General features: G+C 48.4%; 63 protein-coding genes and 1 tRNA gene (1 of these 64 cut by a window edge). 37 read left to right on the forward strand and 27 right to left on the reverse strand.

The genetic code is table 11. From position 1 onward, the window contains the following. Positions 1–219 (forward strand): hypothetical protein (locus ACPLJI_RS03370; RefSeq protein ID WP_424741133.1); only part of this gene is annotated, 219 nt, incomplete at its 5' end. A gap of 294 nt (positions 220–513) precedes the next feature. Here ACPLJI_RS03370 and ACPLJI_RS03375 read toward each other — a convergent pair. After that, positions 514–1,470 carry a C39 family peptidase gene (locus tag ACPLJI_RS03375; RefSeq protein WP_424741134.1) on the reverse strand — a complete coding sequence of 319 codons (957 nt, stop codon included), beginning with the start codon at positions 1,468–1,470 and terminating at the stop codon, positions 514–516. 293 nt (positions 1,471–1,763) lie between these two features. Further along, a complete protein-coding gene (locus ACPLJI_RS03380) occupies positions 1,764–2,267 on the reverse strand; it encodes an amino acid-binding protein (protein WP_048061113.1) in 504 nt (167 codons plus the stop codon). 102 nt (positions 2,268–2,369) lie between these two features. Here ACPLJI_RS03380 and trpE point away from each other — a divergent pair, with 102 nt between their 5' ends. From trpE to trpD, 7 genes are read left to right on the forward strand one after another with little or no spacing between them, the layout of a single operon-like run. After that, positions 2,370–3,764: an anthranilate synthase component I gene (gene trpE / locus ACPLJI_RS03385; RefSeq protein ID WP_424731557.1), complete on the forward strand. Its 1,395-nt coding sequence runs from the start codon at positions 2,370–2,372 to the stop codon at positions 3,762–3,764. After that, on the forward strand, positions 3,764–4,354 hold the full coding sequence (locus ACPLJI_RS03390) for an anthranilate synthase component II (RefSeq protein WP_010877264.1): 591 nt from the start codon (positions 3,764–3,766) through the stop codon (positions 4,352–4,354). Before trpE ends, ACPLJI_RS03390 begins: the two co-directional genes overlap by 1 nt. A gap of 4 nt (positions 4,355–4,358) precedes the next feature. Further along, positions 4,359–5,177 carry an indole-3-glycerol phosphate synthase TrpC gene (locus tag ACPLJI_RS03395; RefSeq protein ID WP_424731558.1) on the forward strand — a complete coding sequence of 273 codons (819 nt, stop codon included), beginning with the start codon at positions 4,359–4,361 and terminating at the stop codon, positions 5,175–5,177. Then, a complete protein-coding gene (locus tag ACPLJI_RS03400) occupies positions 5,152–5,886 on the forward strand; it encodes a phosphoribosylanthranilate isomerase (RefSeq protein ID WP_424731559.1) in 735 nt (244 codons plus the stop codon). The genes ACPLJI_RS03395 and ACPLJI_RS03400 overlap by 26 nt, the downstream gene beginning before the upstream one ends. Next, positions 5,883–7,061: a tryptophan synthase subunit beta gene (gene trpB / locus ACPLJI_RS03405; RefSeq protein WP_424731560.1), complete on the forward strand. Its 1,179-nt coding sequence runs from the start codon at positions 5,883–5,885 to the stop codon at positions 7,059–7,061. Before ACPLJI_RS03400 ends, trpB begins: the two co-directional genes overlap by 4 nt. Beyond that, the gene (gene trpA / locus ACPLJI_RS03410; RefSeq protein WP_424731561.1) at positions 7,058–7,855 is read left to right on the forward strand and encodes a tryptophan synthase subunit alpha; all 798 of its coding nucleotides are present in this window, start codon (positions 7,058–7,060) and stop codon (positions 7,853–7,855) included. The genes trpB and trpA overlap by 4 nt, the downstream gene beginning before the upstream one ends. Next, positions 7,852–8,904, forward strand: a complete 1,053-nt coding sequence (gene trpD, locus ACPLJI_RS03415) for an anthranilate phosphoribosyltransferase (protein ID WP_424731562.1) — start codon at positions 7,852–7,854, stop codon at positions 8,902–8,904. Before trpA ends, trpD begins: the two co-directional genes overlap by 4 nt. 7 nt (positions 8,905–8,911) lie before the next feature. Here the strand turns inward: trpD and ACPLJI_RS03420 are convergent. From ACPLJI_RS03420 to comA, 12 genes are all read right to left on the reverse strand, one after another. Continuing rightward, positions 8,912–8,985 (reverse strand) — tRNA-Ile (locus tag ACPLJI_RS03420). A gap of 93 nt (positions 8,986–9,078) precedes the next feature. Beyond that, on the reverse strand, positions 9,079–9,651 hold the full coding sequence (locus tag ACPLJI_RS03425) for an adenylate kinase (RefSeq protein ID WP_424731563.1): 573 nt from the start codon (positions 9,649–9,651) through the stop codon (positions 9,079–9,081). Between the two features lie 10 nt (positions 9,652–9,661). Further along, positions 9,662–9,955, reverse strand: a complete 294-nt coding sequence (locus ACPLJI_RS03430) for a metal-sulfur cluster assembly factor (protein ID WP_424731564.1) — start codon at positions 9,953–9,955, stop codon at positions 9,662–9,664. Positions 9,956–10,085: 130 nt separating this feature from the next. After that, positions 10,086–11,003 carry a DUF5591 domain-containing protein gene (locus tag ACPLJI_RS03435; RefSeq protein ID WP_424731565.1) on the reverse strand — a complete coding sequence of 306 codons (918 nt, stop codon included), beginning with the start codon at positions 11,001–11,003 and terminating at the stop codon, positions 10,086–10,088. Between the two features lie 17 nt (positions 11,004–11,020). Next, complete coding sequence (locus ACPLJI_RS03440) at positions 11,021–12,487, reverse strand: glutamate synthase-related protein (protein ID WP_424731566.1); 1,467 nt, start codon at positions 12,485–12,487, stop codon at positions 11,021–11,023. Between the two features lie 120 nt (positions 12,488–12,607). After that, positions 12,608–13,093: a TIGR00295 family protein gene (locus ACPLJI_RS03445; RefSeq protein WP_424731567.1), complete on the reverse strand. Its 486-nt coding sequence runs from the start codon at positions 13,091–13,093 to the stop codon at positions 12,608–12,610. Positions 13,094–13,124: 31 nt separating this feature from the next. Then, on the reverse strand, positions 13,125–13,661 hold the full coding sequence (tfe, locus tag ACPLJI_RS03450; protein WP_424731568.1) for a transcription factor E: 537 nt from the start codon (positions 13,659–13,661) through the stop codon (positions 13,125–13,127). A 120-nt stretch (positions 13,662–13,781) separates the two neighbouring features. Continuing rightward, the gene (locus tag ACPLJI_RS03455; protein ID WP_424731569.1) at positions 13,782–14,624 is read right to left on the reverse strand and encodes a coenzyme F420-0:L-glutamate ligase; all 843 of its coding nucleotides are present in this window, start codon (positions 14,622–14,624) and stop codon (positions 13,782–13,784) included. A 58-nt stretch (positions 14,625–14,682) separates the two neighbouring features. Further along, on the reverse strand, positions 14,683–15,360 hold the full coding sequence (locus ACPLJI_RS03460; RefSeq protein ID WP_424731579.1) for a (Fe-S)-binding protein: 678 nt from the start codon (positions 15,358–15,360) through the stop codon (positions 14,683–14,685). A 16-nt stretch (positions 15,361–15,376) separates the two neighbouring features. Beyond that, entirely contained in the window at positions 15,377–16,078 is a 702-nt protein-coding gene (locus ACPLJI_RS03465; protein ID WP_424731570.1) for a GTP-binding protein, read from the reverse strand. Between the two features lie 35 nt (positions 16,079–16,113). Then, positions 16,114–16,893: an ATP-binding cassette domain-containing protein gene (locus tag ACPLJI_RS03470; protein ID WP_424731571.1), complete on the reverse strand. Its 780-nt coding sequence runs from the start codon at positions 16,891–16,893 to the stop codon at positions 16,114–16,116. After that, complete coding sequence (comA, locus tag ACPLJI_RS03475) at positions 16,893–17,669, reverse strand: phosphosulfolactate synthase (RefSeq protein ID WP_424731572.1); 777 nt, start codon at positions 17,667–17,669, stop codon at positions 16,893–16,895. The genes ACPLJI_RS03470 and comA overlap by 1 nt, the downstream gene beginning before the upstream one ends. Positions 17,670–17,842: 173 nt before the next feature. Here comA and ACPLJI_RS03480 point away from each other — a divergent pair, with 173 nt between their 5' ends. The 12 genes from ACPLJI_RS03480 to fbp all read left to right on the forward strand — a co-directional run bounded on the left by ACPLJI_RS03480 (position 17,843) and on the right by fbp (position 29,615). After that, complete coding sequence (locus ACPLJI_RS03480) at positions 17,843–18,403, forward strand: pyruvate kinase alpha/beta domain-containing protein (protein ID WP_424731573.1); 561 nt, start codon at positions 17,843–17,845, stop codon at positions 18,401–18,403. Positions 18,404–18,634: 231 nt separating this feature from the next. Beyond that, positions 18,635–19,780, forward strand: a complete 1,146-nt coding sequence (ftsZ, locus tag ACPLJI_RS03485; protein ID WP_424731574.1) for a cell division protein FtsZ — start codon at positions 18,635–18,637, stop codon at positions 19,778–19,780. A gap of 122 nt (positions 19,781–19,902) precedes the next feature. After that, positions 19,903–20,082 (forward strand): protein translocase SEC61 complex subunit gamma, encoded by a 180-nt coding sequence (locus tag ACPLJI_RS03490; protein WP_424731575.1) that lies wholly within the window; start codon positions 19,903–19,905, stop codon positions 20,080–20,082. Between the two features lie 49 nt (positions 20,083–20,131). Next, positions 20,132–20,611 carry a transcription elongation factor Spt5 gene (locus tag ACPLJI_RS03495; RefSeq protein ID WP_424731576.1) on the forward strand — a complete coding sequence of 160 codons (480 nt, stop codon included), beginning with the start codon at positions 20,132–20,134 and terminating at the stop codon, positions 20,609–20,611. Beyond that, a complete protein-coding gene (locus ACPLJI_RS03500) occupies positions 20,611–21,093 on the forward strand; it encodes a 50S ribosomal protein L11 (protein WP_237778842.1) in 483 nt (160 codons plus the stop codon). The genes ACPLJI_RS03495 and ACPLJI_RS03500 overlap by 1 nt, the downstream gene beginning before the upstream one ends. 78 nt (positions 21,094–21,171) lie before the next feature. Then, positions 21,172–21,810: a 50S ribosomal protein L1 gene (locus ACPLJI_RS03505; RefSeq protein ID WP_160323219.1), complete on the forward strand. Its 639-nt coding sequence runs from the start codon at positions 21,172–21,174 to the stop codon at positions 21,808–21,810. Beyond that, a complete protein-coding gene (locus ACPLJI_RS03510) occupies positions 21,811–22,821 on the forward strand; it encodes a 50S ribosomal protein L10 (protein WP_424731577.1) in 1,011 nt (336 codons plus the stop codon). A gap of 50 nt (positions 22,822–22,871) precedes the next feature. Continuing rightward, entirely contained in the window at positions 22,872–23,180 is a 309-nt protein-coding gene (gene rpl12p, locus ACPLJI_RS03515) for a 50S ribosomal protein P1 (RefSeq protein WP_013295096.1), read from the forward strand. 84 nt (positions 23,181–23,264) lie between these two features. Continuing rightward, the gene (gene alaS, locus ACPLJI_RS03520) at positions 23,265–25,958 is read left to right on the forward strand and encodes an alanine--tRNA ligase (protein WP_424741135.1); all 2,694 of its coding nucleotides are present in this window, start codon (positions 23,265–23,267) and stop codon (positions 25,956–25,958) included. A 49-nt stretch (positions 25,959–26,007) separates the two neighbouring features. Next, positions 26,008–27,252, forward strand: a complete 1,245-nt coding sequence (locus ACPLJI_RS03525) for a methanogenesis marker 16 metalloprotein (protein ID WP_424730172.1) — start codon at positions 26,008–26,010, stop codon at positions 27,250–27,252. Further along, positions 27,239–28,420, forward strand: coding sequence for a tRNA uracil 4-sulfurtransferase ThiI (gene thiI, locus ACPLJI_RS03530; protein WP_424730173.1), 1,182 nt, complete (start codon positions 27,239–27,241; stop codon positions 28,418–28,420). Before ACPLJI_RS03525 ends, thiI begins: the two co-directional genes overlap by 14 nt. Before the next feature lie 97 nt (positions 28,421–28,517). After that, on the forward strand, positions 28,518–29,615 hold the full coding sequence (gene fbp, locus ACPLJI_RS03535) for a fructose-1,6-bisphosphate aldolase/phosphatase (RefSeq protein ID WP_424730174.1): 1,098 nt from the start codon (positions 28,518–28,520) through the stop codon (positions 29,613–29,615). Between the two features lie 111 nt (positions 29,616–29,726). On the opposite strand, the gene ACPLJI_RS03540 is transcribed toward fbp, so the two are convergent. The 4 genes from ACPLJI_RS03540 to pgsA are packed head-to-tail and all read right to left on the reverse strand — an operon-like array spanning position 29,727 to position 31,887. Then, on the reverse strand, positions 29,727–30,374 hold the full coding sequence (locus tag ACPLJI_RS03540) for a DUF434 domain-containing protein (protein ID WP_424741136.1): 648 nt from the start codon (positions 30,372–30,374) through the stop codon (positions 29,727–29,729). Continuing rightward, complete coding sequence (locus ACPLJI_RS03545; protein WP_424731341.1) at positions 30,374–31,027, reverse strand: TIGR00153 family protein; 654 nt, start codon at positions 31,025–31,027, stop codon at positions 30,374–30,376. Before ACPLJI_RS03545 ends, ACPLJI_RS03540 begins: the two co-directional genes overlap by 1 nt. A gap of 10 nt (positions 31,028–31,037) precedes the next feature. Continuing rightward, positions 31,038–31,271 carry a DUF357 domain-containing protein gene (locus ACPLJI_RS03550; RefSeq protein ID WP_424731342.1) on the reverse strand — a complete coding sequence of 78 codons (234 nt, stop codon included), beginning with the start codon at positions 31,269–31,271 and terminating at the stop codon, positions 31,038–31,040. A 46-nt stretch (positions 31,272–31,317) separates the two neighbouring features. Beyond that, entirely contained in the window at positions 31,318–31,887 is a 570-nt protein-coding gene (gene pgsA, locus ACPLJI_RS03555; RefSeq protein ID WP_424731343.1) for an archaetidylinositol phosphate synthase, read from the reverse strand. A 53-nt stretch (positions 31,888–31,940) separates the two neighbouring features. On the opposite strand from pgsA, the gene ACPLJI_RS03560 reads away from it, so the two are divergent. From ACPLJI_RS03560 to ACPLJI_RS03570, 3 genes are all read left to right on the forward strand, one after another. Further along, positions 31,941–32,564 carry an L-threonylcarbamoyladenylate synthase gene (locus ACPLJI_RS03560; protein WP_424741137.1) on the forward strand — a complete coding sequence of 208 codons (624 nt, stop codon included), beginning with the start codon at positions 31,941–31,943 and terminating at the stop codon, positions 32,562–32,564. After that, a complete protein-coding gene (radB, locus tag ACPLJI_RS03565; protein ID WP_424731345.1) occupies positions 32,561–33,265 on the forward strand; it encodes a DNA repair and recombination protein RadB in 705 nt (234 codons plus the stop codon). Before ACPLJI_RS03560 ends, radB begins: the two co-directional genes overlap by 4 nt. A gap of 258 nt (positions 33,266–33,523) precedes the next feature. After that, a complete protein-coding gene (locus tag ACPLJI_RS03570) occupies positions 33,524–34,681 on the forward strand; it encodes a pyridoxal phosphate-dependent aminotransferase (protein WP_424731346.1) in 1,158 nt (385 codons plus the stop codon). A gap of 169 nt (positions 34,682–34,850) precedes the next feature. Here the strand turns inward: ACPLJI_RS03570 and ACPLJI_RS03575 are convergent, their stop codons facing one another. Continuing rightward, positions 34,851–36,626, reverse strand: coding sequence for a ribosome biogenesis/translation initiation ATPase RLI (locus tag ACPLJI_RS03575; protein ID WP_424731347.1), 1,776 nt, complete (start codon positions 36,624–36,626; stop codon positions 34,851–34,853). A gap of 185 nt (positions 36,627–36,811) precedes the next feature. Further along, positions 36,812–37,018 (reverse strand): histone HmtA2, encoded by a 207-nt coding sequence (gene hmtA2, locus ACPLJI_RS03580; protein ID WP_424731348.1) that lies wholly within the window; start codon positions 37,016–37,018, stop codon positions 36,812–36,814. 252 nt (positions 37,019–37,270) lie between these two features. Here hmtA2 and pth2 point away from each other — a divergent pair, with 252 nt between their 5' ends. Genes pth2 through ACPLJI_RS03605 form a run of 5 tightly spaced genes read left to right on the forward strand, consistent with a single transcriptional unit; the run spans position 37,271 to position 40,021 of the window. Beyond that, the gene (gene pth2 / locus ACPLJI_RS03585; RefSeq protein WP_424731349.1) at positions 37,271–37,609 is read left to right on the forward strand and encodes an aminoacyl-tRNA hydrolase; all 339 of its coding nucleotides are present in this window, start codon (positions 37,271–37,273) and stop codon (positions 37,607–37,609) included. 27 nt (positions 37,610–37,636) lie between these two features. Beyond that, positions 37,637–38,287, forward strand: coding sequence for a delta 1-pyrroline-5-carboxylate synthetase (locus ACPLJI_RS03590; protein WP_424731350.1), 651 nt, complete (start codon positions 37,637–37,639; stop codon positions 38,285–38,287). Continuing rightward, positions 38,288–38,449 carry a zinc finger domain-containing protein gene (locus ACPLJI_RS03595; protein ID WP_013295112.1) on the forward strand — a complete coding sequence of 54 codons (162 nt, stop codon included), beginning with the start codon at positions 38,288–38,290 and terminating at the stop codon, positions 38,447–38,449. A 48-nt stretch (positions 38,450–38,497) separates the two neighbouring features. Next, positions 38,498–38,767: an elongation factor 1-beta gene (locus tag ACPLJI_RS03600; RefSeq protein ID WP_300488162.1), complete on the forward strand. Its 270-nt coding sequence runs from the start codon at positions 38,498–38,500 to the stop codon at positions 38,765–38,767. An 18-nt stretch (positions 38,768–38,785) separates the two neighbouring features. Continuing rightward, positions 38,786–40,021: a tripartite tricarboxylate transporter permease gene (locus ACPLJI_RS03605; protein WP_424731368.1), complete on the forward strand. Its 1,236-nt coding sequence runs from the start codon at positions 38,786–38,788 to the stop codon at positions 40,019–40,021. A gap of 138 nt (positions 40,022–40,159) precedes the next feature. On the opposite strand, the gene ACPLJI_RS03610 is transcribed toward ACPLJI_RS03605, so the two are convergent. After that, positions 40,160–41,086 (reverse strand): 50S ribosomal protein L11 methyltransferase, encoded by a 927-nt coding sequence (locus ACPLJI_RS03610; protein WP_424731351.1) that lies wholly within the window; start codon positions 41,084–41,086, stop codon positions 40,160–40,162. A gap of 41 nt (positions 41,087–41,127) precedes the next feature. On the opposite strand from ACPLJI_RS03610, the gene ACPLJI_RS03615 reads away from it, so the two are divergent. Together ACPLJI_RS03615 and ACPLJI_RS03620 are read left to right on the forward strand one after the other, a co-directional pair. Next, the gene (locus ACPLJI_RS03615) at positions 41,128–42,699 is read left to right on the forward strand and encodes an ATPase, T2SS/T4P/T4SS family (protein ID WP_424731352.1); all 1,572 of its coding nucleotides are present in this window, start codon (positions 41,128–41,130) and stop codon (positions 42,697–42,699) included. After that, a complete protein-coding gene (locus ACPLJI_RS03620; protein WP_424741138.1) occupies positions 42,683–43,789 on the forward strand; it encodes a type II secretion system F family protein in 1,107 nt (368 codons plus the stop codon). Before ACPLJI_RS03615 ends, ACPLJI_RS03620 begins: the two co-directional genes overlap by 17 nt. Before the next feature lie 158 nt (positions 43,790–43,947). On the opposite strand, the gene ACPLJI_RS03625 is transcribed toward ACPLJI_RS03620, so the two are convergent. Genes ACPLJI_RS03625 through cbiM form a run of 4 tightly spaced genes read right to left on the reverse strand, consistent with a single transcriptional unit; the run spans position 43,948 to position 46,662 of the window. Continuing rightward, positions 43,948–44,883, reverse strand: coding sequence for an ATP-binding cassette domain-containing protein (locus tag ACPLJI_RS03625; protein ID WP_424731354.1), 936 nt, complete (start codon positions 44,881–44,883; stop codon positions 43,948–43,950). Next, positions 44,880–45,674, reverse strand: coding sequence for a cobalt ECF transporter T component CbiQ (cbiQ, locus tag ACPLJI_RS03630; protein WP_424731355.1), 795 nt, complete (start codon positions 45,672–45,674; stop codon positions 44,880–44,882). The genes ACPLJI_RS03625 and cbiQ overlap by 4 nt, the downstream gene beginning before the upstream one ends. Before the next feature lie 29 nt (positions 45,675–45,703). Continuing rightward, positions 45,704–46,015 (reverse strand): PDGLE domain-containing protein, encoded by a 312-nt coding sequence (locus ACPLJI_RS03635; RefSeq protein ID WP_424731356.1) that lies wholly within the window; start codon positions 46,013–46,015, stop codon positions 45,704–45,706. Beyond that, positions 46,012–46,662, reverse strand: a complete 651-nt coding sequence (cbiM, locus tag ACPLJI_RS03640) for a cobalt transporter CbiM (RefSeq protein WP_424731357.1) — start codon at positions 46,660–46,662, stop codon at positions 46,012–46,014. Before cbiM ends, ACPLJI_RS03635 begins: the two co-directional genes overlap by 4 nt. Before the next feature lie 352 nt (positions 46,663–47,014). Here cbiM and cdhA point away from each other — a divergent pair, with 352 nt between their 5' ends. Genes cdhA through ACPLJI_RS03675 form a run of 7 tightly spaced genes read left to right on the forward strand, consistent with a single transcriptional unit; the run spans position 47,015 to position 55,072 of the window. Beyond that, positions 47,015–49,354, forward strand: coding sequence for a CO dehydrogenase/acetyl-CoA synthase complex subunit alpha (cdhA, locus tag ACPLJI_RS03645; protein ID WP_424731358.1), 2,340 nt, complete (start codon positions 47,015–47,017; stop codon positions 49,352–49,354). Continuing rightward, positions 49,351–49,872 carry a CO dehydrogenase/acetyl-CoA synthase complex subunit epsilon gene (gene cdhB, locus ACPLJI_RS03650; RefSeq protein ID WP_424731359.1) on the forward strand — a complete coding sequence of 174 codons (522 nt, stop codon included), beginning with the start codon at positions 49,351–49,353 and terminating at the stop codon, positions 49,870–49,872. The genes cdhA and cdhB overlap by 4 nt, the downstream gene beginning before the upstream one ends. An 18-nt stretch (positions 49,873–49,890) precedes the next feature. Then, positions 49,891–51,276 carry a CO dehydrogenase/CO-methylating acetyl-CoA synthase complex subunit beta gene (gene cdhC / locus ACPLJI_RS03655; RefSeq protein WP_424731360.1) on the forward strand — a complete coding sequence of 462 codons (1,386 nt, stop codon included), beginning with the start codon at positions 49,891–49,893 and terminating at the stop codon, positions 51,274–51,276. Positions 51,277–51,292: 16 nt separating this feature from the next. Further along, complete coding sequence (locus ACPLJI_RS03660; RefSeq protein WP_424731361.1) at positions 51,293–52,039, forward strand: AAA family ATPase; 747 nt, start codon at positions 51,293–51,295, stop codon at positions 52,037–52,039. A gap of 10 nt (positions 52,040–52,049) precedes the next feature. Continuing rightward, a complete protein-coding gene (gene cdhD, locus ACPLJI_RS03665; protein ID WP_424731362.1) occupies positions 52,050–53,204 on the forward strand; it encodes a CO dehydrogenase/acetyl-CoA synthase subunit delta in 1,155 nt (384 codons plus the stop codon). A gap of 13 nt (positions 53,205–53,217) precedes the next feature. Further along, complete coding sequence (gene acsC / locus ACPLJI_RS03670; RefSeq protein ID WP_424731363.1) at positions 53,218–54,594, forward strand: acetyl-CoA decarbonylase/synthase complex subunit gamma; 1,377 nt, start codon at positions 53,218–53,220, stop codon at positions 54,592–54,594. Positions 54,595–54,610: 16 nt separating this feature from the next. Beyond that, on the forward strand, positions 54,611–55,072 hold the full coding sequence (locus ACPLJI_RS03675) for a 4Fe-4S binding protein (protein ID WP_424731369.1): 462 nt from the start codon (positions 54,611–54,613) through the stop codon (positions 55,070–55,072). Between the two features lie 4 nt (positions 55,073–55,076). Here ACPLJI_RS03675 and ACPLJI_RS03680 read toward each other — a convergent pair whose 3' ends face one another. Further along, on the reverse strand, positions 55,077–56,405 hold the full coding sequence (locus ACPLJI_RS03680) for a HEAT repeat domain-containing protein (protein ID WP_424731364.1): 1,329 nt from the start codon (positions 56,403–56,405) through the stop codon (positions 55,077–55,079). A gap of 50 nt (positions 56,406–56,455) precedes the next feature. After that, positions 56,456–56,926: the final stretch of a hypothetical protein gene (locus ACPLJI_RS03685; protein WP_424731365.1), read on the reverse strand. The gene runs 2,037 nt beyond the window's last position; the window shows 471 of its 2,508 coding nt (coding positions 2,038–2,508); the start codon falls outside the window, past its right edge — the gene reads right to left on this strand; the stop codon is at positions 56,456–56,458.

A 56,926-nucleotide genomic window follows, 5' to 3' on the forward strand; every position in this document is an offset into this window, starting at 1 on the left:
GAGGCTTGGATCTGCGAGTTTGATCGTGTCATTGGTGATTTCATTTATTACGGTGTAGTGTCCCATGCCGTCATTGATGTTGTGGTGGGGTCTGCGGAAACTCAGAGGGATTTTGATCTAGCTTTCGATATAACATTGTCTATCATGGATCCTAATGTCATCAGTATTAGGACCATGAAAAGGTATCCAATTAAGGCTATGAAAAAGAGTCCACCATGAGCAGATAGTAGTGTCCAGGTTGATGAAATATTGTGGTGAATCATCGATCTCAGTAATCCTCCCAGTAATCCTATGAATAAAGATATTATGGCTGTTATAATCATGTTAACCTCTTTTTCTTCCATCTTACTGAAATGTGCGATAAAGAATCCTGCCAGGATAACAAAGGACAAAGCTAGAGGGAATGTCACTATCAAGGAGATGAGAAGCATTGACAAACCAATTAGCAGGACATATGCCCGTTTCATTTTTCACATACCTCCGAATGATACTCATATTCCACACTTAATTTCTTCATGCCGCATACATATATCCCACGCGCCGATACCAATCCATATAGCGATCACCATAAGTCTTACAGCGAGCATAATAATAGTCAAAGCCATCAGCATCCAGCGTACAAGCACACCGCACCATTTGGGCTGTATAAGAGACTATATGGAATCCATAATAGGCACGGACACGCACAGGATACCAACCATGCCAATGATAAGAACACCGCCACTTCCATGGATGCCAATGTTTATGTCTCCATTTTTTACCTTTGATGTTCTGCATTTCCTCATCAGTCAGAGTTCTGTTGTCTGCCTGCACATCAGAGGCGGTATCTGTCAGGTTATTTATGGGTTCTGATGAGTTTGTATTCTTGTTGCTTTGATCTGTAGTTTCGTTGACCTGTGGATTATTGGGATCCCTTATAACCAGTGCATATCCGCTATAAATCTCAGCGAACTTTTCTATATTCATTTCGATGTTCCTGAGGCTTGGATCTGCGAGTTTGATCGTGTCATTGGTGATTTCATTTATTACGGTGTAGTGTCCCATGCCGTCATTGATGGTATAGGCGATCATGTTTTCTTTGAGTTCAGATGTGTTTAGTTTCATGCCGGTTGCGTTCACCCCCTTGGCCCTGCTGGCTTCCAGGAGGCCCTGCATGGTGGTCCCGTCCTCGGTTGTTCTGGCAAGGCCTGCGAGTTCATCCTCTGTGGTGTTCACTCCAAGTCTCTGGAGGACGGTGGCGAGTGCTGCGGGTCCGCAGGTGTAGTTCCTTGTCTGGAGGACCACACCCTCAGAATCCACTGTAACATTAAGGGTCAGTGCACCCGTTACATCATCCCCCTGTGCTTCAAGGACTGTACAGTTGTCTGCGCAGGCCGTGTTATCCGGTGTGGAGTTTTCTGCAGCGGCTGAAGAGTTAACAGACACCGCGAGGAGGAGCACGACCAGCAACAGGACATAAAAACCTCTCACCCAGACACCTCCATTAACTGATAATAATTCTATACAAAAACTCATATATATTACGGATCAGCAATGAATTATTACGGTGGTTGAAGGCAGTAGGGTGCTGGGATTAAAAAATCACGCATACTTTAAAAATGGATAAAATGTCTGAGAGTGTCACGCTTCAAGGCAGTGAGCTGATCAGGGATCATGTTAATCCATGAAATACTTCAGATGATATTCCGCCATTTAACTAGATTTATCATGGATTTTAAGGCTATTGCATGATGGGCCCTGTTTTTTCTCCACCATCAATGATCTCAGTATATTGAGACCCTCTTGACGCCATCTATTTTAAGGAAATCCTTGAGCAGACCTCCCGGGATGGGGGTTTCGGTTATTATTGTGAGTCTGGGTGTTTCATCGAGTTCAGGGTCCCCTGCATGGGCCTGCCTTATACTTATACCCTTATCTGCGATCAGTCTCGCTGCCGCCGCAAGTATCCCGGGGTTCCGGGCGTCGGCCTCTATCTCCACCACACCGAAGTCAAGTTCACCTGCAGCGTCCCGCAGAAGGGCTCCTGCCGGCATCATGTTCTCAAAGATGCCCCTCAGTTTCTCGTCCTCCAGTATGGTATTTGCCGTCGCCCTCACGGTCCTCCGGTCAACCCCCACAGCCCTTGCAAGAGCAACATCGCTTATCTCAACGTCGTCACAGTATATTTTGCCGTTTCTGTCTATTCTGAACCCGAGGTCTATGATCTTCCTGGCCACATACATGCGGGAGGGGTATCCCTCAAATCTGTGCTTTATCTGCTTCCACATACACTTCACCACGTTGATGTATATTATTATACAGACAAGATTTAAATAGTACCTCCGTGTATATGTACTTTGTGGATACAGAGGTGATATGCGTGTACAGGAGTGAATGTTTTTGGCATTACAGAACTGAAAAACCCGGTAAAGGAAAAGATAGAATTTAAAGAACCCTTTGAACTATTCAAAAGTATTTATTCTGAATACGACTCATCATTCCTTCTGGAGTCAATGGAAAGCGACACGGGCCTTGCAAGGTACTCATTCATGGGATTCGAGCCACAGATGATAATAAGGGCCCGCTCAGGTTTTATAGAAGTTGAACACGAGGGATCAAGGGAGGAGTTTGATACAGAAAACCCCTTTGAATTCATGAGGCAGTTCACAAGACCCGCTGGAAAATCCAGGGGCTTCTGCGGGGGCCTTGTTGGCTACATATCCTATCAGGCTGCAAGGTTCTTTGACAGTATCAACCTCAGCCCCGGAAACTTCCCGGACTTTGAATTCGGACTCTTCCTTGACGGTATCATGTTCAATCACCTCACAGGAGAATGTAGTTACATCAGCCTAATGGAGAACAGACTCCCGGAAATATCAGAACTGCTGCGCGAGGAAACCCCAACAGGGCACCTTAAATACAGGAGCATGGGGACCCTGTTCTCAAGGAGGAGGTACCTTGGAATGGTGGAAGAGGCAAGGGAGAAGATAGCTGAGGGCGAAATATTCCAGGCAGTCCTCTCAAATGCCACTGACTACAGGCTCCGTGGTGACAGGCTTGCCCTCTACGAGGCCCTCAGGAGGGTTAACCCATCCCCCTACATGTACCACCTGAAACTTGGCAGCAGGGAGATAACAGGTTCAAGTCCTGAAATGCTCGTCCGTGTGGAGGATAAACAGATTGAAACCTTCCCAATCGCAGGAACCAGGCCAAGGGGGAAAACACCCCATGAGGATGAGAGAATAGCGGCGGAACTGCTGTCAGATGAGAAGGAACTTGCAGAGCACCTCATGCTCGTTGACCTTGCAAGGAACGACCTCGGGAGAATATCTGAGTTTGGCACGGTCCAGGTACCGGAGTACATGACCATAAGGAGGTTCTCCCATGTTCAGCACATCCTCTCCCATGTAACCGGCAGACTCAGGAAGGGCATGGACGCCTTTGATGCCCTTGGAGCGGTATTCCCGGCGGGTACAGTGAGTGGAGCACCCAAAATAAGGGCTATGGAGATAATAGAGTCACTTGAGGGGGTGCCGAGGAATGCCTACGCCGGTGCCCTGGGCTATCTCTCACTGAACGGTAACGCAGACTTCGCAATAACCATAAGATCCATGGTCGCTGAGGGAGCATATGGAAGAATACAGGCAGGGGCAGGTATAGTACATGACTCCGTACCTGAGAGGGAATACGTGGAGTGCCAGAACAAGGCCATGGCGGTCCTTAAATCAATGGAACTGGCAGGTGAGGGCTTTGATTCTGATGAACCATTTATCGCCAGGAGGTGATGGTCGTGATCCTGATAATTGATAACTATGACTCATTCACCCATAACCTCTACCAGCTTGCAGGGGAGATCCTCAGGGATGAGGGGATGGATGAGGAGATAATGGTCCTCAGGAACGATGAGGCCAGGATATCAGATCTTAGGGCCCTGGATCCAGAAAAGATAATCATATCCCCGGGTCCTGGCAATCCTTCAAGGAGGAGTGACTTCGGTGTTTGCATGGATGTGATAGGGGAATTCACGGACAGGCCCCTCCTGGGGGTATGCCTTGGACACCAGGGCATATTCCACGCCTTTGGCGGAAGGGTTGACCAGGGGGAACCGGTTCATGGAAAGATAGTTGAGGTATTCCATGACGGATCAGAACTCTTCAGGGACGTTCCAAATCCCTTCAGGGCAACCAGGTACCATTCACTCGTATGCAGACCCGAAGACACACCTGCAGATATAGAGGTAACTGCTGTGACATCAGATGAAATTATAATGGCCATAAAGCACAGAGAATATCCAGTCTACGGGCTGCAGTTTCACCCGGAGTCAGCCGGAACCCCAAGCGGAAGAACCGTCATTAGAAATTTCCTCAGGATGTGAACACATGCTCAGGGATATTATAAGGTCAAAGAAACTCGAAGTTAAGGAACTCATGAAAAAAACACCCCTCAGCATCCTAAGGGATGATATAACAGTCATGGACGAGCCAGTGAGCTTTCCAGCTGCAGTGGGAGGAGGCAAAGTATCTCTCATATGCGAATACAAGAGGGCATCACCATCAATGGGCAGAATATCAGAGAGGGGCCTTGAAGAGATGATGGGGGTATACCGGGACCTCGCCGATGCAGTATCCATAGTAACCGACGGCAAATACTTCAAAGGCTCCCTGGATCTGCTGACCAGGGCCACAGATTACGGTAAACCCCTGCTCATGAAGGACTTCCTGGTCGACGAGTACCAGATCTACCAGGCAAGGGTATCGGGGGCATCCTCGGTTCTCCTAATCACAGGCGTATTTCCTGATCTTGAGGCAGGGATTCAAAAATGCAGGGAGCTCTCAATGGAGCCACTGGTGGAGTGTCACACATCACTTGACGTCTTCAGGGCCCTTGAAGCAGGTGCGGAGATAATAGGTGTGAACAACAGGGACCTTGAAACCTTCGAGGTGGACCTTGAAAGAACCCATGCACTGGCGCCCCTCGTACCCGATGAACTCATACTCGTATCAGAGAGTGGTGTCAGGGGCCCCGAGGATGCTGAGATACTGGCAGGTTACGGTGCAGATGCTCTGCTCATCGGCACAGCACCCATGTCGGCCCAGAACCCACGGGAACTCCTTGAGGAGATAATAGATGCGGTGAGCCAGTGCAGAGACCGGAGAAGAAGGTACACGGGGGATGAATTCTTTGAACAGTTCGCATGAGTCCCTGGCAGATGTACTCGTAAAGATCTGCGGTATAAAAAGGCCAGAGGACGCAATACTGGCAGATAAACTTGGTGCTGACCTCCTGGGCCTCATACACATAGAAAGATCTCCCAGACACCTCACAGGAAGGGAACTGGAGGACATCCTGTCACTCATACCTCCTGAGAAGGCCGTGATCGTCCTTGAACCCTCCGATCCAGTGGAGGTGGCTGAGGTTATTGAGAGAACAGGTGTGGAGAGAATCCAGCTCCACTCCATCTCATGTGAAGATGCCAGGGGCATAAAGAGGGTACTCACTGAAAAAGGGTTTAATCCAGGGATAACAGTCGCAGTCCCACCGGAGCCCGGTGCACTGGATGTTCTTGACCACATCCCGTGTTCATGTGTCCTGCTTGATTCCAGCTCCGGTGGTAGAACAGGGGGGACGGGGAGGATGATTCCACCCGAACTGGCCCTCGGGATGCTCCGCCTCATAAGAAGTCATGAAAGCGCACCGGAGGTGGCCCTTGCAGGGGGCCTTGGACCATCCACTGTGAGGCTTAACCCTGAATACTTACTGGAATTCGATTGTCTGGACTTCAACTCTGGCATTGAGGCTGCACCGGGGATAAAGGATCATGCAATGATGTTTGAACTCATGGAGTGCATGGGGAGGACGGGCGGACTTCAGAAACCGTCCAGGTTACAGAGAGGTGAGTTATCATGATAATGGATGGAAAATTCGGTAAATATGGAGGCATATTCGTGCCGGAGCTTCTTATACCGGCACTTGAGGAACTTGAGAGGGCCTTCCTCCATTACAGGGATGACAGGAAGTTCATGGCTGAACTCGAGTACCATCTCCGGGAGTACGCTGGAAGGCCCACAGGCCTTTACTATGCCCGGAACCTGTCAGAGAAACTTGGATGCAGGGTGTACCTCAAGAGGGAGGACATGCTGCACACAGGGGCCCACAAGATAAACAACACCATAGGCCAGGCTCTGCTCGCAAGGTACATGGGCAAGACCAGGATCATAGCCGAGACAGGCGCAGGTCAGCACGGGATAGCCACAGCAGCTGCTGGGGCCCTGTTTGGAATGGACGTTGATATCTACATGGGCACAGAGGATGTTGAGAGGCAGAGGCTCAATGTATTCAGAATGGAGGTATCTGGTGCGGAGGTCATACCGGTCGACTCAGGTTCAAGGACCCTTAAGGACGCCATAAATGAGGCCATGAGGGACTGGATAAGCAGCTTGGATGACACCCACTACCTCATAGGTTCCACCATGGGCCCCCACCCCTACCCGACCATGGTGAAGCACTTCCAGAGCATCATAGGAAGGGAGGCCAGGAAACAGATACTTGAAATTGAGGGTGAACTCCCTGATACAGTAATAGCCTGTGTTGGTGGAGGTAGCAACGCCATAGGTATATTCTCAGCCTTCATGGACGATGATGTTGAACTGATAGGTGCAGAGGGAGGGGGTGAAGGTATAGAGTCAGGTAACCATGGAGCAACCCTATCTGCTGGTTCAGAGGGTGTGCTGCACGGGTCACTTTCATATGTACTCCAGGATGATGATGGACAGATAAATGAGGCCCATTCGGTTTCAGCGGGCCTTGACTATCCAGGTGTTGGTCCAGAGCATGCATACCTCATGGAGACCGGAAGGGCAAAATATGAGCCGGTAACCGACGCTGAGGCTCTCAGGGGCTTCAGACTTCTCTCCAGGTGCGAGGGTATAATGCCGGCGCTTGAAAGCGCCCATGCCATAGCCTGTCTTGAAAAATACGCCTCCAGACCTGAAAACAGGGGAAAGACTGTTATCGTTAACCTTTCAGGAAGGGGAGACAAGGACATGTTCCTTGCAGCAGGTCTTCTGGGGGTGGATGTATGAATTACGCTGAAATGTTCGGCAGGGTTGAGGGATGCGCCTTTGTCCCATTTGTGGTTGCAGGAGATCCTGACATGGAGACCTCAGTTGAGATCATAAGGACACTTGTGGATGCCGGTGCAGATGCCCTTGAAATAGGCTTCCCATTCTCTGACCCCATAGCAGACGGTACAAGTGTACAGGAGGCCGATCTGAGGGCTTTAAATTCCGGGGTAACCACTGATGACTGTTTCAGATTGATAGGGAGGATAAGGGAATTCACTTCGATACCTGTGGGTCTTCTTGTATACTACAACCTGATATACCGCATGGGTGTCGATGAATTCTACAGGAGGGCAGCCGAGGCTGGTGTTACAGGTATCCTTGCGGCGGACCTTCCCCCAGAGGAGGCCGGTGATGCCCTCAGGGCGGCTGAAAGGTATGGAATTGATCAGATCTTTATAGTTGCACCCACAACAGACAATCAGCGCCTAAGGATGATCTCTGAGGTTTCCTCAGGGTTCCATTACCTTGTATCGGTTATGGGTGTCACTGGTGCAAGATCCAGGGTTGAGGAGAGCACACTTGAACTCATAGAGAGGGTTAAGGATGCAGGAAGCCTTCCGGTGATGGTCGGCTTTGGTGTTTCACAGCCAGAACATGTGAGGATGCTTGCTGATGCAGGTGCAGATGGGGTTATAGTTGGAAGCGCAATCATAGACCTGATATCCGGGAACCTTGATGACAGGGAGAAGATGCTTCGGGAGATATACGAAATGGTCAGAAAAATGAAGACTGCTGCAGGGGTGTCCAGATGAGGTTTGAGGGGATAATGAATGATATAATGGATTTCAGGAACCTAAGTGAGAATGAGGCCCACGATTTAATGGAGATGATAATGGATGGGGAAATTGGGGATGTGCAGATCGCCGCATTACTCACAGCCCTTGCAATGAAGGGGGAGACCGTGGAGGAGATCACAGGATTTGCAAGGGCAATGAGGGAAAGGGCAGTGAAGGTCAAAACACCGGGCTCCATGAGGGTCGTTGATGCCTGTGGAACAGGGGGTGACAGGTTCAAATCATACAATGTGAGCACCGCAGCAGCAATAATAGCCGCTGCAGCCGGTGTTAAGGTTGCAAAACACGGCAACAGAGCGGTTACAGGCTCATGTGGCGGTGCAGATATACTGGAGGCTGCGGGTGTCAACATAGAACTGGGACCTGAGGCTGCACGCAGGTCACTTGAAACCCTGGGAATAGCCTTCATGTTTGCCCCCCTCTTCCACAGGGCAACCGCCAGGGTTGCACATGTAAGGAGGGAACTTGGCTTTAAGACGGTATTCAATATACTGGGGCCCCTGACATCCCCTGCATCAGCAGAGGTGCAGCTGCTGGGGGTCTTTGACCCCTACCTTGTCGGCCCCGTTGCAGAGGTCCTCAGAAACCTTGATGTGGAGAGGGCCATGGTTGTCCATGGATTTGACGCTAACATGAACCCTGCAATGGATGAGATATCCACAGTGGGCCCAACCCTTGTGGGGTTCCTTGAGGATGGTGAGATGGGGATCGAGAGGCTCATGCCTCTGGATTTTGGTGTTGATACTGGAAAGCTGCAGCATCTGAGGGCTGCATCAACGGTTGATGGAAACCTCAGAATGTTGCTGGATGTCCTCGCTGGATTGGATGATACACCTGAGAGGAAATCACGTCTTGATATCGCCCTTGCAAATGCAGGTGCACTGATATACCTTGCTGAACTGGAGGATACACTAAAAGGTGGAACAGAAGCTGCAAGAGAAACAGTTGAATCTGGAGCAGCACTCCGTTTACTGGAAGATTTCGCATCATTCACTCAGAACCTGTAAAAGTGAATGGGCCCGCTGGGATTCGAACCCAGGGCCTCACGGTTATCAGCCGTGCGCTCTAACCACCTGAGCCACGGGCCCATGAAGTATTCAAGAATCAGTGGGGTGATTCCAACTTTTGGAATTCCTCATATATATGCTTTTCTGTCTGGGGGGCCAGGGGGTTTTTCACCATCAACCAGGTAAGATCCTGAGGTCCTCCGCCGTTTTGATGATCTCAATGATTTCACATGCGGTCCTTTCAGGGGTCCTGTTTTCAACCACACTGACGATGGATCCCATGAGGGCTGCGCATACGAACATTGCTGTTCGAAGCAGCTCCATGTGCTCCACCAGACCCGAGGGAGTATCACGCATTCTCCTTTTGGAGTCAGCAATCCTCCTTTTGATTATATCATGGGGATCTGATTCAAGGATTATGATGAGATCAGGGGTTATGAACTCCAATGGAAGTGAAACAAGGTAACCGAGTGGTGACCTGTCAAGTCCATGGAGATCCAGGAGCACCCCCTTCATTTCAGATACTCTGAGGGCGGCTTCACGCCAGACACTGTGCTGCTGATCCATTGAGAGCCTGAAAAGTTCATCCAGTGTACCTGCAAGGCATCTCTCCTCTGCAACTTCAAGCATCAGTTCTCCATAATTGATGAAGGTATGATCCAGTTTCTCAGAGAGAATCCCGCATACTGTTGTTTTTCCTACACCTGGCACGCCCACAATGACAATGGTTTCAGGAAACCCCTGCATGAGACTGATATCATTTATTTACCATTTCACTTATGGCATCTGCCATCATATGCCCTTCCACTGTGATCTCGGCCCGGTCGATACCCTCAACCTCTTCGGCAACTCTCCTTGCATCCATGGCCATCCTGGCGGCGCTCATGCATCCCGGGTTTGTGGGCCGGATCGTTATCTTTGCAATGGTTTCACCCTTCTCCTCGATTTCGATGTTTTCAACAAGACCCATCTCCACTATGCTTATACCCATGTGTGGGTCTGCAACCTTTTTGAGAGCTTCCTTAACCTTTTCCAAGAGTTCTTCTGACATTATATTACCTCAGCTGGTATTTTGATAATCACTGTGGTGATTCTCTATTTTTAAGTTAACCCTATTTAAACATGTTCATTATCACCCGCCCTGAAAAAGAATTTCAGGCCATCAGGTCCTGAAATAAGGGCTATTTAAAACTTTTTCTGCGTCTTAACCTAACAGCAACACCACGCTCTGCCTTCACCATTTCGTCCCCGCATAAAACGGCCCTTCCAACACCCACAACATCTCCTTCACGAACTATTACAACCTCATCGCCGGGTATTATTTCTCTGTCGGCGTCCACGACACCGGGTGCAAATAGTGTGTTGCTCTCCAGCCTGAAATCTATCTCAACCCATTTCACGCCCAGGCTGTAAATGGATGCTGCACCCTCAAGGGATGGTGATATGAGCCCCCGATCCATCATAAGGGTGCCTATCTCTGAACCATCCTGTGTGAAGATCCTCCTGTGGTATCTCCCCCTCACCCTGCAGCCATCGGGTATGATAACTTCTGCACCCTCCCCGAACTGGTATACCGCCACCGAGCGCAGCATATGGAGCATCCTTTCCCGTGCCCCTATCTTTTCATAATCTTCAAGTTCCCTTCCAAGCCGCCTGATGGCCTCTGGAGACGCCGGTCTTGAGGTGCTGGCTGTGGGGGTGAAGGAGTCAAGGTACTCCTCGCAGACCTCAAGGTATCCCCCATCAACATGGGCTATAACATCAAGGTCACCCACGTAGTCTCTTAAAAGTTTTCCTGAAAGTTTTTTCTCCTCATGGGACCATTCCCCCGTGGTTGAAACGTCATATGATGAGATGGGGTGTGTGTTCTCCATCTCCCTGGGGCATATGCCGAAGGGTGATGTGAGTATGAGTTCCTGGAATCCCCTGGTGACCCTCATGAATTTTCTGTGGGACCTTGAGGTCGAGTAGGGTTTCTTCATGCTGCATGGGAGCACCACCACAACTTCCCCGAGGGGCTTCATCAGTTTCATCCTCTCGCGCCACCTCACAGCCTCCGGGCGGTGGAGTGATTCTTCAATTGAACATATAACCTTCATCCTATCAGTTCCTGATTTTATCGTGACTTCTTACTGTAATGGAGACCATTCAACCATTTAAGACCTGTGAGTTCTGCCACGTCCTTTTTAACAGCTACAAGGTCCTCGTTATTCAGTTTTTTAATATCATCCTTCCCGGTTATCCTTGTAAAATCAGCAATCTCGGCTGTTGAGACCCTTATATAGTTTTCAAGCCGTTCAGCAGCCTTTCTGGTGTCCAGGTGTTTCAAAAGGGCAGGTTCATGGGTGGTTATGCCTGTTGGACACATGCCTGTGTGGCATAGTCTGTGCTGCTGGCAGTTCATGGCAATAAGAGCAGCGGTACCTATGTAAACCGCATCAGCCCCCAGAGCAAGGCATTTGGCCATATCAGCCCCTGTCCTGAGGCCTCCCCCTGCAATCAGGGATACTCTGCCCTCAAGGCCCTCGTTGACAATAACCTTGGTGGCCTTGGGTATGGCTGCAATGAGTGGTATGCCTGTGCTGTCCCTTATATGCGGGTTAACAGCCCCTGTACCTCCTCCAAATCCATCGAGACTTATGAAGTCAACACCGGCATCAAGGAGGGTTTTCACATCGTCCTCAACGTTTCCACATCCTATCTTGGCACCAACCGGGGAACCTCCAGAGAGTTTCCTGAGGTATGATACCTTCTCTGCCAGTTCCTGGTGGTTTCTGATATCAGGGTGATGTGCGGGAGAATATGAACCCTCACCTTCTTTGAGCCCACGGACCCTTGCCACGTCATCTGTTATCTTGTCAGGTGGCAGATAGCTCCCTTTACCGGGGTATGCTCCCTGACCGAATCTTATCTCTATGGCGGCTGCCCTCTGAAGTATATCCTCCTGGACTCCGAATCTCCCTGTTGAATACTGGACTATGAGGTACTCTCCAGCTTTCTCCATCTCATATTCAAGGACGCCCCCCTCACCTGAATTGAAGCCCACCCCCAGTTTGGCTGCAGCGGATGCAATGGCCATCCTTGTCTTTTTTGAGACTGCACCATAGCTCATACCACTTATCATTACAGGGGAGCTCAGTTTCAGGGGTTTATCCGCCATCTTACCTATGGTCACCCCTGTTTTCACAGGCTCCTCTGCGTTTAGTGGTATGGATGATACCTGTGCCGGTACAATGTGTATGTCATCAAGTCCCAGAGGCAGCCTCTTTTGGGACCCCATTGACTCCAGGGGCGCTTCACCTGTTCTTGCAGCCTCCTTTATATGGATTATGTTCTTGTAGTCCCTGTGATTTTCGGAGCGACCTTCTCTCCTCATACGGATACCATTCAGTGATTCCGTGTTACAGAAATAGAGTTCCCTGAGACCATATTTCTGATAAACAGGGCATGATGCGCAGAGGCATCCCCTCTCACTGACCTCATATCTGCTGCTCCCGGTGGCACAGAATAGCATCTCATCGTCCCCGTGACCCGGATAACTCGGGCAATCCGGGCATAAACATTCCCTGTCCTGTTCCTTCATAACAACCCCTGCTGCAGTTGGCTCCTAATAAGTTATAACGTCCTTATCTAATTAATATGATGGTCTGGCGAAAATGTGTGGATGGGTGCATGTCCTGCCGCTCATTATCTGAGGGTCTCACTATCTTGACATCTTCATGAGTTCTTCATGAAGCTGTCTGAGACGATCTATTGATGGATGATTCTTTCCAAGACGATCAGACCATTTTTTAATCACAAAATCAATATCAACCTCATCTGAACCATTTATGAGGTTATCTGCATGGGCAACAATCTTCTCTTCAAGGGTCTCTGGCATGTAGTTTCCAGGCGGAAGTCCAAGGGCCTCAGCCTCATCATCAGGTATCCCTGCACCCACATGCCTTTGGACTATCCTGATGACCTCCACAGGGTAACCGAGTTCCCTGAGGATACGGGCCCCCTCGACGGCGTGCTCAACTCCACTTGTCCTGCAGCGGCCTATATCATGAAGCAGGGCACCTTCTTCCACAAGTTCTCTGTTAACAGGGAGGGTTCCTGCCAGTTCAAGGGCCTTTTTCCTGACGGCCAGTGAGTGGTCCACCACCCATTCAGGACATCCAGCACTTCGAAGTAGATGGATGCTCAAGAAAACACCCTTCAATCAAAATTCGTGATTTCTAGGAATTCAGAGTCTGGGTGTGGGTAGTATCAAAACCGTTGTTTTCGTAGAGGCTTAGCTCATCCTTCAGCTGCTGTATTATTTCAGAGTTGTCCATGAATTCCATTTCAGAGCCGCATTCAGGGCATGTGAAGTTCTCTTCAGCAGCTTCATCGAAGGTGAAGCGGTAATGTCCGTTTACGCATACAAAGAACATGTTGTTCTCCTCGAAGTCCAGGGCTTCCCTTAGTTTTTTAACTATTTCGTCGTGCTTCCTCTTTATCATCTCTGTAACCTTTTCAGGTTCAAATTTCCATGTGTAGGTGTACCACTGTGTTTCAGGGTCCTTGCTTCTCTTGTAGCTTGCCACCCCTGCATCATAGAGCTTGTAGAGTATTCTTCTGACTATGTTGAGTTTAAGCTGGGTTTTCTCTGAAATCTCCTCATCTGTTACCTTTCCCTTCATGAGGCACTCCAGAACCGGCACTGCCTCATCCTCTTCCTCCTCAGTGATAATCTCATGGATCAACTCTTGTAGCATCTGATCATCAATCAATTGAAATCCTCCAGCTTGAGAAATAACTGCATACGGGTATGCCGAATCAATCAAATTTTTTGAGTGCACTCCCATTTATGTGCCTAATCTTATTTAAAATTTTATAAAATTCATGAGCCCTCACCGCAGCGGGGGTCTAACAATAACCGCCGGCACATGTTCCAGTGAGGACAGCATTTCAACTGTAACTGTCTCGGGTTCACTTCCAAGTTCACTGGCCATATCATAAACGGTTTTTCTGCTGCTGTGCCTTTCATGGTACCCTTCGGCGGCTGATGCCACCTCAAGGAGTACCTCAGTGGCAGTGGGCCTTGATGATGCAAGGGGAGTTGGCCATCTTTCCCTGGAAAACCTCCCTGCAATGTAACCCAGGAACCCTGTATCTGAGATTATACCCTGCGCAGCCGTGGGAAGTGATGTGAAATACCTTCCGAGGATCCGGTAAGTTGCGTCGGTGTCAATAACAACCACGGTGACATCGACACAGAATTTCCTCAGAATCCCCTCTGCAATGGATTTTGCAGCATCCCCCGGGTTTTCAGGAAGAAGTGAAACATATGTGCCCGGGACATTGCTCAGATCAATTCCGGCCTCAGAGGCAGGTTTGAGGGCATGTTTCAGCCCATAATATCTGAGCACAACCTCCTTATGGTTTCTTGCCTCAGGGGGAAGGTTTCTGAGGTTTTTCAGTGTTCTTTCTTTTATTCCAAAAATGGGCCCGAGGATATGGCCCCAGATGTACTTTGACCAGAGGTCTGCAAGAATGATGGCGGTCCTGGAGGCTTCAAATTCTGATTCATCAACCAGGTTTCCCTGGGCAACCGAGATGGGGGTTTCAGAGACCACGAGGAAATCCCCATCCATGACAAGCTCACCTGCTCCATCCACGATTTTCGATAAACCCTCACCTGGCCTTATGTACTCTGTCCTCACAGGTACCGTGGTGTATCCAGCTGTGGACATTTTCATCTGGTCCTCGGAGTGCACTCCTCTCAATTAAAGTAAAGGTCGATGGGAATGTTCATCTGACCCTAACCGGCGGAGCCCAGACCTTGAGGTCTATGCCCTCTATGATGGCCCTCCTGCCTTCAAGCTGCACCACAACCCCCGAGTGGACCTTCTGCATCATGCAGTGGGCCGGGAGGAATCTCACCGTGTCGCCGATGTTGGGGAGTTCCCCATCAATCATGCCCTCGAAGCCCCCCACCATGCAGACCCCGATGTCCTGGAACTCAAAGTCCTCACTGCCAAGGCGGTGACATGGCCCCACGATGTGGACAGTTATGAGCCCATTGTTTTCATCCAGTATCTCTGCAAAGTGGGTTATGGGGCACCCCAGGGGCCTGTAACGGATTATATCCCCCTTTTTAAGTTCAGTCCTTGAAAATGGAAAGAGTACCTCCCTGCATGAACCCTCGTGGGGTAGGGGCTTCAGTATGAAATCTGCCTCGTAACCTTCAAGGACACCCACAACCTTCTTCTCCTCTGGCAGAAGGTCCTCCTCCTTGAGGATCTCCTGGAGCTTCTGAAGGTTGTCTGCAAAGAGCTCCTGGTACATGAAGTGGCATCTGTCGATCTCTGTCCGCCCCTTAAGGAGTGCGGAGGCGTATTCATCGCACCTCGCATAGCCACAGATACCGCAGTTGTATCCTGGAAGAAGTTCTGTAACCATTTCTCTGAGTGATCTGTCTCCTGGCATCTGAAAGACCCTCTTTTCATTCTCCCTCATAGGTCTGGAAGCCATCTATTCTTCTGAGTATTCCCCTGTGGTGCTTCTTGTTGACCCTGGTCTCACCCACACAGAGGGTGCAGACTGCAAGGGGTGCTGAGTGACGGAGTTCCTCGTTTTCAAGGGAAACCTCTCTGCTCTCTATCATTTCCTCTGCAAGTTCCATGCAGCCCTGTCCACTGAGGCCATTTGCCTCTATTATCTTTGCTGAGGGGTTAACCTCCAGTATACGCTCCCTGAATATTTCCCTCTCTGCCTGGGATATCATATCCCCCTTGGTCACCACGGCGATGTCTGCAGTTGAGAGGAAGGGCCCAACCTTGAGGGGAGTGTTGGGACCGCTTGTAGCGTCTATGACGCAAACTCCAAGGCAGTTCTTTGTGTATGGGGCGCAGCGGTGACATAATCCTGCTGTTTCAATGATGAGGAAGTCTGATTCATTCTTCTCTGCCCATTTTATCATGTCATCTATGTTATAGATGGCGTAGTGGTCCGGGCACATATCCATTGAGAGGCCCACAAGTGTGGGCGCGCCTATCTTCTCAAACTTCTTGTCGTCATCGGTGTATAGGCAGTCTATTTTTACCACCGATGAATCGAATCCCCTAGCCTTGAGGCTTTTCAGTGTGTGCATGAGGACTGCTGTTTTCCCGGATCCTGGTGTTCCAGCAACTATTACCATTCTCATATCCTTTCCCTTCTGTAACTGGTGCAGCTTTCAGCTTAACCTTTTATTATCTCTGTGAGGTCTATGCTCTCAACCAGCTCTCCCCTCCTCACCTTCTCACGGAGGCTGAGCATGAGTTCATCTATCTTGTTGAGTTCACGGGATATCTTCTTCTCCTGGGGTGTTGTTGTAACTATCTTCTGCATACCACCATGCTTCATCACTATCCTCTTGTCGGTCATGAGTGCAAGCACGGGGTCGTGGGTTACAACCAGAACTATTTTACCGTGTCCTGCAAGTACCTTGAGCGCATCGTGTTTCCTTATACCTGCATTTTCAATTTCATCTATGAGCACTATGGGAGAGTCACTTATTATGGCCACATCTGCAACCATGAGGGCCCTTGACTGCCCCCCACTGAGTATTGTGAGGTCGTGCTCCTTTTTGATGGGCTCACCGGTGAGTGTGTTTGCAAGTTCGATCACACGATCAACACACTTTTCACTGGCACCCCTGCACTTGGCGTGAAGGCTGAGAAACTCCCCTACTGTCATGTCCGCCAGGAAGTTCATGTTCTGGGAGAGCTGGGCCACCATCTTCTTTCGGGGGTTTGTACGGTCCTCATAACTTGGTTCTTCGTCGTTCACCAGGATTTTTCTCTTGGAGAAGGTGTCCTTCTGGGCCAGCTGTTCAATGTCACCTATAAGTGAACTTTTACCGCTTCCTGTTGGGCCGACCACACCAAAGATTTCACCTTTTCTTATTTCGACCTTCTCAACGGGTTCCTTCTCTCCGTATTTGTCATAACCGCCAATTACTGTGATTTTTTCTATCATTAAAGATTCACCTTTCCGAGAGTATCTCCCCTCAAGCCTCTTCTTATGGTTTCAAGGGCTGTTATCTCTTCAGGGGGTATGTTTCCAAGGTTAACGTCTGGTCCTATTTTCAGTATGAAGTAAACCTGCTGGTTTTTCTGCGGGGCCTCCCATATTATCCGATCCTGCGGGAGTTCATTGAGGAGCTGGTTGAATTCTTCCACCTTTATGTTTCCATTCTCATCGTATATACCTATATTGTGGCCACTTTCCCTGGCCTCCATGAGCACCATAGAGGCTCCAGCTTTGAGGTCGGCCCTGACAAGTTCAACCCGATCCTCCGGGCTGAGGAGCCTGTCCCTTACAGGGTCCTTTTTACCAACCTCTGATATGATCTGGAACCCATCGTCGATCGCTTTCTCTATAAGTTCACATTTTTCATCAGTTTCTATCTCAACGGTTCCATTTGATATTTCCAGTGTTTCAAAACCAAGGCTTCGTGCCTCGTCGAGGTATTCCTGAATTTTATCGTTGAGGTAGGCGATCTCAAATAGGGTTCCTCCTGGATAGGCCTCCACATCGAATGAACGGTACATCTCTATTTTTTCAATGACAGCATCGCGTCTGTGCAGCGGGAGGGTTCCCCATCCAAACTTTATGAAATCAACGTAATCTGATGAAATCTCCATCAGGTCACGGGCTGTTTTAATACCCATTCCCTTATCGAGAACCATGGTTATTCCATTTTTTCTGGGTTTCCCACGCCTTGGAGGGGTGAGAAAGTCAAAGGCGTTCATTTTATCACCTTCTGGATTGAGTCAGAATAAACACCAACGGCATATTAATTTAAATTCATATGTTTACTACCTTTATAAATAATTTATTCTCATATGGGTTTCATGGGATATGAATCCGAATCCCATCACTATTTTTTTGGGATCTCATCATATATTAATAGGTGGTGGTACATGTGATGAAGAGTACATGCTACTTTGAAAGGCCAGGGAAGGAGAACACTGAAAGGGTCCTTGAACTTGTTAAGGAAAGGGCAGATGAACTTGGGATCAGGGACTTTGTGGTCGCCTCGGTCTCCGGTGAAACAGCACTCAGGTTATCTGAGATTGTTGAGGGAAACATTGTTTCTGTAACACACCATGCAGGCTTCAGGGAGAAGGGCAAACTTGAACTTGAATCTTTGATGAGGGAGAAACTGATTGAAAGGGGCATCAGCGTATATGCAGGTTCACATGCACTCAGCGGTGTAGGAAGGGGCATATCAAATAGGTTCGGTGGGGTCACACCTGTTGAGGTGATGGCCGAAACCCTCAGGATGGTTTCACAGGGCTTCAAGGTTTGTGTTGAGATAGCGATAATGACAGCCGACGCAGGCCTCATACCTGTTGATAGGGAGGTCATTGCCATAGGAGGCACAGCATGGGGCGCTGACACGGCCCTGGTTCTCACACCGGCGCATATGAACAGCGTATTTGACCTGAGAATCCATGAAATCATTGCAGTGCCAAGACCATAGTCCGTTACCTGCATGGTATGGGTGGGTTGCCGGAATTCATGATTTTCATGTCCCGGTGACCATACCATAATTCCATTTCGCCCCAACATTGTACCGGTATTTTCAGAGGTCACAGAAACTGATTTTTAATTTTGATCGGGACCCATGGGTTCATTGGTGCCACTTAAACCGTTGCTTTTAAATATGTATTATCACATAATCATATTTCATAGATAAATGTGGGGGTAGTAAGTGAAATTCATTAACGATGCCATAAAGGAATCTGAGAAAAGGGAAAGGCCATCTTCCAGCTCAATGAACTCAGAAATCGATCAGGAACTTCGGGAAATAATCGAAAATAGCAGGGCAAAGATATACGTTGTTGGAACCGGTGGGGCAGGTAACAACACCGTAACGAGGCTCAGTGAAATAGGGGTTGAAGGCGCTGAGACAATAGCCATTAACACAGATGCACAGGACCTCTTCTACACTGTGGCGAACCGGAAGCTGCTCATAGGAAGGAATGTGTGTGGGGGTCTTGGTGCAGGTGGAGTCCCTGAGGTTGGAGAGGAATGTGCTGAGGAAAGCGAGGATGATATCCGCAGGGAGCTTGAAGGGGCTGACATGGTCTTTGTGACCTGCGGTCTCGGGGGAGGTACAGGAACCGGATCGGCACCTGTGATCTCCAAGCTGGCCAAAAAGGCCGGTGCACTCACAATAGCAGTTGCAACAATGCCCTTCAGTGCGGAGGGCCTTAAAAGAAGGGAGAATGCTGAGAGGGGTCTTGAGAAACTTCAGAGCGCTGCTGATACCGTGATAGTGATCCCCAATGACAAGCTTCTTGAGGTTGCCCCCAACCTTCCCCTCAACAAGGCATTCATGGTTGCAGATGAAATCCTTGGAAGGGCCGTCAAGGGCATAACTGAACTCATAACCAGGCCGGGTCTTGTGAGCCTTGACTTTGCTGATGTGAGGAGCATAATGAAGGGTTCAGGAATGGCAATGATTGGAATGGGTGAAGCCGAAGCAGGTGACAGGGCCCTTGAATCAGTTTACGAGGCTCTTAACAGCCCGCTGCTTGATCTGGACATATCAAATGCAAGGGGTGCACTTATAAATATCTCTGGAAGCTCTGACCTGACACTTCAGGAGGCCGAGAGGATAGTTGAGGTTGTTGCCGAGGAACTGGATCCCGATGCAAACATAATATGGGGTGCACAGATTCAGGATGAACTGCAGAACGTTATAAGAACAACGATCGTTGTTGCGGGCGTGAGGTCACCTTACATATATGGCTCACATGGGTCTGCAGAAAAGGAGTTCTTCGAGGAAAAACAGCGGGAGAAGGACTCTGTGGATGAGTCTGTGCTGGAAGAATTTATAGATGGAGTTTTCTGATATTCTTCCATATACCCCCACATCAATGAAAACATTTATAAATCTTGAAGGATAGATTACTCCATCACTCATCCCGATCATCATCCTTGTTTTTAATCATTATAAATTAGCGGGGATAAATCATGAAATACAGGGATTCTGTTCTGAATTTTATCAAGCAGTCAAAGAGGGTATTGAAGGTATCAAAGAAACCCACAAGTGAGGAATACCTCAACGTGTCAAAGGTGACAGGCATCGGTATAATACTGATAGGTGTCATAGGATTCATAATAACTATAATCGCCCAGTTACTGGGTGGTTAGCTCTTACTGAAAAGTCACAGTGAATTATATATATGAGGTTGTGTTCTTAATGGAAGATAGTAAAAATTCCATCTACGCCCTTAAGACCTCGGTGGGTCAGGAGAAGAATGTGGCAAGGATGCTGGCCAGGAAGGTAAGGGATAGTGGCATTGAGATAAACGCGATTCTTGTTCCAGAGTCCCTCAGGGGCTACATCCTTGTTGAGTCCTCTTCAAAGATCGACATGAGAAACCCTGCAATAAGGGTTCCCCACTTAAGGGGTGTTGTTGAGGGAAAAACCGAGGGCGAATCAGAGATAGTATTCGAGGAGGTTAAGAGATTCCTCAAACCCGAGCCCATAATATCATCCATTAAGAAGGGCAGCATCGTTGAGCTGATCTCAGGACCATTCAAGGGTGAAAGGGCAAAGGTTATCCGTATAGACGAATCCAGAGAGGAAGTTGTACTTGAACTCATAGAGGCCGCAGTGCCCATTCCTGTAACAGTTAAAGGTGATCAGATTAGAATAATACAAAAGGAGGCTGATTAATGGCTAAAGAAACCGTTGAAATTCTTATTGATGGTGGAAAAGCCACTCCAGGACCGCCACTGGGTCCTGCGATTGGTCCGCTTGGAATTAACATGATGCAGGTTGTTGAGGAGATAAACCGCAAGACAGCGGATTTTGAGGGGATGAAGGTCCCTGTTAAGATCATAGTTGATACTGACACCAGGGACTTTGAGGTTGAGGTCGGTACGCCGCCAACAACCGCCCTGATCATGGATGAACTGAAGATCGAGAAGGGTTCACAGGACCCTGGTATGGACAAGATAGCAGACATATCCATGGAGCAGGTGCTGAAGATAGCAAGGATGAAGTTCGATGCCCTCCTCTCAAACGACTACAAACGTGCAGTCAAGGAGATCATGGGCACCTGTGTTAGCATGGGTGTAACAGTGAACGGCAAGGACCCCAGGGAGGTCCAGAGGGAAGTTGATCAGGGAGCCTATGATGACCTCCTCACATCATAAAAATTTATAAATCTTGAGAATCACATAACTAACCCCATCATATGAACTTATTTTTTGAAGTTCATGGAGGATTCAGAAATGCAACAGGAGATTATGGAAGCGGTGAAGAAGGCCAAGGAACTTTCAAGGCCGAGAAACTTCACACAGTCCATGGATGTTATTCTTAACATCAAGGACCTTGACGTCAACAAACCAGAGAACAGGTTTGACGAGGAAGTTTCTCTACCCAACGGCCGCGGTAAGGATGTTAAAATTGCCGTGATAGCCGATGGGGAACTGGCTCTCCAGGCTAAGAACGCTGGAGCCGACCTTGTGATAACCAAGGATGAACTTGAAGAACTTGGCAAAAACCGAAAGGAAGCAAAAAAACTTGCCAACAGCTACGAATTCTTTGTGGCCCAGGCAGATATGATGCCCCTGGTGGGACGGTTCCTTGGACCGGTTCTTGGACCCAGAAAGAAGATGCCAAAACCGGTGCCAGCAACAGTAAACCCGGAGCCCATACTCAAGAAACTCAGGGACACGGTCAAGGTGAGAATCAAGGACCAGCCTGTGGTTCATACTGTGGTTGGCACAGAGGATATGGATGATGAGAAACTTGCCGAGAACATAGAGGCGGTTCTGCAGACAATTGACCGCAAACTTGAGAAGGGCAGAAATCAGCTCAAGTCCATGTACGTTAAAACGACCATGGGCCCGGTAGTGAGGGTGATTTAAATGGCTCACGTGGCTGAATGGAAGAAGAAGGAGGTTCAGGAGCTTCAGGACCTCATCAAAAGTCATGAAGTGGTTGGTATAGCTAACCTTGCAGATATACCTGCAAGACAGCTGCAGAAGATGCGCCAGACACTCCGTGACAGCGCACTCATCAGAATGTCAAAGAAGACACTGATCAGCCTTGCCCTGGAAAAAGCTGGCAGAGAACTTGAAAACGTTGATTCCCTCTCTGATTATATGGAGGGCCAGCCTGCACTCATATTCACTGACATGAACCCATTCAAACTCTTCAAGATCCTTGAGGACAGTAAAACCCCTGCTCCTGCCAAGCCAGGGGCCATAGCACCTGCAGATATAGTTGTCCCCAAGGGGGATACCGGCTTCGCACCCGGCCCAATCCTGGGGGAGCTTCAGCAGATAGGCATCCCCGCCAAGATCGAGAAGGGAAAGATCGTGGTTTCAAATGACCACGTTGTGGTGAAGGCAGGGGAAGAGATACCACCAAAGGTGGCAGGAATATTAACAAGGCTGGATATACAGCCACTTGAGGTGGGAATAGACCTCAGGGCAGCATACGAAAATCAGACAGTCTACACAGCAGACATTTTGACCATAGATGAGGAAAAAACCTTATCTGACATTCAGAAAGCATTTTCACAGGCATTTAATCTATCAGTTAACGCAGTTATATACACACGCGAAACAATGCCTGCGATTATCCAGAAGGCTGCTTCGAAGTCATTCAACCTTGCATACAATGCATCAATCCTCACCTCAGAGACCACTGATCTGCTGCTTGCAAAGGCCTATGCCCAGATGCTTGCACTGGCCGCTGCAGCTGCAGAGGTTAATGATGAAGCAGTTGATGATGAACTGAGGGATAAATTGTCTTCAAGGGCAGCAGCACATGTCCCTGAAGAGAAAGAGGAAGAGGTTGAAGAAGAAGCTGAAGAGGAAGAAGAAGAGGAAGAAGAGGATGCAGCCGCTGGTCTCGGCGCACTCTTCGGATAAACACTTTACTGGCATAGTTAACCTAAAAAATAAAAATTTGAGGTGATCATATGGAATACATATACGCAGCAATGTTACTGCACACAACCGGTAAGGAGATCAACGAAGAAAACGTTAAAAGTGTTCTTGAAGCAGCAGGTGCTGAAGTGGATGATGCAAGGGTCAAGGCTCTAATAGCAGCCCTTGAAGATGTGGACATTGAAGAGGCAATGGAAACAACAGCTGTAGCAGCAGCACCTGCAGCAGCCGCAGCACCTGCAGCAGCAGCCGAAGAGGCTGAAGAAGAAGAGGAAGAAGAGGAAGAAGAAGAGGAAGCTGAAGAGGAAGCAGCAGCCGGTCTCGGCGCACTCTTCGGTTAAACTCTTTTCTATTTTTTTCTGCCATAACCAATGGCAAAAAATTTATTTTTCCTGATTCTGATTTTATCATAAAAACTGTTTTCAATGATTACCATGTCTCGTCAGCTTGAAGAACTGGGATACAGAAAATATGAATGCGAGTCCTGTGGGAATACCTTCTGGTCAATAAGGGAACGTAGAACATGTGGAGATGCCCCCTGTGATGAATATGATTTTATAGGCAATCCCGCAACCTCAAGGAGCTATGACCTGTATGAGATACAGGATGAATTCATAGGATTTTTCGCTGAAAGGGGCCATGAGCCCATCAGGAGATATCCGGTACTTGCAAAGCGCTGGCGGGACGACGTGTTTCTTGTTGGAGCATCCATATACAACTTTCAGCCATGGGTGACATCCGGCCTTGTGAAGCCACCTGCAAACCCTCTTGTTGTGGCACAGCCGTCAATAAGACTCAACGACGTTGATAACGTTGGAAGAACAGGCAGACACCTCACATGTTTCACGATGGGCGGACACCATGCATTCAACTCTGAAGATAACACAGTTTACTGGGAAGAAGAGACAATAAAGTACTGTCATGAATTCATGACTCATATAGGTATTGATCCATCTGAGATAACCTTTATAGAATCCTGGTGGCAGGGCGGAGGAAACGAGGGGCCCTGTTATGAGGTCTGTGTCAGGGGGGTTGAACTGGCGACCCTTGTTTTTATACAGTACCGCACCCTTCCAGATGGTGGCAGGGAGGAGATCCCACTCAAGATAGTTGACACCGGCTATGGACTTGAGAGATTTGCCTGGATATCCCAGGGGACACCAACAGCCTACGATGCATGCTTTGGCCCGGTAATTGAAAAGCTGCTTGAACTGACAGGAGTGGAAATCAACGAGGAAATCCTGGCAGAAAATGCCCGTGTAGCTGGAATGATGGACATAGAAACCTATGCTGATCTCAGAGAACTTCGAAAAAGGGTTGCTGATAAACTTGGAATCTCAGCAAGTGAACTTGAGCGTGCAGCAGCCCCCATGGAGTCCATTTATGCCATAGCCGACCATACACGCTGCCTCGCCTTCATGCTTGCTGATGGTGTCATACCCTCAAATGTCAAGGAGGGCTACCTTGCAAGGCTCATAATCAGGAGGACACTGAGGCTGATGAAGGAACTGGGGATGAGGGAGTCCCTGAAGGATATAATGAACATCCAGGTGGAGTTCCTTGAGGGCCACTACCCTGAGATAAGGGAGCACCATGAACACATACTCAACATCATAGACCTTGAGGAACACAGGTATGCAAAGACCGTGGCAAGGGGCCGGAGGATTGTGGAGAAGACCATAAAATACCTCAGGAAGGATAATAAGAGCGAGATGCCCCTTGAAATTCTCATAAAATTATATGACTCCCATGGAATCCCCCCTGAAACCATAAAGGAGATAGCAGAGGAATCAGGCTTCAATGTTAAAATTCCTGACAACTTCTACACCCTGGTGGCAGAGATGAATGAGGCTGAAACTGAAATTTCAGAGGAGGACCTTCATCTTGATTATCCTCAGACAGAGCTCCTGTTCTATGCACGACCGGACCTGGAATTCGAAGCCAGTGTTATGGGGGTGTATGAGGACGGTGTCATACTTGACAGGACACTCTTTTACCCTGAGGGCGGCGGCCAGCCATCTGACACCGGTTACATTGAGGCAGACGGCTGCAGGATCCGGATAAAGCATGCAGAGAAGATAGGTAACGTGGTCCTGCACAGAACAGACGATGAAATCTGCCTTAAACCAGGGGAAACTGTAAGGGGTTGCATTGATTCAGATAGAAGACTTCAGCTTACAAGGAACCACACAGCAACCCACCTCATAGTTGCAGCTGCAAGGCGGGTCCTTGGAGACCATATATGGCAGGCAGGGGCCCAGAAGGGTGTTAAGAGTTCAAGGATAGACCTCTCACATTACAGGAGGATAACTCAGGGGGAACTTGATGAGATGGAGAGGCTGGCCAACGAATACGTCATGAGAAACATCCCCCTTGATGTCAGGTGGATGGACAGGGACATTGCAGAGAAAAGGTACGGATTCATACTCTATCAGGGAGGTGTTGTGCCTGGCTCCATGATAAGGGTCGTTGAGATTCCCGGAGTGGATGTACAGGCATGTGCAGGTACCCATGTTAACAGAACCGGGGACATAGGCCTAATAATGATCAACCGAACCGAACGCATACAGGATGGTGTTGAGAGGATAGAATTCTCTGCAGGGGCATCGGCCATTGAGCTCATGCAGAAAAACAGGGATATACTGAGGGAGAGTGCAGATGTATTCAAGGTAACACCCTCACAGCTTCCGCGCACCTCTGAGAGATTCTTCACAGAGTGGAAGGCCCTCAGAAATGAGGTTTCACGTCTTAAGGAGGAAATGGCTTCACTCAAAATCCTGGAGGTAAGGGATAGGGTGGAGGATCTTAACGGCCTGAGGGTCATCATAGACACGGTTGAGGCGGACATGGATGAGATGAAGAACATGGCCCTTGAACTCACAGAATCGGCTGAAGCAGTTGTCCTTGCAAATTTTGAGGGCCAGATAGTTGGTGCAGCCTCTGATGACGCGGTCAAGATGGGTTTAAGGATAAATGAGGTTATATCATCAGCTGCAGGGGTCCTTGGAGGTGGAGGAGGCGGAAAACCCCACCTTGCACAGGGGGCAGGTAAAAGAAAGGATAAAATCCATGAGGCCCTTGAGGAGGCAAGATCATCACTCGAATCATTTGGCAGATGAATCTGAGGGGGATATATGCGAAAATAACTGTTCATGTCATTGTCTGGTGATGAATTTGAGGAGGACCATCTCAGAAATAAATGAGAGGATACTGGATGGTGAAGCAACCGTTCTAACAGCAGGGGAGCTCAAGGAGCTGGTCCTCAACGATGAGGCCCCATCTGCAGATGAGGTTGACGTGGTAACAGCCGCCACATGCGGGGTAATGTCCGGGACAGCTGCGGTCATGCATTTCAGGGTATCTGAACCTGGTTCATTCAGGAAGGCTGTTTCAGCTGAACTGAACGGTATACCTGCATATCCAGGTCCATGTCCAAATGAAAACCTGGGTTCAGTGGACATCTTCATCTATGGGACAGCCAGAAGCCTAAGGGATCCTGATTACGGTGGGGGATTTCTTATCAGGGACCTTCTCATGGGATCTGAGGTTGATGTGACCGTAACATCAACAGATGGTGAGGTAGTTGAATCCACAGTTACCCTAAGGGATATTGAAACAGCGAGGATAATAGGGACAAGGATGGCATTCAGAAACTACACAGCCATTGTCAACCCCTCCGATAGACCTGTAAGATCCATATTCAATGCATTTGAAATGCCACCCCACTGTGGGGGTCTCTCATTTTCAGGTTGCGGTGATATCAACCCCCTTGAAAATGATCCCGGGATGGATTTCATCAGGAGGGGAACCAGTGTACTTTTAAATGGTGCCAGGGGGCTCGTGCTGGGTGAGGGCACAAGGAGCAGTCCCAAGAGACCGAATCTCATGCTCAGCGGGGACCTGCATGAGATGAACCATGATTACATTGGTGGATTCAGGACAGCCGCAGGGCCCGAGATATTCAACACCATCGCAGTCCCACTGCCTGTAACATCTGAGAGGGCCTTTGAGAGACTTCTGGTTCTTAATTCAGATATAGGGTTACCCGTAGCAGATGTGAGGGATCGCTCAAGGGTAATCCATGAGGTAACCTACGCGGATACATGGGGGGGTGAGGAGAGACCCACCTACAACCCTGAAAGGTGTTCTGACTGTCTCAAATGCCTGGCAGCGGAGAGGTGCCCAACCCATGCAATAGGTGATGGCCTGGACACTGATAGGTGCTTTGGATGTGGTGTATGCGCCTTTTCATGTCCACAGGGGGCCTATGAGATGGATACAGGTGAAGTCAGAATTGGTGAGATGGATGTGCCCATAGTGTGCAGACAGTCAGACAGGGTGAGGGCATCCAGACTTGCCCTTGAACTCAAAGAACTCATAAAGAAGGGCAATTTCCTCATTGGGGGGTGTTAGTATTCTTGAATATGACGTTATACTTGTGAGATACGGTGAGGTTGCAATTAAGGGGCCTTCTGTTAGAAAAAGATTTGAAAAAAAACTCCTTCACAATATAAGGTCCGCTTTCAGCTGCAGAGCAGAAATCAGGCATGGAAGAATATTCGTCTTTCCTGATAACATGGATGAGGCCCTCGATAAACTTTCAAGGATCTTTGGGGTGGTATCCTTTTCACCTGCGGTTACGGTTGAAACTGATTTTGATGTTATAGAGAGGGCCATCAGGGAATACACTGGTGAACTGAAACTTGAGGGCCTCATCACAGAGAGAACACCATTCGCCATAAGATGCAGAAGGGTTGGCCAGCATGACTTCACAAGCCAGGAGATGGCAGCCTTTGCAGGTTCAGTTGTGGTCAGGGAGATAGGAGCCCCGGTGGACCTTGGAAACCCTGACCTTGAGATCCACCTTGAAATAAGGAATAACCTGACTTACATCTACCACAGGGTCATCCAGGGGCCTGGCGGCCTCCCTGCCGGCACACAGGGTAAGGTTGTTGCTCTTTTATCTGGAGGGATAGACTCACCTGTTGCCACCTATCTCCTCATGAAAAGGGGATGCCAGGTAGTGGCGGTCCACACCGATAACTCACCATTCACAGCTCCCGAGTCCCTTGATAAGGTTGAGAAAATCGCTTCAAAACTTGCAGAGTATTCTGCGGGAGTTGAATTCAAACTCAGAATTTTCAGGTATGGAAGTTACCTTGAAAAATGCAGGAGGGAAGCCCCTGAGAATATGACCTGTGTCCTATGTAAGGCTGGAATGTACCGCCTCGCCGAGCTGGTTGCGGAGGAGGAGGGGGCACTTGCAATAGTCGATGGGAGCAGCCTTGGACAGGTGGCATCCCAGACCCTTCCAAACATCCTCGCCACAAGGATGGCTGTGAGGATGCCCGTCCTCAGCCCCCTCATAGGCATGGACAAGGTGGAGATAGAGGCTCTTGCAAAGAGGATAGGCACCTACGACATCTCGGTGATACCGGATGGTGGATGCGGTGCCGTACCCCGCCATCCATCAACAGCAGCAGATCCAGCCGCTGTCAGGGAAATCTCAGAAAAAATCCTGGTTGAAGATGAAATCGAGAGGATCTTCAGATCGGCTTCAGAAACAGGAAGCCTGGAGTGATCCCTGCAGGGCTGTGGATAACTTTTTAAATAATCAGATCCCATCTTTTATATAAAGAATCCAGTTAATTAACTCACTATCTTCTGGAGGTGTATATATGAAAACAACCATTAGTGTAATTAAAGCAGATGTTGGAAGCGTAGCCGGTCACGCAGTCGCACATGAGGCACTGAAGAAAAAGTGCGACGAGGTACTGGCAGAAGCTAGGGATACAGGAATCCTTGAGGATTATTATATTACCAACTGTGGAGATGACATTGACCTCATAATGACCCACAGGAACGGTGAGGAAAATGAGGAGGTTCACCAGACGGCATGGAACGCCTTCAGGGAAGCCACAGAGGTGGCAAGGGGCTTAAAACTTTACGGTGCAGGACAGGACCTCCTCTCAGACACCTTCTCAGGAAACATCAAGGGTATGGGTCCCGGGTGCGCTGAAATGGAATTTAAGGAAAGGCCAAGCGATCCGGTTATAATTTTCTGCTGCGACAAGACAGAACCTGGAGCGTTTAACCTGCCACTCTTCAGAATGTTTGCAGACCCATTCAACACCGCAGGCCTTGTTATTGACCCATCACTTCACAACGGATACGAATTCGAGGTCTTTGATGTCGTTGAACACAAAAAGGTTACAATGGCATGCCCTGATGAGATGTATGATCTCCTTGCACTTCTCGGTTCAATCAGCCGCTACGTGATAAAGAAGATACACAGAAGGGATGATGGTGAAATAGCAGCCTCTGTGAGCACAGAGAGACTGAACCTCATGGCAGGCAAGTACATAGGAAAGGATGACCCGGTGGCAATTGTCAGGGCACAGTCAGGATTCCCTGCAGCAGGGGAAGTCGTTGAGCCCTTCGCATTCCCGCACCTTGTGGGTGGCTGGATGAGGGGATCACACAACGGGCCACTGATGCCTGTTGCCCAGAGGGATGCAACACCAGTCAGGTTCGACGGACCTCCAAGGGTCATAGGGCTGGGATTCCAGATCGCAGACTGCAAGCTTGTGGGCCCAATTGACATGTTTGATGACCCATCATTTGATCGCTCAAGGCAGCTTGCATCTGAAATTGCAGAGTACATGAGGAGACACGGACCATTCGAACCCCACAGGCTCCCCTCAGATGAAATGGAGTACACATCCCTTCCAGGTGTGCTTGAAAAACTCGGTGACAGATTTGAGGACATGGAGTAAACCGGCTCCGTCCACATCTTTATTTTTTCTGAATACCTTGAATTCCCGGATCTCAGGCAGGATATTTTTAATGACGGTCTGTATTAGTTTACTGGTTGCAGATACTTCCTTTTATTCCTGGCACTGTCCCTTCTGTGGTTTTTTGATTCTCATGAGTATCTCATGGGGAATGTCAATCACCCTCTCCACAGAGTCAATCACAGCACCATCAGCTGTTGCCACAACACCCCCACTTTCCTTAAGCCTTCTGTCAACGCATGATGAGAGAATGGCACGTCCCTCCAGTTTCCTTGAATTCATGAGGTCCTCAACAATCTGCCTCAGTCTACCACTGTGGCTTACGTTCCTGTCAAAGTAGAAAAACACCTCTTCAACACATGAATCTGATAGGAAGTCCATTATGGCATTCAGGGCCCTCATGGTTACTTCACCCATAATGTAACTCCCTGAAACACCCTTTATATCCCGCAGAAATCCGTCCTGGGCAATGAAGAACCCTGAACCCTCAAGAACGCTTTCTGTACCTATGAGTACATTGTAGCCATCAATTTGAACAGTGGAACCCCTGAGGGAATCTGGACTCACCAGCCGGGAAAGTCTCCTCTTGGCTGTTTCATCTGAGAAGACGTATCTTGCAAGGTAATTTCTTTCCCTCTTCCCGAGAAGATAGTGGTTTGCAACGAAATTCAGTGCAACACGTTTACGGTATCCCCTGTTGAGGAGGTATCTCAGGTCCTCAACGGCCATTTTAAGGGTCATCAGCCTCTTCTCTTGGCTATTATTATGAGTGCACGGTCAGACGCATCCTCGGCCCTGTCGGAAATGTTCCCGATCTTCCGGGTGATTTCCTTCATATCTATGAATTTTATGACTCCCATCTCCCTCTTCCTGTAGGCGGAGTAGAGGTCCATTATGATCTTCCTCTCAATTGTATCCGCCTCATCCTCAAGGACCTCAATTTCATGGACCTTCATCATGGCCTCCCCGAGGTCCCTTTCAAGGAGTTCCACGCACTCCTTAAGGGCTTGAACTGTTTTTCCTGTGACATCCATCATCCTCTGGAAGTACTCTCTGAACCCTGAGGGGAAGGAGACCCTCCCAAGGAATACAGTGAATGCGGTTGATTCAATGACATCAGCAACCTTGTCTATGCTCTCAACGAGCATTATACGGTCCTCCCTGTCAAATGGGAGGAAGGCCCCCTCATAGAATTCAAGTTCCATTTTCCTTCTTATCTCATCGGCTTCATGTTCAATGACCGCTATCTCCCTTGCGAGCCTGGACACACGGCTGCAGTCACCACTGTAAAATGCCTCCATCAGCTCTTCCAGCTTCAGGTAGCATTCCATGACCTTATCAAGGTGCTTGCGCCCATACTTCTCAACTTTACCCTCTTTAATGAAAAACTTCATTTTATCTCCATCATATAATTCCGTGAAGCATCCTGAGACCATCCAGAAGGCCGTGGGCGTAGGTTATGCATCCAAAGGATGTGAGGTAATCCCCCTTCTTGAGGTAGTAGATGGAGTCGTCCCTGTAGTTCAAGGCCCTCTCAATGATGGCCCTCTCCTCCCCTTTGAATTCTATGGATTCCATTTCCATTAAATTTTTCTCAAGAAGATCAAGGTCCTTTTCTATGCGATCCCGGTATTCCATTTAAACACCTCATCAATCTCTTAATTTCAGGGACCTTTCCGGAGGCCTATGTTTTCATCTGCCTCCTGACATAAATCATCCTCTGAAGCACCGTGAAGTATCCTGCAAGTACAAGAATTATCATGGCAGCGTCCATATACCATAAGCCAAGGAAGTATCCGGCAAGGGACCCTCCAGTGAGTATTATGAGTCGCTCAGCCCTTTCAGCAATACCCACGGTGCATTCAAGGCCCTCGGACTCGGCCCTTGCCCTAACATAACTGACCATGAGGCTGGAGTGGAGGGCCAGCATACCTGTAAGCATCCCTGTGAAGCCACCTGCAGTTATACCTATGATGATCAGGCCATCTGAGAGCCTGTCGAGGGTTGAATCCAGGAAACCACCAAATCTGGTGGGACTGAACCTCCTCCGTGCAACTGCCCCATCAAGGACATCAATGAATCCACTTAATGCAAGAAGCAGAGCACCGTTAATGAGCGTCCCTGTGGCATAGGACGCAGCAGAGGCACATGCAACCAGGAAACCAGTGAAAGTTATATAATCTGCAGGTATTGCAATCTTCTCTGCGATAGGGTCTATGAACCTTCTGAATGCCGGTCTGAACTGATTCAACATGGAATCATTTATATTTTGCAGATATATAAATTGGTAATGGCTCTGGTGGTTCAATGATAATCCGGAAAATCAGAAAAGAAAACCCATCACAGAGGTTGATTGATGAGGCAATATCTGTTATGGAGAGTGGCGGGGCAGTGATATACCCCACGGATACCATCTATGGCCTCGGTGTCAATGCACTTGACGAGAAGTCGGTGAGGAAGCTCTTCCGGATAAAGGGAAGGGCCCCTGATAAACCTGTCTCCATATGTGTCTCAAAGGTATCTGAGATACCAAGGTTCTCAAAACCATCAGAGCATGCTATGGAGGTAATCAGGAGGATATTACCTGGTCCATACACGGTTTTACTTGAGAAAAGGGATTTGGTGCCGGATATTCTCACAGGAGGATCATCAAAGGTGGGTGTAAGGGTCCCGGATGATGAGATATGCAGGGGAATATCAGCAAAGTTTCCTGTGACGGCCACAAGTGCCAATATATCGGGTAAGCAACCATCTGGGAACCCTCATGATATAATGGAGGATCTGGAGGTTGAACTCGTGCTTGATGCAGGTGAATGTGATAGCACCGAACCATCCACTGTTGTAGATCTTACAGTTGAACCACCCTCTGTTCTGAGGATTGGTAGAGGGGACCCTGAAGTTATCTACAGGATTTCCAGGTGTATGGGATGAGGACCCTTATGGAGCTCAGTGAAGACAGAAGGCTTCCCACCGGTTCATCCATTGACTCCATACTTGGAGGTGGTGTTGAGAGGAGAACCATCACCCAGTTCTATGGGCCTCCAGCTTCTGGTAAAACAAACATAGCAATTAAACTTGCAGTTGAAAATTCACAAAGAGATAAAAAGACTGTTTTTATTGATACCGAGGGTGGAATTTCAGTTGAAAGAATAAAACAGGTTTCAGGATCTTCATTTGAAAGAGTTGCAGATAATATAATAGTTTTTGAACCCTCGAGCTTCACCGAGCAGGGCGAAGCAATTCAAAGGACACTGAATGTCCTCAAAAACCATGGAGATTCAGTTGACCTGATTGTACTTGATTCTGCGGTGGCCTTATACCGTCTCAAGGAGGGAAATGGATCCAATTTCAATGTTGATCTTGGAAGACAGCTTTTTCTTCTTCTGCAGATGGCCAGAAGATTTGACCTTGCGGTGGTCATAACCAACCAGATATATTCACTGAGGGGAGATGATGGGATGGAGAGGGTGAGTCCCGTTGGGGGGACACTCTTAAGGTACTGGTCCAAGACAATCGTTGAACTTGAAATGGGTGATGGCCAGGGTGAGAGGATTGCTGTACTCAGAAGGCACAGAAACAGACCTGAAGGTCTGAGGACCAGTTTCAGGATAGTTCCTGAGGGTATTGTCTGATCTTCAGGGATTTTAATTTGTTCAGCAGCGCCCATTTTCATCTGGCCGGTCCCCTGGAGGTTATTTTGTATCCCCAAAGTAGGATATGGGTCCTAAATTTTATTACAGAATCTCTGGTGCTGAACAAAGTTTATTAAGTGGTTTGTTTAATATGATATAGAACACGGTAATAGTGTGGCCTATTTGAGGTTCAGCCTCGGGTAGATAAGAGAAGCTTTCTTCTCTTTCGTTAGGATACTCTGGTGCTGATGTGATAAAATGATTTCTCCTAAAAAATATGCTAAAGCCGCAAAAGTGCCGCCAAACGGCTTTAAAACTTCAAATGAGTTTTTTAACTATGTCTTCAAGGACAAAGAAATGATATGGATGGGTCAGAACACTAACCATCTTCATGATCACTCTGAAATAGCGGAAGCAATGATTGAATGCATAAATGATGGTAGTTACTGCAAGTATCCTCCCCCTGAGGGCTTCCCTGAACTCAAGGAACTCGTACTGAAGGATCTGGGGTTGGGGGATGGCTTTGAAGCCCTCATAACTGCTGGAGGTACAGAGTCCCTGTATCTATGCATGAATGATATTCTCAACCCTGAGGACAATGCCATAACATGTGATCCAGGCTACCTGATAATTGACAACTTTGCAAGCAGATTCGCATGCAGTGTCACATCGGTCCCAATATACAGCAGTGAATGCGGGTATAAACTGACACCCGACCTTGTGCTTGAGAATATGGACAGCAACACCCGTCTGATTTCACTCATCGATCCCCTGAATCCACTGGGCTCATCATATACTCTGGATGAGATAAAGGCATTTGCAGACATTGCAGTGGATCATGACGTTTACCTTCTGCACGATATAACATACAGGGACTTTGCCAGGGAACACCACCTGGCAGCTGATTATGCCCCTGACCATACAATTTCAGTGTACAGCTTTTCCAAGATATGCGGGATGGCAGGTCTCAGGATAGGTGCAATTGTTGCAACTGCAGATATTGTTGAGTCAGTGAAGAGCATCGTCATAAATGACCTCGGTACAAATGTTGTATCCCAGGCAGGTGCAATTGCAGCCCTCAGGTCAAAGGACAGGTGGGTTGACAGGATACGGGATGTAACATTCAGGAACCAGAGGATCATCAGGGACGCTGTTGAAGAGGTTGAAGGGGCATTTCTACCGGTTTACCCATCAAATGGAAACATGATGGCCATAGATATACATGAAACCGGTGTGAACCCTGTTGACCTTACAGACTACCTTCTTAAGAGGAAGATATTTGTAAGGCAGGGTGCATACACCAGCAAGATATTCGGGGACAGGTACATACGTCTCAGCTTCTCCATACCAACTGAACAGGTTGAGATATTCGCTGAGAACTTTGTGGATGTGATGGAGTTCCTGAGACCATCATGATCCCACAGTTTTATTTTTTAATCCTGAAACTGCTTTTTTGAGTTCCAATTTGGTGGATAATCAGGTCTCTGTAAGCTCGGATTAGTTCTTGGGGGGTTTTAGGGTGGTGGGTTTTATGGCTGGGTTTTCATGGGAGTTTTCCTGAAAGGTGAGGTTGAACGTGTCCTCATTATTCTGTTTTCAGGTAATAATATTCCCCAATCTCCTTCTGCTGCCTGTCAAGGAAACTTCCTGGCTTGTTAACACGCGGCCTTTTTGTTTCCTTATCCCTCCTGAATGTTATTCCTGTTTCCCTCAGGAATGTGTTCATTGCTTTCCTGAGTTCGGTGGGGCTTCCAGCGCGCCCCTCAACTCCAGGTTTTCCACTGAAGACCATGGCCCTGTCGGATATGTAGTCAATGAAGATTATGTCATGGTCAATTATCATGGCAGAGGCATTTCTGCTTTCAATTATCCTCCTTATGGCCTTGGCTGCGAGTAGGCGCTGTTCAACGTCAAGGAATGCTGTTGGCTCGTCCAGAACATAAAGTTCCGCGTCCCTGGAGAGTGCAACTGCAACTGCAAGGCGCTGCAGCTCCCCACCACTCAGTTCATTAACTGACTTGTCAAGTATCTCCTCAAGATTGAATGGCCTCATGATCTCGCTTTTGAAGAGGTTCGATCCATATGAAGGGGCGTTTGCATACAGGAATTCCTCCACGGTACCGGTATAATCAGATGAAAGGTACTGTGGCTTGTAGGATATCTTTATCTTCCTTTTGACCTTGCCCTCATCAGGCTTTTCAACACCCGCCAGGATCCTTGCAAAGGTTGTTTTACCTATACCGTTTGGTCCGAAGGCAGTCACAACCTCGTTGAGGTGTACTTTGCCCTCCTCAACATTGAGGCTGAATGCTGGATGGGACTTTGTCATCTTTGAGTACTCCACGAGGACCTCACCCTCTTCCTCGGCTCTTGGGGGTTTTACCTTGAATTCTATTTCATGATCACGGAATCTCACGTTCTCCTCCCTGAGGAAACCCCTGATATATGTGTTGATTCCTACACGAACACCGCGGCGGTTGGATACAACCCCGTATCCACCTGGCTTACCGTAGAGTATGTGGACGTAGTCTGACATTGCATCAAGGGCGGCCATATCATGCTCTATAACCATAACGGATTTCCCTGCCTCTGCAAGGGACCTTATGACCCCTATAGCATTGAGTCTCTGCCTCACATCCAGCCATGATGTGGGCTCATCAAAGTAGTAGAAATCTGCTTCACGTAGAGCTGCAGCTGCAATCGCCACACTCTGGAGTTCACCCCCACTGAGTTTTGATATCTCACGTCCCATTATCTCCCCAATCTCGAGGGTTTCAATTACATCATCTGTTCTCTTTGAATCTATACTCAGAAGCAGATCCTCAACCTTTCCCTTAACGTACTTTGGGATCTTATCCACCATCTGGGGTTTATGCACAACTTTTACCTTTCCTTCACTCAGGTTCTGGAAGTAATTCTGCAGCTGGGATCCCCTGAAGTGGTTTATGATCTCATCCCACCCTGGTGGGTCCTGGAAGTTTCCAAGGTTTGGCCTGAGTTCCCCTGAAAGTATCCTTATGATTGTTGACTTCCCGATACCGTTTGGACCTATAAGCCCGATCACATCCCCCTCCGTCACGGTGGGGAGACCGAAGAGTTCAAACATGTTCTGTCCGTACCTGTGAACCGGGTCTTCAAGTGCTTCGGGAAGATTTATAATGCTTATGGCCTTGAACGGACACCTTTTTGTGCATATACCACAACCGGAACATAGTTCTTCAGATATAATGGGTTTCTTTGTCTTCTCATCAATTGTTATGGTGTCCTCATCCATTCTAACTCCCGGGCAGTACTCTATGCAGACGTAGTTGCATTTCTTTGGCTGGCATCTATCATGATCGAGTATTGAGATTCTGGTCAATTCTATCACCATCGGTATGAGGATGAAAATTCAGTTTCGGTTGATTATGGTATTTGTGGGTAATAAATAAATTCATTCTCAGAAATTCATTACTGTCGAGAGGACAATAAACAGTCAATGACTGGGGAAATATTCCCGGAAGGATAAAGAAGCATGAACCTTAAAATAAAAATAGAAATGGCCATCTATAACTTTTTAACGGCCAGTTCTATGTCTGATGCTTTAACAGTTTTTCTGCCGGCATGTTTTGCTAGTTTAACAGCTTCTACTGCTATTTCTTCGCCTTTTTCTTCCAGAATTTTTGCAAGTGTTTCCCTTGCATCGTCGCTTATTCTCTGGGCACCGGCATTTTTTATTATTCTCCCAACTGGTGCTATGGGTAATTCGGCCATAATATCACCTCAATTCTATATTTAACCAAATGCTATTTAAATTTATCGATTTTTCGGCACTCTTTTCAATCCATATCATGATTCTATACTTCCCAGCCTTGCAGATTGTTACTGTAACACTGGCACCAACCTTCTGGTTTGGAGGGGCACCTCCGGTTGAGTTGTGCATGAGATGGGCACTGCTGACTTTTCATTTTTTCTTGCTGGAAAGAGTTATTAGTATCAATCAATATAGACCCGGATGGTGGGAAAATGAAACAGATCATAATAGTGAGGTCTGATCTGAAGATGGGAAAGGGTAAAATAGCAGCCCAGGCCTGTCATGCTTCTATAGGTTCATTTAAAAAAACAGACCCTGATAAAATCAGAAAATGGGAAATTGATGGTTCAAAGAAGGTTATAGTTTCAGTTAAGAGCCTTGATGAGCTCCTGGAAATATATGAATCTGTAAAGGACTCTGGAATCTCATATTATCTTGTGAGGGATGCAGGGCACACCCAGATACCCGCAGGTACCATCACCTGCCTTGGTATAGGTCCTGACGACGATGAGAAGATAGATAAAATAACAGGCGACCTCAAACTCCTATGAGTCTGAGATGGAGATTATGGTGATATTATGGACTGGCTTGTTAAGATAGGGGGTAGTCTATTCCCTGGAAATGCTGCGGAACTTCTTAAAAGCCTTGAAGGAAGAGGGGTTGCTGTTGTGTGTGGTGGTGGGGGGTTTGCAGATAGAGTGAGGCATTACGATAGGATTTTGGGATTTTCTGAAAGCGCAGCCCATGATTCGGCTATACTATGCATGGATATCACAGGAAGGTTGCTCGCTGACCTTTCTGATTCTGCTGTTCCAGTGAGGACACTTGGGGAGTGCAGGGAGGCAGTTGATAGTGGCCTGACACCTGTGATACTGCCATCTGAACTTCTGCGTTTTACTGATCCCGCGGAACACTCATGGAGGGTGACCTCGGATTCCCTCTCACTCCTAATAGCACACATGCTCGGGGCGAAACTTTTAATAGCAACGGATGTAGATGGTATATATACTGAGAGGCCACCTGCCCGTGATGCTAAACTTATAAATGAGATAAGTGCTAAAAACTTACTATCTTTTGGTGAGACATCAGTGGATGAGGCACTACCTGAACTTCTCATTAAACTGAAAACTGATTGTTATGTTGCAAACGGGAAGTTTCCCGATAGGGTGCTGTCCATTTTAAGGGCAGGTGCTTCAGAAGGTATATGTACAGTTATAAGAGGTGATTAGATGACAAAGATGGAATGCACATCCTGTAAGCAGGAGATACCTCTGGTTGAAACCTATGTGAAATTTGAATGCCCCATGTGTGGCGAGATGATCTACAGGTGCCAGAAGTGCAGGACCTTCGGACACACATACCGCTGCAGCTGTGGATTCGAGGGACCATAGGAAAAATATATAAATTAGTATTACTCAAATTCTGTGTGGAGGTATTTCATGGGAGATGTAGTAGCTACCATAAAGGTTATGCCTGAAAGTCCAGAGGTTGACCTTGAGGCACTCAAGAAGGAAATTGAATCAAGGATACCCGAGGGTACCGAACTTCACAAGATAGATGAGGAACCAATAGCATTTGGCCTCGTTGCCCTCAATGTGATGGTTGTTGTGGGTGATGCCGAGGGCGGAACAGAAGCCGCTGAGGAGAGCCTTGCGGGTATTGATGGTGTCAGCAACATAGAGGTAACCGATGTGAGAAGGTTAATGTAGCTCCCCAGGGTGATGGGGATAACAGATATCCTTTTTGCCTGTTTTCTCGGGATCATCACTGGCATATTAACTGGTCTGATTCCAGGCATCCATGTTAATACTGTGGGAGCCTTCATTTTTGCATCATCAACCCACCTCAATGTATCTGAGGAATTTCTCGCTGTTTTTTTATTATCCCTTTCGGTGGCACACGCCGTTCTTGAGTTCATACCATCAACGCTTCTTGGGGTGCCTGATGAGGGAACAGCCATCTCTGTCCTCCCGGCTCACAGGATGGTGCTGGAGGGGAGGGCCGGGGAGGCCATAAGGGCGGCCTCGATCGGCGGTGTTGGGGGAATCATCATAACTATAATCCTCCTACCATCCCTCTTCCTGATTTTACCACCTCTACACGATTTTCTCAGACCATATATATGGTTGATTCTGATTCTGGTATCTGTTTACATGATAATAAAACTCAGCAGAAATTTTGAGGCCATTATCTGGGCTCTGGTGCTTTTTCTCTTCTCAGGTGCGATGGGGTGGCTCATGTTTCGGACGCCCATATCCCCTGGTCTTGGGCTCATGACATTTTTTACAGGGTTTTTTGGACTCAGCACACTCCTGTACAGTTTAAATTCAGCTTCAGATATTCCTGAACAGAGCAGGATCCAGTTCACAGAGTTCAACATGAACACTCTGAGGTCTGTATCCGCAGGTGGACTTGCATCTGTTTTACTGGGATTTCTCCCTGGATTTGGACCAGCCCAGGGCGGGATGATAGCAGCCTCCCTCACAGGGTCGGGGGGTGAGGATGCACCTGAGGATTTCATCATGGCAATTTCAGGCCTGAACACATCAGACGCCCTCTTCTCACTCCTCACACTCTACCTCATAGGAAATCCCAGAAGCGGTATCGCGGTCTACATTTCAGAGATTGTTCAGGATGTAAGTATGGCCCATCTGATGCTCTTCATATCCGCATCTCTCCTTGCTGTCTCTGCAGCCGCTGCAGCATCCATAAAGCTGGGCGATTACCTCGTGTGCAGCCTCTCAGGAGTCAACTATAGGAGGGTCTCGGTCTGCGTAATGCTCTTTATGGTGGCATCCATTTTCTTTTTTGCCATCATTGAGGGTGCAAGTCTGCCGTTCATTGCAGTGACCCTCCTGGCATCCACTGCGTTTGGGATCATCCCCCACTGTGCAGGTATAAGCAAGTCCCATCTTATGGGGGTCCTTGTGATTCCTGCGGTGGTTATTTACGTGGGGATTTAGGTTTCAGTCATGTGCTGGGGATATCATAGATTGGGGTGGTTATTTACATGGGGATTTAGGTTTCAGTCATGTGCTGGGGATATCATAGATCAAAAGTGTGGACCAGTTAATTCTTGATGATATTCCATCTATTCCGGTTCACTGAATCAGCAGAATCCTATCTGCCAGTTGTCCTGCAGCATCAATGAACTCCTTTACTTCCACCCCAGGGAAGGGATCCACAATACATAGCTCAAAGTTCTCATCCAGGATTTCAGGCAGTTCTCTGATGTCCTCAGAGTATACTCTGAACCTTTCATTCCTGAAGCCATTGATCTGAAGGTTCAGGCGTGTCATCTCACAGGCATCCCTCCAGATGTCATTGAAGACAACCCTCTCTGCACCGGCCATCAGTGCAAATATTCCAAGGGTGCCTGGACCGCAAGTGGCGTCCAGAACAGTCTCTGGACGAATTGACATGATTTCCCTGGCAGCAGCTTCTATTTTTTTGTTTTTACGCCCTGAAAATTCTATGTGAAGTCTGCTCTGCCTCCGGTATATGGAAATTGAACCTGCAGGGGTTTCTATAACGTCACACCTCATATCACAGCCTGCAAGAAGATCATATACATGGGGAGTTCTGGATGAATCCATAACCCCGGGTGTCACTGAGGGATCACCCATCATTACACCCTTAACCTCAGGCACATCATTTATTATCAGCTCCGCAGCCTCCGCACCGGCAGTGGGTGTTAGAACAACAAGCGAATCCTCAGGCAGGATGGGAGCTGATTTAAGGGGAAATGCAGGAGTGATGAGAGGAACACCGGCGTCCCTCAGTCTGGCATTTCCAGGAATAAAGCCTTCCTCTATCAGCACCATTGATACATGTGCCATTACAGAATCAAGGTGCCTTCTGCCGCATTCACATGCTTCAAGGGATGAATCAGTTATCTGTTCCATTATGGGTCTGAACTTCCTGAAACCAGGGTTTATACAGTCCTCACAGGGGTCATAATACCCTTCCAGTTCATGCTTGTTATGGGCGCGAAGAAGCTCCCCGCAAACGGGACACCTTGCTGACATACACTTAAATATTGCCCTCCACATATTAAAAGATGAGTAACATGAGGGACAAAAGGAAGGAGATTCTGAGGGAAATTCTCGGAGAATTCGCAGCTGATGAGGAAGCAGCTTCAAGGGAAGAAAAAAGGGAGAAGCCTGCTGAATCGGAATTCAAGGTTGAGAAGGTGCTTGAAAAGCCATCACCCAAGCCTGCCCCCCGCGGTCCTGATATAAAGGATGTTGAAATCATTGAGGGCGAACTCATACCCAAATACAAGGTGTCCCTTCCAAAGTTCTCTGAGAAGGAAAGAGAACTCCTCAACGAGATACGTGAAAAACTTGTTGAGGTTGCGGTATCCAAGGGTGAGGATTTCAGGATAGACGAATCCACCTTCATGTCGGAGGTCAAGGAATTTCTCAAGATGAAGGGGGTTCGCAATGTTGATAAGCTCGCCAAGCAGATATCCCAGGAGATGCTGGGATACGGTGAACTTGACCCACTCATCAAGGATGATGACCTCGAGGAGATAATGGTGATCGGTGTCAACAAACCCGTCTTTGTCTACCACAGGAAGATGGGCATGATGATAACCAACGTGGTCTTCAAGAACGATGACAATATAAAGGCCATCATTGACCTCATTGCGAGGCAGGTGAACAGGCGTATAGACCAGCAGACACCCATACTGGATGCAAGGCTGCCTGACGGCTCAAGGATCAATGCAACAATACCTCCCGTATCTCCAGATGGGTCAACACTCACCATACGAAAATTCAGGAAGGACCCATTCACCGTTGTTGACCTCATCAACTTCAAGACCATGTCCTCCCATCTTGCAGCATTCCTGTGGGTCTGCACGGATGGACTCGGGGTGAAGCCATGCAACGCCATAGTTGCTGGGGGTACAGGTTCAGGTAAAACAACAACCCTTAACACAATATCTGCATTTGTACCCCCAACCGAGCGTATCATAACAATTGAGGATACACTGGAACTTCAGCTGCCCCACACCCATGTCCTGAGGATGGAGACAAGGCCCCCCAACATAGAGGGTAAGGGTGAACTGGACATGGACACCCTGGTTAAGAACTCCCTCCGTCAGAGACCCGACAGGGTGATCGTCGGAGAGGTCAGGGGTGGAGAGGCAATAACACTCTTTACAGCCCTCAACACAGGGCACAGTGGTTTTGGAACGCTTCACGCAAACACAGCCAGGGAAACAATAACCCGTCTCATAAACCCTCCCATGAACGTGCCAAGGATAATGATACCCGCCCTTGACTTTATAATCATGCAGAACAGGATGTACCGTCCTGAAGGGGGTTCCATAAGGAGGATAACAGAGGTTGCCGAGGTCGTGGGCATGGAGGAGGGTAATGTTCAGCTCAACAGGGTCTTTGAATGGAACAGTGTAACCGATAAGGTAGAGTATGTTGGAATAGCCAGCCAGACCCTGAGGGAGATAGCTGAACTCAGGGCCATAAGCATAAATGAGATAGAGGAGGAGATCGAAAGGAGAAGACTCGTCCTTGAATACCTGGCCGATGAGAACATAAGGTCCATAGATGAGGTGGGACACTACATAAATGAGTACTACAGGGACCCGGATGGTGTCCTTGACAGCATACTCTGAGGCTGATACAATGGTCTCAATCAGGGATATATTCGATAAACTCGGTGGACTCACTCTTACATCCACAAAGAAGGTGGGTGAGGGCGTTCAGAAGCCCGTTAAAAAGATAGGTGAGATAAAGCCAAAGGCACCACCAATTGGAAAAACCGGGGGAATCCTGAAGAGGGAATCTAAGAAACCAAAACCAGGTTTTCTATCAAGAAGGGGGTCAGCTAGGGTTATAAGCAGGATGAAGATGACCCCTGAAGAGATAGAGGTATTCAAGGGACTTATAGAGGCAGATAAGAGACTTGAAGAGAGTGGAGAGGACAGTGCAACCCGTGAAAGCTTTCAGAGGGCGTCCCTTGAGGAGATCCTGAAGGAGGAGGAGAAGGAGCAGCTCGACCCCAAGCTCATAATGATACTTGGTGGGGGCTCGGGGGCGGTGCTCCTTGTTGTGATGGTCGTCCTGGGCTTCGGGATCGAGATAGGTCTTGCAATGATGCTTGCTGTCCTCTTCATGGCCATAATCATCATATTTCTTCCGAACCTTCAGAAGGGCAAACGTTCAAGTGAGGCTTCCAGGGAGCTGCCCTTTGCACTTCGTCAGATGGCCACAGAACTCAAATCCGGCCTTGGACTTCATGATAGTATGCGTTCGGTTGCAATGTCCGGGTACGGGGCCCTTTCTGAGGAGTTTGCAAGGACACTTGAGGAGATCAAGTATGGTGAGACCACTGAGAGTGCCCTTATTGAGATGAGTAACCGTATAGAATCCGATGGTCTCAAGAGGGCTGTCTACCAGATAACAAGGACCCTCAACAGTGGTGGGGATCTCTCCAAGACACTCAATGTTATTGCAGATGATATTGCATATGAGATGAGGATGAAGCTCAAGGATTATTCGCAGAAGCTCAACTCCTTCACCATGATCTACATGTTCCTTGCGATTCTGGGACCCGTCATATTCCTTGTCATGCTCCTTGCAGCGTCCACTGTTATGGGGTCAGTTCTACCACCCATAGCCATTATACTGATATACCTCTTCCTCTTCCCGATGCTGGTAGGGTTCATGGCCTTCATGATCAAGAGGCTGGAGCCGAAACTTTGATGTGTATTAATTGAGGTCTAAAAGCAATGGATGGGTTTGCGCTTTTATTTGAGCTGAAACTTTGATGTGTGTTAATTGAGGTCTAAAAGCAATGGATGGGTTTGCGCTTTATATTTGAGCTGAAACTTTGGATGCGTACCAAACTGCTGATAGGCCACTCACATCTCTCGAAGCACATGTAGAAGTTCATGATACTTCTCATCCCCGAGAAGGTGAATGAGTTTGTGCTGTCTTTTTTCACCCAGAAAGTGAAGCAGCCTGTGGTATGCATCCGCCCCGAGGAGGTGTATGAGTTCATGGTACGCCTCATCCACCGTTAGTTTCACATCAACATCAAAGCCTGCCATTTTGAGGCGGTTCATGAGGTCAGCGGTTCTGGGAAGCCTTAAACTGGCTTTTCTTATTATTTCGGGTTTTCCAAAGATTTCCTCAGGTGCCCCCTCAGCGATGAGTTCACCGCTGTTTAAAACAAATATTCTCTCAGCAAACTGGCTGAGGATTTCAACGTCGTGGGAGGATATTATAACGGTTATACCCTCACTGCTCAGTTCAAGGAGTATGTCGATTATCCCGTCGGCGGTTTCAGGGTCCAGTCCTGTTGTGGGCTCGTCGAGAACCATGATCTCAGGTTTCATTGCCAGGATCCCTGCAATGGCCACCCTTTTCTTTTCACCGCCGCTCAGATGGTGGGGCGCCCTTTCTTCGTAGCCGGCCATACCCACCCTTTCAAGTGACTCCCTGACCCTTTCCTCGACCTCATCTTCACGGAGTCCAAGGTTCATGGGGCCAAAGGCAACGTCATCTCTCACCGTTGGAGAAAAGAGCTGATCATCGGGGTTCTGGAATACGATTCCAACCTTCTGCCTTATCCTGATAAGTTCAGATTTGCTGTAGTTGATTTTATCCCCATCAATTATTATTTCTCCTGCTGATGGCCTGAGTATCCCGTTGAGGTGCAGAAAGAGTGTTGATTTCCCTGCCCCGTTGGGTCCTATGACGGCAACCCGCGCACCCCTCCCTATTTCCATGTTAATGTTTCTGAGTGCTGTGGTGCCATCGGGATAGGTGTAGCTGAGGTTCTTCACCTGAATCATTTCATCACCGGAAGCAGTATCTGGACGATGTGAAGAACCGCAAGTATAATGACATTTGCGGCCACAAAGAGCACTTCCCTTCTTCCTATCGTGGAGGCTGCTGTGTACATCCGGCTTTCAGGTGTGTAGCCGCGGCTCAGCATGCTGAGATAAACCCTTTCACCCTGTTCATATGCCCGAAGGAACATCATGGCAATGGTTTCACCCACCTTCTTCAGTCTCCACCGGTATGGCACATTTTTGTTCCAGATATCAAAACAGCGGGTTTTCTGGGCATTCCTTATTCTTTCAAGTTCATCATAGAAGAAAAACAGGTACCTGACGGTGAGGTTGAGTAGCATCGCAAAGTCTGAGGGAACACCGATCCTCCTTGCCGAGCCAACAAGTTCCTGCATTGAAGTTGTTGAGGAGAGAAGGATTACAGCGGTTACGCTGACAGTTACCTTTCCAAGAAGCAGGATTCCAAAGATGGTGCCCTGAATGGTTATGTCAATTCCAAGCGGCCCTGTCCAGATTATGTCCCCGGGCCTTATGAATGGCTGGAAGAGTGCTATGAATCCACCAAATGGGAGTATGAGAATGAGCCTTTTGATGGCATAGGATGGTGACACATTTGAGAGGAATATCAGCAGGATAAGGTAAATCTCCATCAGGATGAGTGTTGTAATACTCTGCGTGGCAACTGCAAAGATGATTATGATAAATGTTATTATGAGCTTAACACGCCCATCAAGGCTGTGTATTGAACTCTCCTTAAGGCTTTCCCTCTCTATGTTTAAAAGGTCTTCCATTCAGCTTCCCCACAAATTTAAGGAGGGGGTTATTTCCCCTCATCGACTTCTGTTTCCCTTCTGCGGAGGATGACTCCGACGCCATAGGCGAGGCCCAGCACAATGACTGTGCCTAGCACCATTGCTATGGAACCACCAACCTTGCTTTCGCCCAGTACTGGGATAGTGTAGTCTGGCAGCGGTGACTCGACCACAGGTTCAGTTTCAGGATTGGGCATCACCTTCTCGGCTGTGCTCTCAAGTCCATCAGGGTTTTCTGATGCAAGGAATGGTGCCAGAATGGCTATTATGAAGGCAATCAGGATGCCTGCTCCCATGAATTTTTTATCCCGGGCATTCATTTTGATGCAACCTCCTTCCTCTCACCCCACTCACTGAACTTGAAGAGATCGGGGCGGCTGTTTTCAATTGCAAGGACAACAACCACTGTTATTGCAGCTTCGATGAGACCTATGACTGCGTGGTAGAGTCCCATCATCCAGAGTCCCCCCACAAGCGGGAAGGTACCTGCTATCCACATCTCTATGGCACAGGCTATGGCGGCAAGGAATATTGAGGCCCATGATGCCACAGCAACTGCAGGGATTTCACCGGCTGATCTGAGTGCCCTGAACAGGTAGTAACCTGTGAATCCTCCGATTATACCCATGTTGAATATATTAGCACCCAGGGCTGTGAGTCCACCATCACCGAATATGAGTCCCTGAAGTATCAGTACAATTGAGAGCAACAGGACTGCCGCCCATGGACTTGCAAACACTATTGCAACAAGGGCCGCTCCAACCATGTGACCGCTGGTACCCCAGGGTATCGGAACGTTCATCGCCTGTATTGCGAATATTCCAGCTGCAAGAACTGCAAACAGGGGTATCTGTCTTTCTTTAAGATCCCTTCTGGCCCACTGCATACTAAAGTAGAGGGCTACGAGGGCTATGACCCAGTACACTACGTACTGTGGAAATGGTATGAAACCATCTGGAATATGCAAGATTCTCGCCTCCTTATTATTTATATTAATTCCGTTCATTATATCAAGGATTTATATAATATAAAGATTGGCATGTGTATTACAATTTTCCTGTTTCATTTATATTGTGGTAATAATACACTTCGATCTTCTGGTCTAATAAAAGGGGCTTCACATTGAAAGGACATTTTCCTGAGCATGATCTGAAACTGGGCCCATTACAGCTTCAATCGTTGATATCAGCTTTATTAAAAATGCCTCTGTTTTTATGTTCCACGCCCAAATACACAAAATTTATATATGGATTTCATAAAATGAAAAACATCATTATAAATCATTAATAATTGTCAGTCTGTATTTAGTAATACTGGTGATGGATGTGGCACCCGAATCAAAAAAAGCCAAGAACCTTAAAGGGGATTTCTGGGATCTTAAAAATATCCAGATATCCATAGGAGAAATTATAACCGAGGAAAGACCTCAGGAGGAAGAGTTCAGGGGCCCAAAACCCCGCCCCCATGTGACCGACCTCAGATCATGGGACATGAAGCTCCTTGAAAGATACGAACCATTCTATGCACCTTTCTGTGACATGTGCTGCCTCTGCACCTACGGTAAATGTGACCTTCTGGGTAAGAAGGGCGCATGTGGTATAGACGCAGCCGCCCAGCAGGCACGCATAGTTCTTCTCGCATGTCTCATAGGGACCGCCGCGCACGCGGGACACGCAAGGCACCTTGTGGATCACCTCATAGAGAAGCTGGGAGAGGACCATGAGATAGACCTCGGCATGAACGTGGATATAGAGGCACCCATAACAAGGACCGTCATGGGTAGAAGGCCGCGAACACTGGGCGACCTCAGGGAGGTTATGGACTACGCCGAGGAACAGACTTCCCACCTCCTCTCAGCCTGCCACACAGGACAGGAGGGCGACAGCAGGGACTTTGAATCAAAGGCATTCCACGCTGGACTCATGGATGACCTGGTGAGGGAGGTTGCTGATATCGCCCAGATCGTTGCCCTGGACCTCCCGAAGGGTGATGAGGACGCGCCGCTTGTTGAACTGGGATTCGGTACCATAGACAACACGAAACCTGTGATACTCTGCATAGGCCACAACGTCCTCCCCGGAGCAGATATAGTGGACTATGTCACCGAGAGGGAACTCGAAGACGAAATTGAGGTATGCGGTATATGCTGCGCAGCAATAGATGTTACAAGGTACAGTGAAGCTGCCAAGGTCGTTGGACCCCTCTCAAAACAGCTCCGATTCATAAGAAGCGGTGTAGCCGATGTGATAGTGGTGGACGAGCAGTGCGTGAGGACAGATGTGCTTGAGGAGGCCCTCAAAAACAGGTCAGCGGTGATTGCAACAACCGATAAGATGTGCCTGGGCCTACCTGATGTTACCGATGAGGACCCCGACAAAATCGTAAACGACCTCATAAACGGTAACATAGAGGGGGCACTGATCCTCGACCCTGAAAAGGTTGGTGAGGTGGCGGTTAAGGCCGCAATGAAACTCGCACCACTCAGGAAATCCCTCAAAAAATTACCAGAGGTTGATGAGATAATCAGAATGGCATCAGAGTGTACAGACTGCGGCTGGTGCCAGAGGGTCTGCCCCAACAGCCTCCCTGTCATGGATGCAGTTAAAAGCGCAGCTGAAGGTGATCTGAGCAAACTCGAGGAGATGGCAATTGAAGAGCTCTGCTATACATGCGGACGCTGCGAACAGGAGTGTGAAAGGGACATACCCATAGTATCCATGGTGACAAAGGCCGGTGAAAGACGCGTAAAGGACGAAAAATACAAGATAAGGGCCGGGCGCGGACCTGCCCAGGATGTGGAGATAAGGAGGGTCGGCGCACCCATAGTCCTTGGGGACATACCAGGTGTCATAGCCTTTGTGGGATGCTCAAACTACCCCGAGGGTGGGAAGGATGTTGCCCTCATGGCAAAGGAGTTCCTTGAGAGAAACTACATCGTGGTCACAACAGGATGCGGCGCAATGTCCATCGGGGAATACCGGGACGAAGATGGAAAGACACTCTATGAAAAATACGGTGGACAGTTCGATGCAAAGGGACTTGTTAACATGGGCTCCTGTGTATCAAACGCCCACATATCCGGGGCCGCAATAAAGATAGCCAACATATTCGCACAGAAACCACTCGAGGGAAACTTTGAGGAGATAGCAGACTACATACTTAACCGTGTAGGGGCATGTGGTGTAGCATGGGGGGCCTACTCCCAGAAGGCGGCTGCCATAGCAACAGGTGTTAACAGGTGGGGAATACCCGTCGTTCTTGGACCCCACGGATCAAAGTACCGCAGACTGTTCCTTGGAAGGGCAGATGACGATGAGAAATGGAAACTGAACGACCTCAGAACAGGGGAGGTCATCGATGGGGAGCCAGCGCCAGAACATCTTCTCTATGCAGCGGAGAACCGGGAGGAGGCAACGGTGATGGTGGCCAAACTCTGCATAAGGCCAACAGACACACCCAAGGGTCGCCAGATGAAACTCAGTAACTACATAGACCTCCACAAAAAGTACTTTGGCACAATTCCCGATGACATCGACAGGTTCATAAGGACAGAAAAGGACATCCCCATAGTCTACAAGAGGGATATCATGAAGATACTGGAGGAGAAGAACTGGAAGCCAAGGAAGCTTCCAAAGGAACCCTCAATCCTTGAGAGGTGATCGCCGTGAATGACCGCATAATACCATGGCAGCCAACTGTTATAGCAGGCCCGAAACAGGCGCTGCTTGTAACACCAGAAACCGCAGTTATGATGATAAAAAAGGCCAGGAGGCCATTAATGATTGTGGGGCCCCTTGCAAAGCGCCAGCCAGTGCTTGAACATACAGTTAACATCATCAAGCACTGGGAACTGCCTGTGGTATCCACTGCCGATACCTACAGGGCGCTGAAGGATGCTGGTGTAGAATCAGAACCCCACGGGATAGTGGAGATAACCAACCTCCTGAAGGACCCAAACTGGAAGGGTATCAGGGGCGAGGGCCAGCATGACCTGGTCATATTCATAGGTTGCATCTATTACATAGCATCCCAGGGTCTATCAACCCTAAAGCACTTCGCACCACATATAAGGACACTCACAATATGCAGGACATTCCACTCAAATGCAGATGCATCATTCCCCAACATGGATGATGATGAATGGTTCAGTTACCTTGAGAAGATGTACAATGACTGATGATAATGGAGGAATTCAATGTTTGAAGACATACCTGTTGATGTAAGTCCCATGCACGAGGGGGAGCGGATAAGATCAGCAAACATGTTCGTTGAACTTGCCGGGCCCAAATCCATCGGAGCCGAACTGGTCCAGGTTAAGGATAATGTTGAAGATGGAAAGGTGGAGGTCATAGGGCCTGAACTAAGTGAAATGGAACAGGGACAGATCTATCCATTCGCCATAAACGTGGAGATAGCAGGAAGCGAACTCGAGGAGGAACTTGAAAGTGTGATAGAGCGGAGGCTGCATGAACTCTGCAACTATGTCCAGGGTTTCATGCACCTCAACCAGAGGGACCAGATCTGGTGCCGTGTAAGCACAGAGGCGAGGGACTCAGGATTTTTGCTGGAGCACCTTGGAAAGGCACTATCAGTCCTATTCAGGGAGGAGTTCCCTATAATCGAATCCATATCAGTGACGATCATGACCGAGGAGGATGCTGTTAAAGAATTCCTTGAAACAGCCAGGGAAAAGTATGAGATAAGGGATTCAAGGGCAAGGGAACTTTCAGACGAGGATGTTGATGTATTCTACGGGTGCCTAATGTGCCAGTCCTTCGCCCCAACACATGTATGCATCGTCACACCAGACCGGACAGCCCTGTGTGGAGCCATAAACTGGTTTGACTGCCGTGCAGCCTACAAGATGGACCCTGATGGTCCAATATTTGAAATTCAAAAGGGTGATGTCCTTGACCCTGAGAGAGGAGAATATGAGAACGTTAACGCTGCGGTGGCAGAGAACTCACAGGGTACAACAGAGAGGGTTTATCTCCATAGTGTGTTCGGGTATCCACACACATCCTGTGGCTGCTTCGAAGCAGTGGCGTTCTACATACCTGAACTGGACGGTATAGGCATCGTTAACAGGAACTTCAGGGGAGAAACTCCACTTGGAATACCCTTCTCTGCAATGGCAGGGCAGTGCTCAGGCGGAAAACAGGTTGAAGGGTTTTCAGGTCTCAGCCTTGAATACATGAGGTCACCAAAGTTCCTGCAGGCAGATGGGGGCTATTCAAGGGTAATCTGGATGCCAAGGGAACTGAAGGAATCAGTCATTGAGTTCATCCCTGAGGAACTGCGGGATAAGATAGCCACCGAGGAGGAAGCAACATCAATAAAGGACCTCAGAAGGTTCCTTAAGGATAAGGAGCACCCCGTCCTTAAAAGGGCACCTGCAGAAGCCGTCGAGGAAGAAGAAGCCGTCGAGGAAGAGGAAATCTACGCTGAGGAGGCCCCCATCACTGAGGGAATACCTGTAATAGCATCACCCGAGCTCAGCCTTCCAGCAGCGGGTGGATTCAGGATAATCCTCAAAAACGCAAAGATATACGCTGAGAAGATAATAATAAAGCGTAAATAATCAACTGAGTGGTCATGTGATAATAGCAGTAAGCGGCAAGGGTGGAACAGGAAAGACCATGGTTTCAGCGTCCCTTGTCAGGATACTTGCAGCTACCGGCGCTGATGTTCTCGCAATAGACGCTGATCCTGATTCAAACCTTCCAGAGGCCCTTGGCGTTTCAGTCAGCGGAACTGTTGGTGAGGTGAGGGAACAGCTTAAGAGGGACACAGCAGCGGGCAGAATCCCCCCATCAGCCAACAAGTGGGATATACTTGACTACCGGATAATGGAGTCAATAACCGAGACAGATGACTTCGATCTGCTCGTCATGGGTCGCCCTGAGGGGAGCGGATGCTACTGTGCAGTTAACACCATGCTGAGGCGGATAATCGAAAACATAGCAGAGAACTACGACTACATAGTGATAGATACCGAGGCGGGCCTTGAACACCTCAGCAGAAGGACAACACAGAACGTTGACGTGATGATGGTTGTAACCGACCCCTCAAAAAGGGGGATTCTAACAGCAAGGAGGATACTTGAACTATCCGGGGAACTTGAGATAAAATTCAGGAAGGTGTTCCTGGTTCTTAACAGGGTACATGAAGGGGACCTTGAGAAACTTGAAATAGATGAAGAACTTGAGGTCATAGGCGTTATACCCGAGGATCCCATTGTTTCCAGGTATGACATGGAGGGCAGGTCGCTATATGAGCTGCCTGAGGACTCAGCAGCATTCATGGCCATAAAAAAGGTCGCCGGGAAAATTTTAAGTCTATAGAGGTGTGCTTATGGATAAATTAACGGAACTTCTGAAATTACTTCAGAACACGGAATCCATCGAAATAAATGAGTTCCGGATGGATGTTGATGAACTTGAACTTTACATGATGCCCGCGGTTCAGCGGGCCATCCAGAAAACAGTTGAGGTGAGGGAGGCGGTTGAGGCACTCCCTGAGGAGGAATTTGAACCACCGGTAAGGACGTACCCTGGTGAGGTTGCCCAGGTGAAACTAGGTGAGGGTACAAGGAAACCTGTTTACCTTGGCGGTCAGAAGGCCCTCTACAGATTTGAGGAACCCCAGCCAAACCCACCGGTTGTGACATTCGACGTCTTTGACATACCCATGCCGGGTCTCCCAAGGCCAATAAGGGAACACTTCAGCGATGTCATGGAGGACCCGGGGGACTGGGCCAGGAAGGCGGTAAAGGACTATGGTGCCAACATGGTCACAATACACCTCATAGGAACAGGTCCCAAGGTAATGGACAAGTCCCCGAGGGATGCTGCAAATGACATTGAGGAGGTCCTCCAGGCGGTTGATGTTCCCCTTGTAATCGGGGGCTCAGGGGACCCTGAGAAGGATCCGCTGGTCCTTGAAAAGGCCGCTGAGGCCGCTGAGGGTGAAAGATGTCTCCTGGCATCAGCAAACCTTGACCTTGACTACAGAAGGGTTGCAAGGGCAGCCCTTGACCACAACCATGCTGTTCTATCATGGGCCATAACAGACGTCAACATGCAGAAAACCCTCAACCGTTACCTCCTGAAGGAAGGCCTTAGCAGGGAGGACATAGTTATGGACCCAACAACCTGTGCCCTGGGTTACGGTATAGAATTTTCAATAGACGTCATCACAAGGACCAGGCTTGCAGCCCTCAAGGGTGATGCGGACCTGCAGATGCCAATGTCATCTGGAACAACCAACGCCTGGGGTTCAAGGGAGGCCTGGATGAAGAAGGATGAATGGGGACCCACAGACTACAGGGGCCCTCTATGGGAGATAGTAACCGGACTTACAATGATGCTCTCAGGTGTGGATATATTCATGATGCTCCACCCAACATCTGTGAGGCTTCTGCGGGAGATAGGGGAAACCTTCACAAGGGAGTACATGACGACCGAGACACCTGATCTCCGGGACTGGATAACCGAACTTGAATATTGAGGAGGGGTTTAAATTGCAGGTAACTGCCATGGACGTATATCGATTACTTCCAAAAACAAACTGTGGTAAATGTGATGAGTCATCATGCATGGCCTTCGCCACAAAACTCATCGAAAAGGAACTCACACTGGATGACTGCCCGCAGCTCAGCGGGGATGAAAGACAGAAACTTGAGGACCTCCTGGCCCCGGCTGTTAGGGAAATCACCTTCGGCCCCGAAGAAAACCAGGTGGTGGTTGGGGGTGATGAGGTCCTCTACAGGTTTGAACTCACATACTACAACCCCACAGCTCTCGTGGTTGATCTTCCAGATGACCTACCATCAGAGGAGATCATTAAAAGGGCAGGGGAGATCATAAACCTTGAATTCGAGCGTACCGGTGAAAAACTGACCCTTAATGCCATAGCTCTGAGGAACAAATCAGGGAGCCCTGAAAAGTTTGCAGAGGCAGCAGGAGCCCTGGCTGAACTCAAATTCCCTGTTGTTCTATGCACCTTCGATCCAAAGGCGATGAGGGCAGCCCTCGAGGTCCTGGGGGATCAGAGGCCCCTCATGTACGCAGCCACAAAGGACAACCTCCAGGAGATGGCTGATCTTTCGATTTCATACGGCTGCCCCATGGTGCTCTTCTCACCGGGTGACCTTGAGGAGATGAAGAACCTCACAAGAAGACTGAGGGCAATGGGCCTTACTGAAATTATCCTGGACCCCGGTACATTCACGGGAGAGGGAATAGGTGACACCATAGATAACTTTGTCATGATAAGGCGCCTTGCAGTTGAGGAAAGAGACGAGGATTTCCGCTTCCCCATAATGGGCATACCAGCACTTTCAAGGCTTTCAGGAGATGATCCAGTTGAGGATAATATAAAGGAAGCTACTGTTGCAGCCACACTCATGAACCGCTACGCTGACATTCTTATACTCGGCGGAACAGATATCTGGGAACTTATGCCCCTTCTCACCCTCAGGCAGGGTCTTTACACAGATCCAAGGAAGCCACAGACTGTTGATCCTGGAGTATATGAGTTTGGAGATGTTGATGAGAACTCCCCTGTGATACTCACAACAAACTTCTCACTCACCTACTACACAGTTGAGGGTGACCTCAAGGCGGGTGATGTGACAGCATATCTCCTCGTTCTGGACACAGAGGGGAGGGCTGTGGACGTTTCCCTGGCTGGAGGACAGCTCACGGGAACCGCAGTTGCTGACCTAATAAAGGATAGCGGTATAGAGGATAGGGTTAAGAAGAGGGTTCTCATCATCCCGGGACTTGCGGCACCTGCAAGTGGTGAAATAGAAGATGATACCGGATGGAAGGTGCTTGTAGGGCCAAGGGATTCCTCAGGAATACCTGAATACCTTGAAAAACTGGCATCGGAGTAGAGGTGGTTCAGTGAAGATGCTGATGGTGATTGACCCTGCAAGGTGCAGTGGCTGCGATGACTGCATAAATGCATGCAAAAGGACCCATGGGGTTGCAAGGGTCAGGAAGGGGGACAGGATGCCTTTATTCTGCCTTCAGTGCCACCCTGAGAAGGCCCCATGTGCAAGGATATGTCCTGTTGGCGCCATAAGGGAGGTTGATGGGGCGCTTGTGATTGATGAGGAAGCATGCATACTCTGCAAGCTGTGCATGGTTGCCTGCCCCGCAGGAATGATAGTTCTTGACTCTGAAAAGAAATCAGCAGAAAAATGTACACTCTGTATGGATGCCGACTGTCTCCTGCCTGCATGTGTGGATGCATGCAAGGAGAATGTCCTTAAACTGGTATCTGTGGATGACCTTGCTGATCTGAGGGACCGTATGGAGTTCAGTGAGGTCCTTGAGGAGGCAATGAAGATCTACAGGGGCAAGGTTTAGGGCACTAAATTTCCACGTGAAGGGTGTTTATCAACACCCTCATATATTTGTAGGACCTACTGATGTTTTCAATGGGTCCTTTGAAGTATATGTAATATACATAACCCTTCTTTTTGAAGATGAATGCCACTATTCTGTCTTTCTTTGTTTCACCGGTTACCATATATCCATGCTCGCTGTCAACGGTAACGGAGCCCCTTGTGACGTTAAAAAGACCCCTCATGTTCAGAACGTCAATTAAAATATCTGAAAATTCTTCAGCAGTCACTCCAGAGGCTTCCTTCCTCTTAAAGGATATTTTAAGCCCATGTTCCTTACATGAACCTGTAATGAGTTTTTCACCATCCTTAACCTCCCGGAGGTCCCAGAAAATGGGGTACCTGAAGCTTATCTCTCCATTATCGAATCTCTCAAGGCATGGTTCAACATCAATCAGGTCTATCGCTGCGCGGGCCTTTCTTCTAACAAAGATGTAGGGGTCATTGAGGGCCTCTATGAGTGATTCAAGGGCGTCAGGGTCCCCTATAAGCCCCAGGGCCTCTGCCACCTTTCCACGAACATAGCGGTTTTCATCCCTTTTTCTACCTGAAACCATCCTTTTGAGGCGGGGAACAGCCCTTTTTGACCCTATCTCCCCAAGAGCCTCAACCAGCACGGCCCTTGTCTGCCAGGATGGGTCGGAGAGCTTTTCAAGAAGAGGATTCACCGCCGCTTCACCAAGGTTCACAACTGCAAGAACAATCTGACGCCGGACCTCCAGGTCAGGGTCGTTGAGTTTATCAATAATGACTTCAAGGCACCTCTCATCACCCAGATTTCTGATGACCCTTGCAGCGGCCTTTCTCACAACCCATGACCTGTCATTAAGCGCAGCTGCTGCATGCCTGAGTCCCCTTCCGGGGTCCAGCTCTGCAAGGGTGATGAGGGCATTTTTTCTTATATCCTCATGGGGGTCATTTAAATACCCTTCAACAGCATCAACTGACCTTTCATCCCTGAAACTGCCAAGTGCTCTGAGTGCACTGATCCTCACCTCAATATCAGGGTCCTCAAGGGCATTCATAAGCGGCTCAACCGCGCCAGGATCCCCTATACTTCCCAGAGCCCTGGCTGCCGCGGCCCTAACACCACCAAGTATTGGGTAGTCCTTCTGCCATTCCTCATATCTGAGGGCCTCAATGAGGGCATCGAAGGATCTCTTATCTGCGATCCTTTCAAGGGCAATGGCAGCCTCCCTTCTAACAGTAAAATCGCGGCTTCTGAGGGCCTCCATGAGTCCCTCCACGTCTCCCTCCTTCAGGAGAGAATTGATGTTATCGGTGAATAAAATCATTATCCCCCCACTCCATATTATAAGCTAAAAAATAAAAGTTTTTTGCTCTATCAGGAACTGGATTTCAGGATTCCATCAGCAAGCTGCATGGCACGATCATCCCCGTATATTATTTTCATATCCTGGATGAATGTGAGGAATGATCTGAGGGGTGTGGGGTCATTTTCAAATCCTTTTCTTTCAATGTAACCGAGGGTTCTCTCAAGGGATGCTTTATCCCCCGCCACACTGTAAATAAGTGCAGCATCAGAATAATGAGCCACACAGTATAAATGATCCTCCCCGTCGCCCTGGAATGAACCTTGAGGGTTTTGATGAGTCTTTAGCCATTCAGAACCCTTTTTTATTGAATCAAGAACCTTCGGGTCCTTTGTGGAGATGTAGTAGAGTGCAAGCCCCTTCAGTATTCCAATGTTCTCGTATGGCTTGGAGCTCCATGATCCATCGTATCCCTGACCTTCAATTAGTGAATGTATGATTTCAGCTTTACCTGAGGGATACATCCCTGCCACCTGTGACTC

Source organism: Methanothermobacter sp., assembly GCF_049720995.1.
In the GTDB taxonomy this organism is placed as follows: domain Archaea; phylum Methanobacteriota; class Methanobacteria; order Methanobacteriales; family Methanothermobacteraceae; genus Methanothermobacter.

Bases quoted from the DNA above. Each gene is read 5' to 3' on its own strand.
- ACPLJI_RS03380 (WP_048061113.1), bottom strand. From the start codon at position 2,267: ATGTGGAAGCAGATAAAGCACAGATTTGAGGGATACCCCTCCCGCATG.
- ACPLJI_RS03390 (WP_010877264.1), top strand. From the start codon at position 3,764: ATGGTCGTGATCCTGATAATTGATAACTATGACTCATTCACCCATAAC.
- ACPLJI_RS03395 (WP_424731558.1), top strand. From the start codon at position 4,359: ATGCTCAGGGATATTATAAGGTCAAAGAAACTCGAAGTTAAGGAACTC.
- ACPLJI_RS03400 (WP_424731559.1), top strand. From the start codon at position 5,152: ATGAATTCTTTGAACAGTTCGCATGAGTCCCTGGCAGATGTACTCGTA.
- trpB (WP_424731560.1), top strand. From the start codon at position 5,883: ATGATAATGGATGGAAAATTCGGTAAATATGGAGGCATATTCGTGCCG.
- trpA (WP_424731561.1), top strand. From the start codon at position 7,058: ATGAATTACGCTGAAATGTTCGGCAGGGTTGAGGGATGCGCCTTTGTC.
- trpD (WP_424731562.1), top strand. From the start codon at position 7,852: ATGAGGTTTGAGGGGATAATGAATGATATAATGGATTTCAGGAACCTA.
- ACPLJI_RS03425 (WP_424731563.1), bottom strand. From the start codon at position 9,651: ATGCAGGGGTTTCCTGAAACCATTGTCATTGTGGGCGTGCCAGGTGTA.
- ACPLJI_RS03430 (WP_424731564.1), bottom strand. From the start codon at position 9,955: ATGTCAGAAGAACTCTTGGAAAAGGTTAAGGAAGCTCTCAAAAAGGTT.
- ACPLJI_RS03435 (WP_424731565.1), bottom strand. From the start codon at position 11,003: ATGAAGGTTATATGTTCAATTGAAGAATCACTCCACCGCCCGGAGGCT.
- ACPLJI_RS03440 (WP_424731566.1), bottom strand. From the start codon at position 12,487: ATGAAGGAACAGGACAGGGAATGTTTATGCCCGGATTGCCCGAGTTAT.
- ACPLJI_RS03455 (WP_424731569.1), bottom strand. From the start codon at position 14,624: ATGTCCACAGCTGGATACACCACGGTACCTGTGAGGACAGAGTACATA.
- ACPLJI_RS03460 (WP_424731579.1), bottom strand. From the start codon at position 15,360: ATGCCAGGAGACAGATCACTCAGAGAAATGGTTACAGAACTTCTTCCA.
- ACPLJI_RS03465 (WP_424731570.1), bottom strand. From the start codon at position 16,078: ATGAGAATGGTAATAGTTGCTGGAACACCAGGATCCGGGAAAACAGCA.
- ACPLJI_RS03470 (WP_424731571.1), bottom strand. From the start codon at position 16,893: ATGATAGAAAAAATCACAGTAATTGGCGGTTATGACAAATACGGAGAG.
- comA (WP_424731572.1), bottom strand. From the start codon at position 17,669: ATGAACGCCTTTGACTTTCTCACCCCTCCAAGGCGTGGGAAACCCAGA.
- ACPLJI_RS03490 (WP_424731575.1), top strand. From the start codon at position 19,903: ATGAAATACAGGGATTCTGTTCTGAATTTTATCAAGCAGTCAAAGAGG.
- ACPLJI_RS03495 (WP_424731576.1), top strand. From the start codon at position 20,132: ATGGAAGATAGTAAAAATTCCATCTACGCCCTTAAGACCTCGGTGGGT.
- ACPLJI_RS03500 (WP_237778842.1), top strand. From the start codon at position 20,611: ATGGCTAAAGAAACCGTTGAAATTCTTATTGATGGTGGAAAAGCCACT.
- ACPLJI_RS03505 (WP_160323219.1), top strand. From the start codon at position 21,172: ATGCAACAGGAGATTATGGAAGCGGTGAAGAAGGCCAAGGAACTTTCA.
- ACPLJI_RS03510 (WP_424731577.1), top strand. From the start codon at position 21,811: ATGGCTCACGTGGCTGAATGGAAGAAGAAGGAGGTTCAGGAGCTTCAG.
- rpl12p (WP_013295096.1), top strand. From the start codon at position 22,872: ATGGAATACATATACGCAGCAATGTTACTGCACACAACCGGTAAGGAG.
- alaS (WP_424741135.1), top strand. From the start codon at position 23,265: ATGATTACCATGTCTCGTCAGCTTGAAGAACTGGGATACAGAAAATAT.
- ACPLJI_RS03525 (WP_424730172.1), top strand. From the start codon at position 26,008: ATGAATTTGAGGAGGACCATCTCAGAAATAAATGAGAGGATACTGGAT.
- fbp (WP_424730174.1), top strand. From the start codon at position 28,518: ATGAAAACAACCATTAGTGTAATTAAAGCAGATGTTGGAAGCGTAGCC.
- ACPLJI_RS03540 (WP_424741136.1), bottom strand. From the start codon at position 30,374: ATGACCCTTAAAATGGCCGTTGAGGACCTGAGATACCTCCTCAACAGG.
- ACPLJI_RS03545 (WP_424731341.1), bottom strand. From the start codon at position 31,027: ATGAAGTTTTTCATTAAAGAGGGTAAAGTTGAGAAGTATGGGCGCAAG.
- ACPLJI_RS03550 (WP_424731342.1), bottom strand. From the start codon at position 31,271: ATGGAATACCGGGATCGCATAGAAAAGGACCTTGATCTTCTTGAGAAA.
- pgsA (WP_424731343.1), bottom strand. From the start codon at position 31,887: ATGTTGAATCAGTTCAGACCGGCATTCAGAAGGTTCATAGACCCTATC.
- ACPLJI_RS03560 (WP_424741137.1), top strand. From the start codon at position 31,941: ATGATAATCCGGAAAATCAGAAAAGAAAACCCATCACAGAGGTTGATT.
- radB (WP_424731345.1), top strand. From the start codon at position 32,561: ATGAGGACCCTTATGGAGCTCAGTGAAGACAGAAGGCTTCCCACCGGT.
- ACPLJI_RS03570 (WP_424731346.1), top strand. From the start codon at position 33,524: ATGATTTCTCCTAAAAAATATGCTAAAGCCGCAAAAGTGCCGCCAAAC.
- hmtA2 (WP_424731348.1), bottom strand. From the start codon at position 37,018: ATGGCCGAATTACCCATAGCACCAGTTGGGAGAATAATAAAAAATGCC.
- pth2 (WP_424731349.1), top strand. From the start codon at position 37,271: ATGAAACAGATCATAATAGTGAGGTCTGATCTGAAGATGGGAAAGGGT.
- ACPLJI_RS03590 (WP_424731350.1), top strand. From the start codon at position 37,637: ATGGACTGGCTTGTTAAGATAGGGGGTAGTCTATTCCCTGGAAATGCT.
- ACPLJI_RS03595 (WP_013295112.1), top strand. From the start codon at position 38,288: ATGACAAAGATGGAATGCACATCCTGTAAGCAGGAGATACCTCTGGTT.
- ACPLJI_RS03600 (WP_300488162.1), top strand. From the start codon at position 38,498: ATGGGAGATGTAGTAGCTACCATAAAGGTTATGCCTGAAAGTCCAGAG.
- ACPLJI_RS03610 (WP_424731351.1), bottom strand. From the start codon at position 41,086: ATGTCAGCAAGGTGTCCCGTTTGCGGGGAGCTTCTTCGCGCCCATAAC.
- ACPLJI_RS03615 (WP_424731352.1), top strand. From the start codon at position 41,128: ATGAGGGACAAAAGGAAGGAGATTCTGAGGGAAATTCTCGGAGAATTC.
- ACPLJI_RS03625 (WP_424731354.1), bottom strand. From the start codon at position 44,883: ATGATTCAGGTGAAGAACCTCAGCTACACCTATCCCGATGGCACCACA.
- cbiQ (WP_424731355.1), bottom strand. From the start codon at position 45,674: ATGGAAGACCTTTTAAACATAGAGAGGGAAAGCCTTAAGGAGAGTTCA.
- ACPLJI_RS03635 (WP_424731356.1), bottom strand. From the start codon at position 46,015: ATGAATGCCCGGGATAAAAAATTCATGGGAGCAGGCATCCTGATTGCC.
- cdhA (WP_424731358.1), top strand. From the start codon at position 47,015: ATGGATGTGGCACCCGAATCAAAAAAAGCCAAGAACCTTAAAGGGGAT.
- cdhC (WP_424731360.1), top strand. From the start codon at position 49,891: ATGTTTGAAGACATACCTGTTGATGTAAGTCCCATGCACGAGGGGGAG.
- cdhD (WP_424731362.1), top strand. From the start codon at position 52,050: ATGGATAAATTAACGGAACTTCTGAAATTACTTCAGAACACGGAATCC.
- ACPLJI_RS03675 (WP_424731369.1), top strand. From the start codon at position 54,611: ATGCTGATGGTGATTGACCCTGCAAGGTGCAGTGGCTGCGATGACTGC.
- ACPLJI_RS03680 (WP_424731364.1), bottom strand. From the start codon at position 56,405: ATGATTTTATTCACCGATAACATCAATTCTCTCCTGAAGGAGGGAGAC.